This window comes from Aeromicrobium sp. CFBP 8757 (genome assembly GCF_014841755.1).
GTDB lineage: Bacteria > Actinomycetota > Actinomycetes > Propionibacteriales > Nocardioidaceae > Aeromicrobium.
In genome coordinates, this window is record NZ_JACYUM010000002.1 from 448080 (window position 1) to 503181 (window position 55102).

The following is a 55102-nucleotide window of genomic DNA, read 5'->3' on the forward strand; positions in this document are numbered from 1 at the left end:
CGCGTGATCGTCGCACCCCTCGCGGTCGAGGAGCGCGTCGTCGGCAGCGTTGTGATCGTCACCGACGAGGCCTCGGCGGGCCTGGCCCGCGCCACGACCGAGGTCGCGCGCTGGATGTCGAGCCAGCTCGAGCTCGCCGAGCTGGCCACGTCGCGCACGGCGCTGATGGAGGCCGAGCTGCGCGCGCTGCGGGCCCAGATCTCGCCGCACTTCATCTACAACTCGCTCGGCGCCATCGCGTCGTTCGTGCGCACGGACCCCGAGCGGGCCCGCGAGCTGCTGCTCGAGTTCGCCGACTTCACCCGCTACTCGTTCCGCCAGCACGGCGAGTTCACGACGCTGGCCGAGGAGCTGCGGTCGATCGAGCGCTACCTCGTGCTCGAGAAGGCCCGGTTCGGCGACCGCCTGCGGGTCGTGACGCTCGTCGCGCCCGAGGTGCTGAGCGTGACGCTGCCGTTCCTGTCGGTGCAGCCGCTGGTCGAGAACGCCGTCCGGCACGGTCTCGAGAGCCGCGCGGGCGACGGCACGATCACCGTCACGGCGCTCGACACCGGCCCCGAGTGCCTCATCACGATCGAGGACGACGGCGCCGGCGTCGACCCCGAGGTCGTCCGGGCGGCGCTGTCGGGGCGCAACCCCAGCGCGTCGGTGGGTCTCGCGAACGTCGACGAGCGCATGCGGACGGTCTACGGCAACGCGTACGGCATCGTCGTCGAGACGGCACCGGGCTTCGGCACCAAGGTCTCGCTGCGGGTGCCCAAGTTCTCGCCCGACGTCGACACGTCGTCCTGACCGACCGACTTGTGGCGCGGGTCACCATGGGGGCAGGATCGGCCCCATGCCCGCCTCGCTGCACGCCCTCGTCGTCGACGACGAGCAGCCCGTCCTGGACGAGCTGGTGTGGCTCCTGCAGCGCGACGACCGCATCGCCTCGGTGCGCGGCACCCACAGCGGCACCGACGCGCTGCGCCTGCTCGAGCAGGGCGGCATCGACCTGGTGTTCCTCGACGTCGCGATGCCGGGGCTGAGCGGTCTCGACATCGCCCGGTTGCTGGGCCACTTCCGCGCCGCGCCGCAGATCGTGTTCGTCACGGCCCACGAGGCGCACGCCGTCGAGGCCTTCGAGATGAACGCCGTCGACTACCTGCTCAAGCCGATCCGCGAGGAGCGGCTGCGCGAGAGCGTGCGGCGGGCCAGCGCGGGTGCCGACACCGACCGGGGCACGTCCGCGGGTGACGAGCAGATCGCGGTCGAGCTCGGCGGGGTGACACGCTTCGTCTCGCGGGCGTCCGTCGCGCACGCCGAGGCGCAGGGCGACTACGTGCGCCTGCACGTCGCCGACGGCTCGAGCCACCTCGTGCGGACGCCGCTGGGCACGCTCGCCGACGAGTGGGCCGACGCGGGGTTCGTGCGCATCCACCGCAGCATCGTGGTCAACCTGGCCCACGTGCGCGAGGTGCGGGTGCAGGCCGGACGCTGCAGCGTCGTCGTGCAGTCGGGCACCGAGCTCGTCGAGCTGCAGGTGGCCCGCCGCCACACCCGGGCCCTGCGCGACCTGATCCACGAACGCGCCCTGTGAGCGACGACGGGCAGCACCCGCCGCCCACCGGACGGGTGCGCGTCACCAACCCGCTGACGTCGGCGCCGGCGCACGTCCGCCGCAGCGTGCGCCAGGAGATCGACGAGTCGACCGGGATCGGCGAGATCTACATGCAGTCGCTGATCCGCTCGCAGCTGCGGGCCGCGATCGCGGTGGCCCTGACGCTGGTGCTGTCGATCGGCGCCCTGCCGCTGACGTTCATGGCCTTCGACACCGTCACGGAGTTCCGCGTGCTGGGGGTGCCGGCGCCGTGGCTGATCCTGGGCGTCGCGGTCTACCCGGGGCTGTTCGGCCTGGGATGGGTCTACATCCGCCAGGCCGAGCGGGCCGAGCGCGACTTCGCCGAGCTCGTGCAGCCTGATCGCGCCGACGAGCCGTGAACACGACGTACGGCGTCGTGGCCGTGGCCCTGGTGTCGCTCGCGACGCTCGGCATCGGTGCGTTCGGCCTGCGGTTCAGCCGCACGACGAGCGACTTCTACGTCGCGTCGCGCTCGGTCAGTCCCGTGTGGAACAGCTCGGCGATCGGCGGGGAGTACCTGTCGGCGGCGTCGTTCCTCGGCGTCGCGGGGCTCGTCCTGGCCTACGGCGCCGACATGCTCTGGTACCCGATCGGCTGGACGACCGGCTACCTGATGCTGCTGGTGTTCGTCGCGGCGCCGCTGCGGCGGTCGGGCGCGTACACGATCCCCGACTTCGCCCAGGTGCGGCTGCAGTCGGTGCGGGTGCGGCAGGTCGCGAGCGTGCTCGTCGTGGCGGTCGGCTGGCTGTACCTCATGCCCCAGTTCCAGGGCGCGGGCCTGACGTTGCGCACCGTCACGGGGGCGCCCACGTGGGTCGGCACGGTGCTGGTCGCGGTCATCGTCGTGATCAACGTCGTGTCGGGCGGCATGCGCAGCATCACGTTCGTCCAGGCCTTCCAGTACTGGCTCAAGCTCACGGCGCTGCTCGTCCCGATGTTCTTCCTGGTGCACGCGTGGACCGACGACGGACGCCCGTCCCCCGTCGCCCCCGAGGCGTGGTTCACGCCGTTCGGCGGCACCGACGGCCCCGGCCTCTACCTGACGTACTCGGTGCTGGTCGCGACGTTCCTCGGCACGATGGGCCTGCCGCACGTCGTCGTGCGGTTCTACACCAACCCGGACGGTCGTGCGGCCCGCCGCACGACCCTGATCGTCCTGGCGCTGCTCGGCACGTTCTACCTGCTGCCGACGGTCTACGGCGTGCTGGGACGCATCTACGCGAGCGACCTGCTGGCCTCGGGCAGCGCCGACACCGTCGTGCTCGAGCTGCCGTCGCGGGTCCTCGGCGGAGGGCTGGGCGAGGTGCTCGCGGCACTGCTGACGGCGGGCGCGTTCGCGGCCTTCCTGTCGACGTCGTCGGGCATCACGATGTCGGTCGCGGGGGTCATCGGCCAGGGGCTCTCGCGCGGGCGCGCCGGACGTCGACGCCTCAGCACCATCGCGGCCCTGCGGATCGCCGCGGCCGGCGGCATCCTCGTGCCGCTGCTGCTGGCGCTGTCGGCCGAGCGCATCGCGGTGGCCAACTCGGTGACGTTCGCCTTCGCCCTGGCCGCGTCGACGTTCTGCCCGCTGCTGGTGCTGGGCATCTGGTGGCGCGGGCTGACGGCGCGGGGAGCCGTCGCGGGCATGATCGGCGGCGGCCTGTGCGCCGGCATCGCCCCCGTCATGACGATCGCGTGGCAGCCCGAGGGGTGGCTGGGCGTGCTGATGAGCCAGCCCGCGGCGTGGTCGGTGCCGGTCGGCTTCGGGCTCATGGTCGGCGTCTCGCTGCTGACCCGCGCCGACGTGCCCGACAACGTCTCGCGCACCATGGTCCGGCTGCACACGCCCGAGCACATCGCCGTCGACCGCCGCGACTGAGGCGGGGCAACCGCTCGTCCCGCCGGGACGACCGCTCGTCGCGCCCCTCCGACCGCACGCCGCACCGCGACCCCACCTCCGGCGCACGGGGCCCGTGGTGATCTGGCTCACACCCCTGGAGCGCCCTAGCGTCGTGGACGGCCGCGCCCCTCGCGCCGCCCTCACACGGAAGAGGTGAACCATCGTGGCGGAGAGAGCGACTCCCCAGGCCCAGGCGGCCTACGACCGCATCCACGCGTCGGACGAGTTCAAGCAGCTGAAGAAGACCTACATGGGCTTCGTCGTGCCCATGACGGTCGGCTTCATGGTCTGGTACCTGCTGTACGTCCTGTGCTCCAACTACGCGCCGGGCCTCATGAACACCAAGGTCTTCGGCAACGTCAACATCGCGCTGCTGTGGGGCCTGCTGCAGTTCATCACGACCTTCGGCATCGCGTTCTGGTACGCCCGCTTCTCCGCCAAGAACATGGACCCCATCGCCGACGCCCTCAACGAGGCGTACGAGAAGGAGGCCAACGCATGAGCACCTCGCTCGCAGGCATCACGTTCGTCCAGGCGTCGTCCTCCGACGACCACCAGGCCCTCACGGCCACCCTGTTCCTGCTCGTCGTGCTGCTGACCGTCGGCATCACGTTCTGGGCCAGCCGCAACACCAAGACGGCGGCCGACTACTACGCCGGCGGGCGCAGCTTCAGCGGCGTCCAGAACGGCTTCGCGATCGGCGGCGACTACATGTCGGCGGCCTCGTTCCTCGGCATCTCCGGTGCCATCGCGCTGTCCGGCTACGACGGCTTCCTGTACTCGATCGGCTTCCTCGTGGCGTGGCTCGTGGCGCTGCTCCTGGTCGCCGAGCTGCTCCGCAACTCCGGACGGTTCACGATGGCCGACCAGCTCGCCTACCGGATGCGGCAGACACCCGTCCGGACCGCCGCGGCGACGTCGACGATCGTCGTGTCGATCTTCTACCTGCTGGCCCAGATGGTCGGCGCCGGCGCCCTCGTGTCGCTGCTGCTCGGCGTCGACAGCCAGACCGCCAAGAACCTCACGATCGTGGCCGTCGGCATCCTGATGATCTTCTACGTCGTCATCGGCGGCATGAAGGGCACCACGTGGGTCCAGATCGTCAAGGCCGTGCTGCTGATGGGCGGCACGATCCTGATCAGCGTCCTGGTGCTCGCCAAGTTCGGCTTCAACGTGTCCGAGCTGCTCGGACAGGCCGCGCAGAACAGCGGCAAGGGCTCGGCCTTCCTCGAGCCGGGGCTCAAGTACGGCGCCACGACGACGAGCAAGATCGACTTCATCTCGCTCGGCATCGCCCTGGTGCTCGGCACCGCCGGCCTGCCGCACATCCTCGTGCGGTTCTACACCGTCCCGACGGCACGCCAGGCCCGCCAGTCGGTCCTGTGGGCGATCGGCATCATCGGCTCGTTCTACCTGCTGACCCTGATCCTCGGGTTCGGCGCGGCCGCTCTCGTCACGGGCGACGCCAAGCAGCGCATCATCGACTCCGGCGGCAACCTGGCCTCCCCCCTGCTGGCCGAGGCCGTGGGCGGTGGTCCCGGCACGACCGGCGGCGCGGTCCTGCTGGCCCTCATCTCGGCGGTCGCCTTCGCGACGATCCTCGCCGTCGTGGCGGGTCTGACGCTGACGTCGGCCTCGTCGGTGGCGCACGACCTGTACGCGAGCGTCTGGAAGAAGGGCAAGGCGTCGGGTGCCGACGAGATCAAGGTCGCCCGCATCTCGGCGTTCGTCATCGGCGGCATCGCGATCGCCCTGGCCATCCCCGGCCAGAGCCTCAACGTCGCGTTCCTGGTGGCGCTGGCCTTCGCCGTGGCCGCCTCGGCCAACCTGCCGGCCCTGCTGTTCAACCTGTTCTGGAAGCGCTTCAACACCCGCGGCGTGCTCTGGAGCATCTACGGCGGACTGATCTCGTCGGTCGGCCTGGTGATCTTCTCGCCGATCGTCTCGGGCAAGGGCGTCGACGCCACCGGCAAGAACCTGTCGCTCCTGCCGACCAGCGTCGACATCAGCTGGTTCCCGCTCGAGAACCCCGGCATCGTGTCGATCCCGCTGGGCTTCCTGCTCGGCTACCTGGGCACCATCACGTCGAAGGAGCGCTCGAGCGAGGACCGCTTCGCCGAGCTCGAGGTGCGGTCGCTGACGGGAGCCGGCTCCGAGAAGTAGCACGCTGCGCTCGCTCGGTCCGTGGTCACCTCCACGGGCCGGGCGAGCCTTCCGCGCGCGGTCGGCGGATGCACAGGTGGCGGACGCCTCGCGTTCAGGTTCGTCACACGTGGGGCGGGCAGGGTGGTGCCATGCCCACCCCCTCGGACGCCGACGAGTCCCCCGCGTCACGGCGCGCGGTGCGGGTCGATCTGTGGGCCGGAACGGCCCTCCTGCTCGTCGTCATCGGCGGAGACCTGGTCTGGCGGGTGTCGGACGCCGGACTGATCTCGGCGCTCGCCCGACGCTGACCTGCGCCCCCGGCCCGATCGCTTGTAGGCTCGCGGGTATGAGCACCCAGGACGAACCGACGATCGGCCGGCTGATCGGCGACGCGATGCGCGACATCACGCTGCTGCTCCAGACGGTCATCAAGCTCGCCAAGAGCGAGCTGCGCGTCAGCGTCAAGGCCGGCGGCATCGGCGCCGGCATGATCGCGGTGTCGGCGTTCTTCGGCCTGCTCATCATCGTGATGCTGTCGATCTCGGTGGCGTACTTCATCGTCATGGCCGGGCTCGACCCCGCGTGGGCGTTCCTGATCGTCGCGGGCTTCTACCTGCTCGTCGTGGTGCTGCTGATCCTGCTGGGCATCAGGCTGCTCAACAAGGTCAGCGTGCCCGAGAAGACGATCGCCGCCGCCAAGGAGATCCCGGCGGCGCTCAAGGGTCAGACCGGCACGCCGTCCCCGACGCTGCCGACGCCCGGGGCCGCAGGCCCGGGCCGGCACGTCAGCTCGCCGCGCCGGACCTCCTGAACCCCGCGACGATCCGGCCCAGCAGGCCCGCCACCAGGGCGACCGCGCCCACCAGGGCGATCTGCTCGAGCCACGCCGACAACGAGTCGGCCGCCCGCTCGACCAGCAGCTTCTGCACCTGCTGCGCGAACGGCGACAGGCCCTCGGCACGGTCGACGGCCTGCGGGGCGACGATCTCGGTCGCGACGCGCAGCACGCCCGCGACCACGAGCGCCCCGACCCCCAGCCCCGCGACGGCGAGCGTGCGCCGCCGTGCCACCACGAGGCACAGCGCCGCACCGGCCAGGACGATCATGAGCCCCAGCAGCGAGTAGGTCTGGGCCCGCTCGAGCTGCTGCAGCCTCGACCGGTCGGCGGCCGTGCCGACGGGCGCCTCGAGGTCGGTCGACACGTCGAGCGACACCGGCAGGCGCTCGCCGGCCCGATCGGCGACGAACCGCCCGAGCGGCTGGAGACGCACCGTGAGCGGCCCGCTGCCGTCGCCGAACGCCGAGCGGTGCAGGCTCCGCTGCGTCTCGTCCCACGCCGCGACGAATCCCGGCTGGTTGGCCGCAGCTTGCGCGACGCTCGTCAGCACCCCCGCCGCGGTGTCCTGCAGCGGGGCCGGCACGAGGCCGCGCTGCACGAAGTCGTCGGCCAGGTAGGTCGCGACCGCGGCCTGCAGGTCGTCGTCGGTCGCGAGGGAGCTGCTGAACGCCACGTACCCGTCCTCGTCGACGACGTGCGTCGACACCCAGAACATCGGCACCGTCACGATCGCGACGACGACGGCGACGAGACCCGCGACGAGCGCCGTCACGGTCCTCACGCGCACTCCCCCGTCGACACCTCGGCGGTCGCCCGGACGCCCTCGCGGGCGTCGTCGGCGACCTGGTCGGCCGTCAGCGCGTAGCCCGTCGACGTGTCGGACACCGACGCCGCGAAGATGACCCCCAGCACGTCTCCGCGCTCGGACACCAACGGCCCGCCGGAGTTGCCCGAGCGCACCAGCCCGCGCACCGCGAACGTCTCGCGCACGACCTGCCCGCGGTCGTAGATGTCAGGGCTGCGCAGGCGCAGCTCGCTGCGGATGCGGGCCGCGCGAGCGTCGAACGGACCGTTCTGCGGGTACCCCAGGACCGCCGCGGGCTGGCCGGCCTCGCCGGAGTCGTCGAACGAGAGCGGCTCGAGGTCGACCCCGTCGACGGCCAGCACCGCGATGTCGAGCCGCTTGTCGAACAGCACGACCCGGGTCGGCACCTGCCGGCCGTCGACGACGATCGAGGGCGTCTCGACACCCGCGACGACGTGCGCGTTGGTCATGACGCGGCCGTCGGCGTAGGCGAATCCCGAGCCCTCGATGCCCCGGTCGCACCGCGCCTGGCCGAGCACCTTGACGACGCTGTCGCGGGCCCGGCGCACGCCCGTGCTGGCGAGCGTGGCCTCGTCGGGCGGCGAGACCTGCGTGATGTCCTCGGACTCGAACGGGTCGATGTAGCGCGGGAACAGGTTGGAGTCGAGGACCTCGTTGAACGACCTCAGCACCGAGGTCGCCCGGGTCGGCATGACGCCGTCGACCTTCTCGAGGATCGACGAGTCGCGCGAGGCCGTCGACAGGTACGGGATCGACGTGCCGCTGACCGAGTAGCCCAGGGCCCACGCGGCGGCCAGCACCGCGACGATGCTGAGGGCGCTGCCCCCGACGGCGTCGAGCGATCGCAGGGGCTGCCACGTCAGGCCGCGCCGCAGCCCCGTGCCGACGAGCGTGCCGATCGCCTGGCCGACGGCGCCGGCGCCGATCACCAGGCCCAGCGCGAGCAGCGAGCTCGACAGCGTCGGCAGGTTGCCCGACAGCAGCCGCGGCACGATCGCCAGCGCCAGCAGACCGCCGGCCAGGAGGCCCAGCGTCGCGACGAGGTTGACCACGAAGCCCTGGAAGTAGCCCGACACGGCGTAGGCGACGAGCACCACGACGATGATGACGTCGAGGGAGTTCACGACGGCAGCTCGGGCAGGGGACGGGTCACGGTGTCGTCCCACGGCTGGTCCCAGCCCAGCACCTCGAACAGCCGCGCGACGATGCCGGCCGTGAAGCCCCACAGCGGCATGGGCGTGCCGACCTCGAAGGCGGGCCCCCGCCAGCCCGACGGGTGCGCGACGCTGAACCGGTTGGCGGGGTCGACGAGCTCGGCGATGGGCTGGTGCAGCACCGTCACGACCTCGAGGTCGCTGACGGGACGCAGCGGGGTCGGGGTGCGCCAGTAGCCCAGCACCGGGGTCACCGCGAAGTTGCTCGGCGGGAGCCACAGCGTCGGCAGCGTGCCGAAGACGTCGACCGTCGTCAGGTCGAGCCCGACCTCCTCCTCGGCCTCGCGCAGGGCCGTCGCGACGGAGTCGGCGTCGCCCGGGTCGGCCTTGCCGCCGGGGAACGAGATCTGGCCCGCGTGGTTGCGCATCGTGGTGGCGCGCTCGGTCAGGAGCAGCTCGGGCCCGTCGGCGCCGTCGGAGAACAGCAGCAGGACGGCGGCGGGACGCGCGTCGGGCGGCACGTCGGGGAACCGCGGCGACAGCTGGAACGACTGCACGGACCCCGCGAGCTCGGCCAGCGGACGGAGCCAGTCGGGCAGCGTGTCGGCCGTCATGGCGTCACTCCCAGGTGTCGTCGGATCGCGGACGTCAGGTCGTCGTACGAGTCGTAGGCGGTTCGTTCGGTGGCGACCATTCTTCCCTGCGCGTCCACGAAGATCGTCTGCGGCAGACCGACGACCTTCAGATCGGCCTTGGTCGCCTCGTCGGGGTCGGCCAGCAACGGGTAGGTGACGCCGGCCGAGCGGGCCAGCTCGATCGCGGCGTCGGGATCGCCGTCCTTGTAGTCGATGCCGATGAAGCGGACGTCGTCGCCGTAGGCGTCGGCGGCGCGCGCCAGGACGGGCAGCTCGGTGCGGCACGGCCCGCACCAGCTCGCCCAGAGGTTGATGACCGTCGGGGTGCCGGTCAATGTCGACAAGTCGACCGGGGTGCCGCCGCCGAGGCACGACAGCGTCGTGGCCGGGAGGGTCGCGTCGCCCGTCGCGGGCGCCCCGGCCGGCGGGCAGTCGGCGATGCCGGCCGCCGCCTTGGCCGCGGCGAGCTCGGCCGGCGCGACGGTGCTGCCGGACGAGTCGGCACCACCGCCCCCGAACGTCGGCTTGGTGCCGTCGTCGCCATCGCCGGTGCCGGACGACGAGCAGCCCGCCACGACCAGCAGCGACGCGAGCGCCGTCGCCGCGAGGCGCCTCCTCACGCCGGCCCCTGGGTCGTGACGAGGGCCGCGGCCTCGACCGGGTCGGTCGGACCCGTGCCGAACGCGGGGCACCAGCGGGCCACGGGGCACGCTCCACAGGCCGGCTTCTTGGCGTGGCAGCGACGGCGTCCGTGCCAGATCAGCCGGTGGCTCAGCATCGTCCAGTCGCGGCGCGGGAAGATCGCGGCGATCGCGTGCTCGGTCTTGACCGGGTCCTTGGCGATCTCGGGCGGCACCCACTCGAAGCGTCGCACGAGCCGCGCGAAGTGCGTGTCGACCGTCAGGCCCGGCACGTCGAAGGCGTTGCCCAGCACGACGTTGGCGGTCTTGCGACCGACGCCGGGCAGCGTCACGAGCTCGTCGAGCCGTGCCGGCACCTGCCCGTCGTAGCGGTCGACGAGGGCCGCCGACAGGCCCAGCAGGCTGTCGGTCTTGGCGCGGAAGAAGCCCGTCGGGCGCAGCACCTGCTCGAGCTCGGCCCGCGAGGCCGACGCCATCGCGGACGGATCGGGCCACGTGGCGAACAGACCGGGGGTCACGGCGTTGACGCGGCGGTCGGTCGTCTGCGCCGACAGCACCGTCGCGACCAGCAGCTCGAACGGCGACGTGAAGTCGAGCTCGCACCCGGCCTCGGGATACGTCTCGGCGAGCACCCGGTGCATCTTGCGGGCCCGACGCACCAGGGACGTCTCCGGTCTCGTCACGGTCGTCGGCACGTGCTCAAGCCTACGTGGCTCGGCGCGTATCACGCCGTCGAGCGCCCTGATGTGGGAAACTGCGCAAGGGTGCGCGTACTGTGACTCCCGATACACGACCGTTAGGAAGACCGTGACCGACGACGTTCTCCGCCAGGCACCGCTGTTCTCCGGCCTCGACGACGAGGTGGCCAGCGCGCTCGAGGCCTCGATGTCCTCGTCGAGCCTGCGCCGTGGCGAGATCCTCTTCAGCGAGGGCGATGACGGCAACCAGCTGTACGTCGTCACCGAGGGCAAGATCAAGCTCGGACGCACGTCGCCCGACGGACGCGAGAACCTGCTCGCGATCCTCGGCCCCGGACAGATGTTCGGCGAGCTGTCGTTCTTCGATCCCGGCCCCCGCTCGGCGACCGCCACGGCCGTCACCGACGTCGAGCTCAAGAGCCTCGGCCACGAGGCCCTCTCGCCCGTGCTCAACGCCCACCCCGACGTCGCCCACGCGCTGCTGAACCAGCTCGCCGGCCGCCTGCGCCGCACCAACGAGGTCGTCGGCGACCTCGTCTTCAGCGACGTGCCGGGCCGCGTCGCCAAGGCGCTGCTCGACCTGGCGTCGCGCTTCGGCCGCCGCGCCGACGACGGCATCCACGTCAACCACGACCTGACGCAGGAGGAGCTCGCCCAGCTGGTCGGCGCCTCTCGCGAGACCGTCAACAAGGCCCTCGCCGACTTCGCCAGCCGCGGCTGGCTGCGCCTGGAGCCGAGGAGCGTCGTCATCCTCGACCTCGAGCGTCTCCAGCGCCGCGCCCGCTGACCGTCCGCGCTTCCTGCCGGCGGCGGCACCCGCGGAATCCCCGGTGAACCCCGTTCTCCGTCACCTCACCCCTGATGCGTCCTGGGTGCGGTGAACGGAAACGGGGTTCATCCCGTTTGCTTCCGGGGTGGACCTGGGAATCCGGCGCGGCGGACGGGCGGACCGTCAGGCGCGCAGGTGGTCGAGCTGGGCGGAGACGCTGAGCTCGGCGGCGCCCCACAGGGACTCGTCGACGTCGCGGTAGACCGTCTCGACGACCTCGCGGGCCGTCGTCGCGCCGGCCTCGACGGCCGCGCGCACCTGGTCGAGGCGCTCGGCACGGTGCTCGAGGTAGAAGTCGACGACCTCGGCCGGTGACTCGATGACGGGCCCGTGACCCGGCAGGATGCGCTCGACCAGCCCCTCCTCGACGAGCTCGCGGACGTGCGCCAGCGAGTCGAGGTACGGCCCGAGCACGCCGTCGGGGTGCGCGATGACGGTCGTGCCGCGGCCGAGGATCGTGTCGCCGCTGAGCAGCGACGCCTCGGCCCCCAGCAGGAAGCACGTCGAGTCGGTCGTGTGACCCGGCGTCGCGAGCACCTCGATCGACAGGCCGTCGACGTCGATCGTCTCGCCGTCGGTCAGCGGCTCGGCGCCGCGCGAGAACTCCGGGTCGATCGACCGGGCCGGTGCCCCCGTCAGCTCGACGAGTCGGTCCAGCGCCTCGGTGTGGTCGAGGTGGCGGTGCGTGAATAGCACGAGGCCGACCTCCCCGGCGGCCGCCAGCACGGCCTGCAGGTGGGCGTCGTCGGACGGGCCGGGGTCGACGACGACCGAGCGCGTCGCGCCGGGCTCGCGCAGGATCCACGTGTTGGTGCCGTCGAGCGTCATGATGCCGGGGTTCTCGGCCAGGACGAACGAGGCGCGGTCGGTGACGGTGCGGACGCTCATGGGTTCTCCCCCAGGTAGGTCTCGAGGTACGGCTCGCCGTCGACGAGCACGAGCTGCGGCAGGATCGTCGGGAACTCCCGCCCGACCGACGCGTCGACGACCGTCGCCGCGGTGTGCGCCGCGACGTCGCGGCACGCCGCGATCGTCGGCGGCATCATGGCGGCCTCGCCGGCGTCGACCGCCGCCAGGACGCGCGACAGCGGGGCCCACGTGGCGTGGTCGGACTCGCGGCTCATCGAGCCGACCCGCTGGCCGGCCGGCAGCGCCGCGACGAAGAAGCGGGCGTCGTAGCGACGCGGCTCGAACTCGGGCGTGATCCAGTGGGCCCAGGCGCCCAGCAGGTCGGCGCGCAGCACGAGGTCGTGGTCGGAGAGGAACTCGGCGAACGACATCTCCCCCTCGTCGAGGGCGCTCCGGGCCGCCTGCATGTCGTCGCCGCCGGTGTCGGAGACGACGTTGTCGGCGTCGGGGCCGGCCAGCAGGATGCCGGTCTCCTCGAACGTCTCGCGCACGGCCGCCACGACCAGCCCCTTCGCGAGGTCGGGCGCGCAGCGGAACCGGGCACCCCACTCGTCGGCTCCCGGCCCGACCCACGGGACGTCGTGCTCGACGTCGGACGTCGTCAGCCCACCGCCCGGGAAGACGTACATGCCGGCAGCGAAGGCCATGCTGGTCTGCCGGCGCATCAGGTACGCCTCGATGCCCTCGTGGCCGTCGCGGACCACCACGATCGTCGCGGCGTCGCGCGCCGCGACGGGCTCGGCCGACGGGTTGGCCGCCGCCTCGCGCAGGCGCCCGGGCATCGGGATGCGGTTCATCGAACCTCGACGACCAGCTCGACCTCGACGGGCGCGTCCAGCGGCAGGACCGGGACGCCGACGGCGCTGCGGGCGTGCTGCCCGGCGTCGCCGAAGGCCGTGCCGAACAGCTCGCTGGCCCCGTTGGCGACGGCCGGCTGACCCGTGAAGTCGGGCGTGCTCGCGACGAAGACCGTGGCCTTGACGACGCGCACGACCTCGTCGAGGTCGCCGACGACCGACTTGACGGCCGCGATCGCGTTGAGCGCGCACTGGCGCGCGCAGTCGTACGCCAGCTGCGGGTCGACGCCGTCGCCGACCTTGCCGGTGGCGAGCAGCTCGCCCCCGCTCAGGGGCAGCTGCCCCGACGTGTAGACGTACGAGCCCGTGCGCACCGCCGGGACGTAGACCGCGACGGGCGCCGGCGCCTCGGGGACCGTGTGCCCGGCCTCGGCCAGCCGGCTCTCGACGGCCGACATCAGACGGTGCCCGTCATGCGACCGGACGCTTGAAGTAGGCGACCAGGTTCTCGGGGTTCATGCCCGGCACGATCTGGACGAGCTCCCAGCCGTCCTGACCGAAGTTGTCGAGGATCTGCTTCGTGGCGTGCACGAGGACCGGTGCGGTGAGGTACTCCCATTTCGTCATGCGCCGACTGTATCGGGCCTGTCGACCGTCATCCCGACGCGACGAGCATCACGGCCCCACAGCCCGGATCGGGAGGCGATTTCCGGTGTCGTCGGTAGTCTCGAGACGTGGCTCAATCGACCCAGCTCCATGTCGTCACCGGCAAGGGCGGCACCGGCAAGACGACGGTCGCCGCCGCGCTCGCGATGTCGCTGGCGGGCCGCGGCAAGAAGGTGCTGCTGTGCGAGGTCGAGGGGCGCCAGGGCATCGCGCAGCTGTTCGACGTGCCGCCGCTGCCCTACGAGGAGCGCCAGATCGCGGTGGGTCTCGGCGGTGGCGAGGTCTACGCACTGGCGATCGATCCCGAGGCCGCGCTGCTCGAGTACCTCGCGATGTACTACCGACTGGGTCGAGCCGGCAAGGCGCTCGACAAGTTCGGCATCATCGACTTCGCCACGACGATCGCGCCCGGCGTCCGCGACGTCCTGCTGACCGGCAAGGTCTACGAGGCGGCGCGCCGCCGCACGGGCGACCGCTTCACGTACGACGCCGTCATCATGGACGCCCCGCCGACCGGCCGCATCACGCGCTTCCTCAACGTCAACTCCGAGGTCGCGGGCCTGGCGAAGGTCGGACCGATCCGCCGTCAGGCCGACTCGATCATGGAGATGATGCGGGCGCCCGAGACGCACGTGCACCTCGTCACGGTGCTCGAGGAGATGCCGGTCCAGGAGACGATCGACGGCATCGCCGAGCTGACGTCCGAGCGGCTGCCCGTCGGCCACGTCGTGCTCAACCTCGTGCGCCCCTCGGTGCTGTCGGACGACTCGCAGACCGCGCTGGCGGGCGCGTCCCTCGAGCCGGCGGCCGTCGCGAAGGCCATGGCGGGCGCCGGCCTGGCCCGCGACACCGACGCCGCGGCGGCGCTGATCGCCGGGGGCCGGGCCCATCTCGAGCGCCAGCACCTGCAGGACGCGCAGCGCGAGATCCTCGACGAGTGCGGCCGCCCCCTGGTCGAGCTGCCGCTGCTGAGCGACGGCATCGACCTCGGCGCCCTGTTCGAGCTCGCCGAGCAGCTCACCGACCTGCACGGGGGGACCGGACGATGACCGGCAAGGCCCACACCAGCCCGTCCGCCCGCAAGGGCCGCACCTCGCCCCGCGGCGGCACGAGCGGACGCAGCGCCCCCTCGACGGGCGGGGCGCTCGACGTCGACGCCCTGCTCGACGACCGCACGACCGAGATCGTCGTGTGCTGCGGATCGGGCGGCGTCGGCAAGACCACGACCGCCGCCGCGCTGGCCCTGCGCGCGGCCGAGAAGGGCCGCGCGGTCTGCGTGCTGACGATCGACCCGGCCCGCCGGCTCGCGCAGTCGATGGGCCTGACCGAGCTCGACAACACGCCCCGGCCCGTCAAGGGCGCGGCGCTCGACGGTGGCTCGCTCGACGCCATGATGCTCGACATGAAGCGCACGTTCGACGAGGTCGTCGAGCAGCACGCGACGCCCGAGAAGGCCGCGCAGATCCTGACCAACCCGTTCTACGTCGCCCTCTCCAGCTCGTTCGCGGGCACGCAGGAGTACATGGCCATGGAGAAGCTCGGCCAGCTGCACGCGACGGGCCAGTGGGACCTCATCGTCGTCGACACCCCGCCGTCGCGCTCGGCGCTCGACTTCCTCGACGCCCCCGACCGACTGTCGTCGATGCTTGACGGACGCTTCATCAAGCTGCTGCTGGCGCCCGCCAAGGGGCCCGCCCGCCTCATCAGCGCCGGCTTCGGCATCGTGACGAGCGCGCTCAACAAGATCCTCGGCGCGCAGGTGCTGACCGACATGCAGACGTTCATCGCCGCCTTCGACACCCTGTTCGGCGGGTTCCGCCAGCGGGCCGAGGGCACCTACGCGCTGCTGCAGGCCGAGGGAACCGCATTCGTCGTCGTGGCGGCACCCGAGCCCGCCGCGATGCGCGAGGCGTCGTACTTCGTCGAGCGTCTGGCCGGCGAGGGCATGCCGCTGGCGGGCCTCGTCGTCAACCGCGTGCACGAGACCGGGGCCGACGGCATCACGGCGGTCGACGCCGAGTCGGCGGCCCGCAAGCTCGACGACGCCGGCACCGCCGACGAGCGCGCCACGGGCGAGCTGCTGACGATCCACGCCGAGCGCATGCGCGTCTCGGCCCGCGAGGAGCGCCTCAAGCGACGCTTCTCGGCGGCCCACCCCGGTGTGCCGACGGTGTCGGTCGCCGCGCTGGCCGGCGACGTGCACGACCTCGACGGCCTGCGCCGCATCGGCGACCTGCTGGCCGGCGACGACTAGCTCAGACGGCGACCGAGAGGACGCTGCGCCAGGCCGTCACGTTGGGACGGCGCCGCAGCAGCGCACGGCGCTCGCGCTCCGTCATGCCACCCCACACGCCCCACTCGATGCGGTTGTCGAGCGCCTCGGCCAGGCACTCGGCCCGCACCTCGCACGTCCCACAGACCTGCTTGGCGCGGTTCTGCTCCGCGCCCTTGACGAACAGGGCATCTGACTTGCCCCGACACGCGGCATCGGCCGCCCAGTTTTCGTTCCACATGATGAACCTCCCCGAGACCGGCCCGGTGGCCGAAGTTGGTTGGTACAAATGTAGGAAATAGGTCCCGCGGGCGTCAGAGCGTTAGTAGTCATTTTCTCTAGTCCCGAAGGACTAGACACGTTGTCGCTGCTGGGTCCGGCTGGCCCCCGTCCCGTACGCTGATCGCCATGGCCTCGAAGGATTTTCGCGACTCCCTGCGCCGCGCAGCGCAGTCCGAGACGCACAGCAGACGCAAGCCCGTACTCGTCGGGGCGATGGCTCGCCTGTCGGCGCTCGCCGGACTGCTCGTCGCGCTGATCCTGATCCCGACCACCGCGATCGTCGCGATGACCACCAGCAAGGTCACCGACGACGTGCTCTCGCTGCCGCTGACGCTCGAGGACCAGCCCAACGCGCAGACGTCGCGCCTGCTCGCCTCCAACGGCGAGCTGATCGCGTACTTCTACAACGAGAACCGTCAGGACGTCCCCCTGGCCGACATCGCACCCGTCATGCAGGACGCGATCCTGTCGATCGAGGACGCCCGCTTCTACGAGCACGGCGCGCTCGACCTCAAGGGCACGATGCGCGCCCTGGTCAACAACGCCGCCGAGGGGCAGACCCAGGGCGGCTCGTCGATCACGCAGCAGCTCGTCAAGCTGACGCTGCTGTCGCAGGCCACGACCAAGGAGCAGCAGCGCGCGGCGACCAAGCAGTCGGCGGCGCGCAAGATCCGCGAGCTCAAGCTCGCGATCGAGTACGAGGAGAAGCACTCCAAGAAGGAGATCCTCGAGCGCTACCTCAACCTGGCCTACTTCGGCGACGGCTCGTACGGCATCAGCGCCGCCGCGGCCCACTACTTCTCCAAGACCCCCGCCGAGCTCAACGCGCGTCAGGCGGCGACGCTGGCCGGTCTTGTCAAGAACCCCGTCGACCTCGACCCCAACGTCTACCCCGAGAAGGCCCTGCAGCGCCGCAACACGGTGCTCGCGGTCATGGCCCGCCTCGGCAAGATCCCCACGGCCGAGGCCGAGAAGTACCAGTCGGCCGGGCTCGGCCTGAAGCTCACCGAGTTCCCCAACGGCTGCCTCGGCGTCACGGGCGAGTTCTCGTGCGACTACGCCCGCCAGTGGCTGCTCGCGCAGCCCGCGCTCGGCGCCACGGTCGAGGAGCGCCGCGCCAAGCTCGAGCGCGGCGGGCTGACGATCAAGTCCAACATCGACCTCAGCATGCAGTCGGCCGCCGACAGCGCCGTCACCTCGACGGTCAAGGCCACCGACGAGGCCATCGCGGCCCTCGCGATGGTCGAGCCCGGCACCGGCAAGGTGCGCGCCGTCGCCCAGTCGCGCCCGATGGGTCGCAGCAAGAAGGCCGGCGAGTCGTTCATCAACTTCGTCGTCCCCACCGCCTACGGGCAGTCGGGCGGCTTCCCGGCCGGCTCGACGTTCAAGATGTTCACGGTCGCCGCGGCGCTCAAGAACGGCATCGACGTCTCGCAGACCTACAACTCGCCCAAGAGCATGACGATGCCGGCCGGCACGTACACGACGTGCGAAGGTCTCAGCACCAGCGAGTGGAAGGTCAACAACTCCACGACGTCGGGTCGCAAGAACATGTACACCGGCACCCGCGAGTCGGTGAACACCTACTTCTCGCAGCTCGAGAAGCAGGCGGGCCTGTGCAACACGGTCCGCGCCGCGGAGTCGATGGGCATCAAGGTCCGCGACGAGGACCAGGTGGGGCCGTTCACCCTCGGCGTCACCGACGTCAGCCCCCTCGACATGGCCACCGCCTACGCCACCCCGGCCTCGGGCGGCATGTACTGCAAGCCGCGCCCCGTCGACGAGATCCTCGACTCGAGCGGCCAGCTGGTCAAGAAGTTCGAGCCCAGCTGCAAGCGCGCCATGACCAAGGAGCAGGCCGCACAGATCAACGACATCCTGCGCGGCGTGCAGGAGCGTGGCGGCTTCGGCTTCTCCAACGGCACGGGCCTCAGCGTCCCGTCGGCCGCCAAGACCGGAACCGCCCAGGACAACAAGGCCGTCTGGTACTCGGGCTACACGCCCGAGCTTGCGACGGCCTCGATGATCGCCGGCGTCGTCACCAAGAACAAGGACGAGGCGCTCAACGGTCGGCCCAAGTCGCTGGCCGGTGTCACGATCAACGGCAACCTGCTGAACTTCGACGCCGTCGGCGGCTCCTCGCTGGCCGGCCCCATGTGGGCCAAGGCGATGCAGAAGATCCAGTCGAGCCTGACGCCGGTCAACTTCGACGCGCCGCCCAAGCGCCAGCCCGTCGCCCAGGCACCGGCCAAGAAGAACGACGACGACAACAACGACCGGCGCGGCGGCGGCGGAGGTCGCGACCGCGACCGCTGACCGACCCGGTGGGGGTCAGGCGCCGAGCTGGCGCTTGACCTCCGCCGCGACGGCGCCGCCGTCGGCACGTCCCTTGACCTGCGGCGAGACGATGCCCATGACGCGGCCCATCGCCTTCATGCCCTCGCCGGCGGCACCGGCCGACTCGACGGCGGCCGTGACGACCGCCGCGATCTCTTCGGCGCCCATCTGCTCGGGCAGGTACTCGGCGAGGATCTCGGCCTCGGCCGTCTCCTTCTGGGCCAGCTCGGGGCGGTCGCCCTCGGTGAACGCCGTCGCGGCCTCGCGGCGCTTCTTGGCCTCGGCGCCCAGCACCGTCAGGACGTCGTCGTCCGTCAGCTCCTTGACCTGCTTGCCCGAGACCTCGGCATTGGTGATCGCGGTGAGCACCATGCGCAGCGTGGACGTGCGCAGGGCGTCGCGGGCCTTCATCGAGGCGGTGAGATCGGCGTGGAGCTGGTCCTTGAGGGCTGACATGGCTCCAGTCTCCCACCGCCGTCACACCGCCCCTCAGGTGCGCCTGTGACAGGGTGGGCGCATGCGTCCCCTCCTGTGGCCCGTCGCCGCCGCGGCGGCCGGCCTGGCGTACTCCGTCGCCGAGACGCGGGCGTTCACGCTGCGCACCGCGACCGTCCCGGTGCTCGCTCCCGGATCGACCCCGCTGCGCGTCCTGCACCTGTCCGACACGCACATGACGCCGGGCCAGCACCGCAAGCAGCGGTGGCTGCGGGGGCTCGCCGAGCTGCAGCCAGACCTCGTCGTCAACACGGGTGACAACCTCGCCCACCTCGACGCCGTCCCGTCGGTGCTGCGCGCCTACGGCGACCTGCTCGACGTGCCGGGCGTCTTCGTGTTCGGCTCGAACGACTACTTCTCGCCGGTCCGCAAGAACCCGGCCAAGTACCTGACGGGCGGCACGGGGGTGAGCTCGGCGGGGACGTCCGAGCGTCCGCGCGACCTGCCGTTCGACGAGCTGCGCGCGGCGTTCACGCAGCGCGGGTGGGTCGACCTCAACAACCGGGGCGCGGACCTCGAGGTCGCCGGACGTCGTCTGTCGTTCGCGGGCGTCGACGACCCGCACCTGGAGTACGACGTGCTCGACGACCGCCCGGCCGATCTCACGGCCGATCTGGCGATCGGGGTGGCGCACGCCCCCTACCTGCGGGTGCTCGACCACTGGAACCGCTCGGGCTACCCGCTGATCATGGCCGGGCACACGCACGGCGGACAGCTGCGCATCCCGTTCTACGGCGCCCTCGTGACCAACTGCGACCTCGATCGGGCCCGCGCCCGCGGCCTGCACACGCACCGCACCGACGGCCACGAGCCGTCGTGGCTGCACGTCTCGGCGGGCCTCGGGACGTCCCCGCACGCGCCCGTGCGCTTCGCGTGCCGCCCCGAGGCAACACTGCTCACCCTCACTGGGATAGACTCGTCCGGTTCCCTCTCGTAGGGGATGCACGAGAGCAACACCAGCACGATCGGGCTGTGGCGCAGTTTGGTAGCGCGCGTCGTTCGGGACGACGAGGCCGCAGGTTCAAATCCTGTCAGCCCGACCAGCACCACACATCGAGGCCCCGGGTCTGCGTCAGCAGGCACGGGGCCTTGTCGTGTGGTCGGCGGCCACGGACCTCGATCGGGCCTGTGACGTGACACACCCTGTGTCAAACTGACGGCATGGTGGACGGACAGGGACCGGATCCCGCGAAGCGGGTCGTCAAACGGGTGGTCAAGAAGACCGTCGTGCGACCGTCCGCGTCATCGCCCGCCCCGGCAGACCCGGCACCCAAGCCGGCGGTCCGCTACGGGCGACCGGTCGCGACCGCGTCCCGGCCGTCCCAGGGGACCGCGTCGCCGGCGACCAGGACGACGACGGCCAAGGCCAAGGTCGCAGCGCCGACCACCCGGCCCACGGCGCCGAAGATCAAGCGCCAGGCCCCCTCGATCGACGTGCGCGCCAAGGTGGCCGGCGCCCGCGACGTCGCAGGTCGCGCCTGGTGGGCCGTCGCCGACACCACCACCGACGCGGCCCGTGCGACCGGACGCTTCACGGCCGCGAGAGCCCGCACCGTCGCCGCGTGGCGCCTGCCGCACCTCAACCCCTACCTCGCCGCGGTCGTCACCGGCGCGGTCGTGGGCCTGCTCGCGGTGCTGCTCGGCGCCGCGACCCTGTCGCTGTTCTCGGCCGTCCGTGGCGTGTCGTCGGGCGGCGGCCTGTGGGGCGGGCTCGCCTTCACCGCCGTCGCGATCGTCTGCGTGTTCGCCGGCGAGGCGCTGCTGCGGGGCTTCGGCACGCAGGCCGCGCGCCTCACGAGCGTGCTCGCGGTGATCCTGACGATCATCGCGATGCTCGGGCTGTTCCTCGACCTCGTCGACGGCACCCTCGGCCTCGTGCTGCTGCCCCTGATCGGCGTCGCGGCGTACGCCCTCGCGCACTGGCTCCTCGACCTCGCGGAGAACACGCCCTCACTCGTCGAGTGAGGGCAGGAGGACGTCAGCCCAGCACGCGCACGAGCTGCTGCACCGCGAACGCGTAGCCGTCGACCCCGGCGCCGACCACGACCGCTTCGGCGATGTCGGAGACGTACGAGTGGTGGCGGAACGGCTCGCGGCGGTGGACGTTCGACAGGTGCACCTCGACGACCGGCAGTCGCGCCGCGAGCAGCGCGTCGCGCAGGGCGATCGACGTGTGGGTGAGGGCGCCGGGGTTGATGACGATGCCCGCGCAGTCGTCGCGCCCAGCGTGGATCGCGTCGATCAGCACGCCCTCGTGGTTGCTCTGCACGCTGCGCACCTCGTACGAGGCCTCGGCGGCGGTGCGCTCGACGAGCGCCTCGACGTCGGCCAGCGTGGCGTCGCCGTACACCTCGGGCTCGCGGGTGCCCAGCAGGTTGAGGTTGGGGCCGTTGACCAGCAGCAGGCGCGTCGGGGTGCTCACCCGACCACGGTATCGGGTCGGGACGTCCAGACGGGCACCGTCAACGGCGCATCGAGCGCCAGATCACGACCTGGTTGTCGGCGATCAGCGCCGGCAGGTTCTGCACCTGCCGCGACTGGGCCACCTCGGCCTGCAGCTCGGCGACCTTCGCCTGCAGCGCGAGCACCTGGTTCTCGAGGTCGATGACACGACGGACGCCCTCGAGGCCCAGGCCCTCGGCCGTCAGGCGGGCGACGGTGCGCAGCAGCTCGATGTCGCGCAGCGAGTAGCGGCGACCACCGCCGCCGGTGCGTCCGGGGGCGACCAGTCCGAGCCGGTCGTACGTGCGCAGAGTCTGCGGGTGCAGCCCCGACAGCTCGGCGGCGACGCTGATGACGAACACCTTGGCCTCGGGGCCCGGGGGCTGGAAGCCCCCCGGCCCGACCGGCCCGGCGCTCATGACGCGACCTCGCCGAGCAGGGCGTCGCGCGGCGTGGTGGTGCCACGGGCCTCGCGCAGCGCCTCGACGGCGGCCCGCTCGGTGTCGGACAGCTCGGTCAACACCTGCACCTCGACCGTCACGAGCAGGTCGCCGCGACCACCCGAGGCGGTGGCGCCACCCTTGCCGCTGGCGCGGAACGTGCGTCCGTTGGGCGTGCCCGCCGGGATGCGGATGCGCACCGGCGGACCGTCGAGCGTCGGCACCTGGATCTGCGCGCCCAACGCGGCCTCGTCGAAGGCGACGGGCACCGTGACGGTCAGGTGCGTGCCCTTGCGGCCGAACACCCGGTGCGGCTCGACGTGCACCAGCAGGAACATGTCGCCGTTGGGCCCGCCGTTGTCACCCTTGCCGCCCTTGCCCTTGAGGCGGATGCGCTGGCCGTCCTTGACCCCGGCCGGCACCTTGACGTTGAGCGTGCGGCTCGACGCCGCGCGGCCCGATCCGCGGCACACGTCGCACGGGTGCTCGACGACCATGCCGCGTCCGCGGCACAGGTCGCACGGCTCGGTCATCGCGAACAGACCGCCGGCAGCGCCGGTCTGCATGCCGCTGCCTTGGCACTTCGAGCACACCTTCGGTGTCGTGCCGGGCTTCGCGCCGGTGCCGTGGCACGTCGCGCAGGCCTCGTCGCTCGTGGTGCGCAGCGGGAGCGTCGCACCGTCGACGGCCTGCTGGAACGTGATCGTGGCCTCGGTCTCGAGGTCGTCGCCCTTGCGGGCCTGGGGACGCCGCGCCCGCCCTCGGCCGCCCCCGAAGAGGCCGCCGAGGAGGTCGCTGACGTCGAAGTCCTGCTGACCGCCGCCCGGGGGGCGGAAGCCCGTCGGACCCCCACCCCCGCGGAACTGCCCGAACATCGACCGCTGCTCGTCGTACTCCTTGCGCTTGTCGGTCGACGAGAGCACGGCGTACGCCTCGGAGACGCCCTTGAAGCGCTCCTCCGCGGCCTTGTTGCCCGGGTTGGAGTCGGGGTGGTTGTCGCGGGCGAGCTTGCGGTACGCCTTCTTGATCTCGTCCTGCGTCGCGTCCTTCTTGACACCGAGGACCTTGTAGAAGTCCTTGGTCGCCCAGTCGCTGGCTGCCATCCCGTCCTCCCTTCTGTCAGCTGTTGTCGGGCGCCGCGTCGTCTGACGCCGCGCCGTCGGTCGTCTCGTCGGTCAGTGACGAGACGTCATCGGGCACCTCGGCCGCGGGTGCGGTCGCGGGGTCGACCACGCCGACCGTCGCGGGCCGCAGCACCCGGTCGCCGTGGCGGTATCCCGTGCGCATGACCGTGTCGATCGAGGTGACCTCGACGTCGGCGGACTCGCCGGCGTGGAACACCGCCTCGTGCAGCGACGGGTCGAAGGCGTCGCCCGTGGCGCCGAACGCCTCGAGCCGGTGCTTCGTGACCGCCTGCTGCAGTGCGTCGGCGACGGCCTTGAAGCCGCCCGTCAGCTCGCCGTGCTCGTCGGCACGGGCGAGGTCGTCGAGCACCGTCAGGAGCGACTGCAGGACGGCAGCCTCTCCCTGGGCCCGGACGAGCTCGCGGTCGCGGTCGACGCGGCGCTTGTAGTTGACGTACTCGGCCTGGAGGCGCTGCAGGTCGAGCGTGCGCTCCTCCAGCTGCTTCTCGACCGTGGGCTCGGCCGGGGCCGGGGCCGGCTCAGTCTCCTGAGCCGGCTCCACGACCTCGTCCTCGGGGGCCGTGCCCTCGGGATCGCTCACTTGGCGTCCTTGTCGGCGTCGTCCTCGTCGACGATCTCGGCGTCGACGACGTCGTCGTCATCGGCCGACTCGCCGGCGGGGGCGCCCGCATCGGCGCCGGAGGCCTGCGCCTCGGCGGCCGCGGCGGCGTACATCGCCTCGCCCATCTTCGAGCTCGACTCGCCGAGCTTGGTCACGGCCGCCTGCACGGCGTCCGCGTCCTCGCCCTTGAGCGTCTCGTTGAGGGCGTCGAGGTCGGCCTGGACCTCGGCCTTGACCTCGTCACCGACCTTGTCGCCGTTCTCCGCGAGGAACTTCTCGGTGGAGTGCGACAGCGACTCGGCCTGGTTGCGGGTCTCGACGGCCTCGCGACGCTTCTTGTCCTCGTCGGCGTACGCCTCGGCGTCCTTGACCATCTTGTCGATGTCGTCCTTGCTGAGCGCCGAGCCGCCGGTGATCGTCATCGACTGCTCCTTGCCGGTGCCACGGTCCTTGGCGGACACGTTGACGATGCCGTTGGCGTCGATGTCGAACGTGACCTCGATCTGCGGCACGCCACGCGGCGCCGGCGGGAGTCCCGTCAGCTCGAACGTGGCCAGCAGCTGGTTGCCGGACGCCATCTCGCGCTCGCCCTGGTAGACCTGGATCGCGACGGACGGCTGGTTGTCGTCGGCCGTCGTGAAGACCTCGGACCGCTTGGTCGGGATCGTCGTGTTGCGCTCGATGAGCTTGGTCATGACGCCGCCCTTGGTCTCGATGCCGAGGCTCAGCGGGGTGACGTCGAGGAGCAGGACGTCCTTGACCTCGCCCTTCAGCACGCCGGCCTGCAGGCTGGCGCCCAGCGCGACGACCTCGTCGGGGTTGACGCCCTTGTTGGGCTCCTTGCCGCCCGTGAGGGTCTTGACGACCTCGGTGACGGCGGGCATGCGGGTCGAGCCGCCGACCAGGACGACGTGGTCGATGTCGGCGAGCTTGATGCCGGCGTCCTTGATGACGTTGTTGAACGGCGCCTTGGTGCGCTCGAGCAGCGACGACGTGATCTTCTCGAACTCGGCGCGGGTCAGCGTCTCGTCGAGGAAGACGGGGTTGCCGTCCTGGACCGTGATGTAGGGCAGGTTGATCGCGGTGCTCGACGAGCTGGAGAGCTCGATCTTGGCGCGCTCGGCGGCCTCGCGGATGCGGGGCATGGCCATCTTGTCCTTGGTCAGGTCGACGCCCGTGCTGCTCTTGAAGCGGTTGACGACCCAGTCGACGATCGCCTGGTCCCAGTCGTCGCCGCCGAGGTGGTTGTCGCCGCTCGTGGCCTTGACCTCGATGACGCCGTCACCGATCTCGAGCAGGGACACGTCGAACGTGCCGCCACCGAGGTCGAAGACGAGGATCGTCTGGTCGTCGGCCTTGTCGAGGCCGTAGGCCAGCGCGGCCGCGGTGGGCTCGTTGATGATGCGGCTGACGTTGAGGCCTGCGATCTCGCCGGCCTCCTTGGTCGCCTGGCGCTGGTGGTCGTTGAAGTACGCCGGCACCGTGATGACCGCGTCGGTGACCGTCTCGCCCAGGTAGGCCTCGGCGTCGCGCTTGAGCTTGGCGAGGATGAACGCCGAGATCTGCTGCGGGTTGAACGTCTTGCCGTCGATGTCGTCGGTCTTCCAGTCGGTGCCGACGTGGCGCTTGACCGAACGGATCGTGCGATCGACGTTCGTGACGCCCTGGCGCTTGGCGACCTCGCCGGCCAGGACCTCGCCGTCCTTGGCGAACGCGACGACCGACGGGGTCGTGCGGGCGCCCTCGGCGTTCGCGATGACGGTGGGCTCGCCACCCTCGAGGACCGCGACGACCGAGTTGGTGGTGCCCAGGTCAATTCCGACCGCTCTTGCCATGGTGTTTCCTCCTGCTGTGGGGTGAACTGTGGTGTCGTGACGATAAGTCGCAGAGACTTCAAGCATGTGTGTCAACTGACTTGAGTCTGATCGTATCAACCTCGCTCAAGCCGTCGCTATTCCACCCCGGACAGCTTTTCGCGTTACTTTTCTCGTATGCGCACACTGACCCGCCGCGTCGCGGCCCTGGCCATCGTCTCGTCCCTCACCCTCGCCGGTTGCGGCGGAAGTGACGGCGGCAGCGACGACTCCTCCTCCGACAACGACTCCTCGTCGTCCGCCACGACGGACGCACCCGACGACGACACCGACTCCGGCTCGGACGTCGCCCCCGCGACGGGCGACGTGATCAGCGGCACCGGCTTCTCGTTCAACGCCCCCGAGGGCTGGACCGACGCCAAGGACGTCCTGCCGTCGGCCCTGGCCGTCGCCGCCAACCGCAGCGACGCCGACGGCTTCAGCGACAACATCAACGTCATCGAGGACAAGACCATCGTCGACGTCGACCGCGACGACCTCGAGGCCGCCGTCAAGCGCGTGCTCGAGGGCGTCAACGCCCAGGACGTCACGATCAAGGACCCCGTCGACGTCGCCGGCGAGGAGGCCGTGACGGTCGCCGCGGTCCTCGAGCAGAACGGCACCAAGTACCGCACCGAGCAGTTTGCGGTCTCGCACGACGGCAAGGGCTACGTCGTGACGTTCTCGTTCAGCGACACGGTCTCCGAGGACGACCGCGAGGACCTCACCGACTCGGTGCTGGAGACGTGGAAGTGGAGCTGACGGGTTCCGCTCCTCGGCCGGACCGGGAGGCGTCGGCGACGACGATCCTGGCCCTGCTGTGGGAGACCACGGACCGGCAGGTCAGCCGCGAGATCGCGCATCTGGCCGACATCGCCGCCGACACCGACGACGACGGCTCGCACGTCGCGCCCCCGGGGCTCGTCATGCCGTCGACGGGGTGCATCACGACCCGGGTCGTCGCCACGGCGCGCGGCCACGAGGGCGTCACCGAGTCGATGCGGGTCGCGGTCTGGCCGACGGCCGAGGGCGACGACCCCGCGTTCGTCGTGACGCGCTCCGACTCCGACCGCACGCTCCCCGTCGCGCTGCGCGACGTCGAGCCCGAGGTGACCGACCACCTGCGCGGACAGGTCAACGACTTCATCGCCGCGATCATCGCCCAGATGGTCGCCGAGCTCGACGTCAAGATGCAGCGCACCTACATCCGCGAGTCGCAGGGCGACGTGGCCGAGTACACCGAGAACTGACCCGCACGCACCACTGGGCCTGTCCTCCCGCTCGCGGGGGGACAGGCCCAGCGTGTCGGATCAGCCGACGTGGGCGTGCGGCGCGGCCGCGTGCCTGCCGGCGTCAGCGTCCGCGCCCTCGGCGAGGTGCCGCTCGAGCGACTCGCCCTCGATGTCGAGGTTGGGCAGCGCCTTGTCGAGCCACTTCGGCATCCACCACATGCGGTCGCCCATCAGCGCCATGAACGCCGGGACGATCGTCATGCGGACGAGGAACGCGTCGGCCAGGACGCCGACCGCGAGACCGAAGCCGATCGACTTGATGATGATGTCGTCGCCCAGCGCGAAGCCGCCGAACACGCCGATCATGATGGCCGCGGCCGCCGTCACGACGCGAGCGCCGTACTGGAACCCGAGGACGACGGACTCGCGCGCGGGCCGGCCGTGCACGTACTCCTCACGCATCCGCGACACCAGGAAGACCTCGTAGTCCATCGCGAGGCCGAACAGGATGCCCGTCAGCAGCAGCGGCAGCATGAACAGCACCGGCCCGGACGTGTCGACGCCGATCAGGTCGGCGAGCCAGCCCCACTGGAACACCGCGACCGTCGCGCCCAGGGCGACGCCGACCGACAGCAGGAACCCGAGGACGGCCTTGAGGGGCACGAGGACCGAGCGGAACACGATCGTCAGCAGGACGAACGCGAGGCCGACCACGACGAGCAGGTACTTCGGGAACGCGTCGGCGAGGCTTTCGGAGATGTCGACGCCGAGCGCCGTCTGACCGGTCACGAGCACATCGGCACCCGTCGACTGCTCGACGCTTCCGACGGCGCCGCGGATGTCGTCGACGAGCTGCTGCGTCGCCGCCTCGGACGGACCGCTCTTCGGGATGACGCTGATGATCGCGTAGCCCGTGGCCTGCAGGTCGTCGAGGTAGGTCTGCGTGGCCGCGGTGTCGGACGGGTCGGGCGCCGGCGGCACGACCGCCGCGACGTCCTTGTCGATGCTCTCGACCCGCTGGACCGTCGCGTCGACCGCGGCGGCCGGGTCGGCGGCGTCCTTCGTGTCGACGACGACCAGCAGCGGGCCGTTGGTGCCGGCTCCGAAGTCGTCGGAGATCAGGTCGTAGGCGACGCGCGGGCCGCTGCCCTCGGCGGCGGTGCCGTTGTCCGGCAGGGCGAGCTGCATCGAGGCGACCGGGATCGCGATGACGCCGGCCACGACCAGGCCGCCGACGAACGTGACGAGCTTGTTCCTGGTGACGAAGTCGGCCCAGCGGCGCCCGTTGGTGCGGCTCACGGACTGGTCCTCGGGGTCGCGGGCGTTGATGAACGGCAGCTTGCCCCACCCGATGTTGCGCCCGGCGAAGCCGAACAGGGCCGGCAGCAGCGTGAGGGCGATCAGCACCGCGACGGCGACGGTGGCGGCGGCCGCCAGACCCATCTCGGTCAGGAACGCGATGTTGACGACCGACAGGCCCGCGAGCGCGATGACGACCGTGAGGCCCGCGAAGACGACGGCCGACCCGGCGGTGCCGACGGCCCGGCCGGCGGCCTCCTCGCGGTCGCGACCGAGGTGGATCTCGTGCCGGTAGCGCGAGACGATGAACAGGGCGTAGTCGATCCCGACCGCCAGGCCCAGCATCGTGGCCAGGATCGGGGTGGTCGAGCCCAGGTCGACGAAGCCCGTCAGCGTCGTGATCGACGCGACGCCGATGCCGACGCCGATGAGCGCGGTCAGCAGCGGCATGCCCGCCACGAGCAGCGAGCCGAACGTGATCAGCAGGACGATGATCGCGATGCCGATCCCGATGAGCTCGGCGGTGCCGCCGTGCGGCACCTCCTGGAGCGCGTCGCCGCCGATCGCGACCGTCAGGCCCGCGTCGCGCGCCGCCTCGGGCGCGTCCTCGAGCGCCGTGCGGTCGGCGTCGGTCAGCTCGATCGAGTTCTTGGCGTACGACACCGAGGAGTAGGCCGTGCGCCCGTCCTCGGAGATCGTGCCGGCGAACGGGTCGGTGGCGGCGATGACGTTCTTGGAGTCGATCGCGGCGAGCGTCTCGTCGACCAGCGCCTTGTTCGTCGCGTCGTCGAGCCGCTGGCCCTCGGGCGCCTGGAAGACGATCTGCGCCTGCGCCCCGTCGGGCGCGGCGTCGGGCGTTCGCTCCTTGATCAGGTCGAAGGCCTGCGACGACTCGATGCCCGGCACGCTGAACTCGTCGGACGTCTTGCCCGCGAGCGTCTGCGAGGCCACGCCGACGACGAGCAGCAGGCCGATCCAGAACGACAGGACGGTCCAGCGGTGCCGGAACGACCAGCGTCCGAGGCGGTAGAGGTGCCAAGCCATGGTGTGTGTCTCCCTCGAGTGGTGCGGTGTCAGTGGATGCCGAGGGCGGGCAGCAGCGCGCCGTCGACGTAGGAACGGAGGAAATCGCCGGACGGCTCGTCGCCCTCCAGCAGGTGGTGCAGGACGATCGGCGCGATGAAGACGTAGTCGACGAAGGCGAGGGCCGGGCAGTCGGCGGCGACCTCGCCGCGGTCGACGGCCCGGCGGACGACGGCCCGGATGCTCTCGCGCCCGGGCTCGAGGATCTGCGTGCGCACGGCGTCGCCCAGCTCGGGGTCGTGCCGGACGGCGTGCATGATCGCGGCGATCAGGTCGGCGTCGTGCTCGTGGCCCTTGGCCTCGCCACGGTCGACCATGAGGTGCAGGTCGCCGCGCAGCGAACCCGTGTCGGGGACCTCGGGGTCGATCTCGCCGACGCAGGTCAGCGCCTCGACGACGAGCGCCGACTTGCTGCCCCACTGCCGGTACAGCGTGGCCTTGCTGGACCGCGTCGCCTCGGCGACCTGGTCCATCGTGAGCTTCTCGTAGCCGTGCTCGGCGACGAGCGCGAGGGTGCCGACGTACAGCTCGCTGAGACGTTCGTCCGTCATGCGAGCCATCAGAACCTCCATCAGTACGAAACCGTTTCGTTTCGATGCTAGTCGCGGGCCGACTCCCACACCAATCCCGTGTCGATGACGTGCGTCACACGCCGTCGATGTCCGCCCCGGCCGATAGCGTCGCGCCATGCAGCGCTTCGACGACGACGAGCGGCGCCGCCGCATCGGGCTCAGGCACCGGCTCGCCGACGGCACCCGCGACCACGACCTGGCGGCGGCCGCAGCGAGCGTCGTCGCCCTGCACGGCACCGACCCGGGCTCGACGTTCGTCTCCGCCTGGGCCCGCTGCGACGACGGTCTCGGTGTCGCCGAGGTCGAGCGGGCGCTCTACGACGACCGGACGCTCGTGCGCGTCATGGCGATGCGCCGCACGGTCTTCGTGGCGCCCGTCGACGACGTCCCCGTGCTGCTCGCCGGAGCCGCCGACGACGTCGCCCGCGAGGAGCGCCGCAAGCTCGTCGCCCTGCTCGGGGCCGGTGGCGTCGATGAGCCCGACGCCTGGCTGCGCCGGGTCGAGCAGGTGGCCGTCGACGTCGTCGCACGGCTCGGCGAGGCCACGCCGGCCGATCTGGTCGCCGCCGACGAGCGCCTGGCCACGACGGTCGTGATGGCGCCGGGCACCCGCAACGAGACGACGGTGCGCATCGCGAGCCGGGTGCTGACGGTGCTCGGCGCGCAGGGCCGCGTGGTGCGCGGGCGCCCCAAGGGCTCGTGGACCTCGACGCAGTTCCGCTGGTCGACGCTGGCCGACTGGTCACCCGCGGCGGCTGTCGCGATCGACCCGCGGCAGGCCGAGGCCGACCTGGCCCGCCGGTGGCTGGCGCGATTCGGCCCCGCGCCCGAGGCCGACCTGACGTGGTGGACCAGGTGGACCAAGACCCGCACGCGCCGCGCGCTCGCGGCGATCGACGCCGTCGAGGTCGACCTCGGCGGCGTCGGGGGCGGGCCGGCGTGGGCACTGGCCGACGACCTCGAGCCGACGCCGGACGTCGGGCCGTGGGTGGCGCTGCTGCCGGCCCTCGACGCCACACCGATGGGCTGGAAGCACCGAGACTTCTACCTCGGCGACCACGGGCCGGCCCTGTTCGACACGACCGGCAACATCGCGGGCACCGCGTGGTGCGACGGCCGCGTCGTCGGTGGGTGGGTGCACCTGCCGGGCGGGCAGGTCGCCGTGCGCCTGCTCGACGACATCGGCTCCGAGGCGTCCGCCGCGCTCGCGATGCGCGCCGAGCGACTCGCAGCGACGATCGGCGACGTGCGCCTGACCCCCCGCGGCCGCCGGACCGCCCCGCTCGAGCGGAAGCTCCTCGACACCTGACGACCGAACATTTGAACATGTTCAATTCTGCGCTATGGTGGTCGCACGAGCTGAACACGTCCACACAGAGGATCGACCCATGGACTACACCGTCGCCACCTACCTCGCCTACCTGCTGACCGCCGTGCCCATCACGATCTGGGTCGCCGCGACCCTGTCGCGCAACGGGCGCGTGTTCCTGACCGACGTCTTCCACGGCGAGGACGGCCTCGCCGACGCCGTCAACCGGTTGCTCGTCGTGGGCTTCTACCTCGTCAACCTCGGCTTCGTGATGCTGTACCTGCGCGGGGGCGGCGACGTCGCCGACCTGACCGGCCTGCTCGAGACCCTCAGCGTCAAGATCGGCGTCGTGATGCTGGTGCTGGGCGTCATCCACTTCGTCAACGTCATGGTCTTCTCGTCGATGCGCCGCCGGGGTCGCGCCGAGGCCGATCGCGCCCGTCAGGCCGCCGCCTACCAGCAGCAGGTCTACGCGCAGTACCCGGCGCAGCCGCGCCGTTGAGCGACGATGGATACATTGAACGTCGTGACCGACAGCCCCCCGCCCTCGCCGAAGGCCCAGGCCGCTCCGAAGGGCGAGCGCTCCGCCAAGGCCGAGCAGACCCGCCAGTCGATCATCGACGCGGCGATGGGCCTGTTCCGCACCAAGGGCTACGACAAGGCCACGATGCGCGCGATCGCCGACGAGGCGGGGGTCTCGATCGGCAACGCGTACTACTACTTCTCGTCCAAGGAACACCTGATCCAGGCGTACTACGACGGCATCAACGCCGAGCACGCCGAACGGGCCGCCCACACCCTCGCGACGGCGACGACGTTCTCCGACCGTCTCACGGGCGTGCTGCTGGCGTGGGTCGACGTCGCCGAGCCGTACCACGAGTTCGCCGGCAAGTTCTTCAAGAACGCGGCCGAGCCGAGCAGCCCGCTGTCGCCCTTCAGCGACGACTCCGAGACCACCCGGCTCGCCGCGATCGACCTGCACCGACAGGTCGTCGAGGGATCGGACATCAAGCTGGCCAAGGCGCTGCGGGCCGAGCTGCCCGAGCTGCTGTGGCTCGTGCAGATGGGCGTCGTGCTGTTCTGGGTGCACGACGCGAGCGACGGCCAGCAGCGCACGCGACAGCTCGTGCGCCAGGCCGTCCCGGTCATCGACCGCGCCCTGCGCCTGACCCGCATCCCCGGAGTCCGCGGGCTGGTCGACGACGTCGTCGGCCTCGTGCGCGCCGTCAAGCCCTGACGGCTCAGGGCACCGGCGGGTCCGCGCGCGCGTCGCGGGCGCGGCGTCGCGACACCTTCTGCGCGTACAGCTCGAGGTCCGCCCGCGCGCGGATCGTGCGCGCCGAGTCGACCAGCACCGCCTCGGCCAGGCCGTACGACCACGGGTCGCGGGTCGCGGCCCGCAGCCGCTCGAAGAAGTCGCCGGCCTGCGACGCCGCGGTGTCCGGCATCATGACGAGGAACTCGTCGCCACCGATGCGCGCCACGGTGTCGTAGGGCCGGGTCTGGTCGCGCAGCGCCGCCGCGAACGCCACCAGCAGCCGGTCTCCCGCCGCGTGCCCGTGCTCGTCGTTGACCTGCTTGAACCCGTCGAGGTCGATGATCCCGACCGTCAGCGGAGCCCCCGAGCGGGCCGCGCGCCCGAGCTCGACGTCGATGCGGTCGTCGAGCCCCGAGCGGTTCAGCACGCCCGTGAGCGGGTCGGTCGTGATCTCGCGGTCGAGCCGTGCGCGCAGGTAGCCGGCGGCCTCGAGGCAGAACGTCGAGGCGAGCACCAGGTTGACCCACGTGATGAAGACCCGGTCGTGGGTGTTGACGGCCAGCGCGGCGCCCGACATCGCGAAGGCCGCCGCGGTCACGACCCTCGAGACGGCACGCGGGTAGAACCAGCCGAGGTAGCACGCGACCATCGGGTAGAGCACGAGGTTGTTGACCGAGGCGACGGCCGACGTGGACAGCGCCATCTGCAGCGACGTGACCGCGAAGAAGACGCTCGAGCCGACGACCCCGATCTCGCGCACCAGCCGGTCGCCGAAGGCGAGCGGCACGGTCGCCAGCACCACCGTGATCGCCACCCAGCCCCACGTCCACGCCGAGCCGAACACGTCACCCGTGGACGTCAGGGCGTCGACCAGACCGCTCAGCGCGATCACGAGACCACCGGCCGACGTGACCCACGCGAATGGCGGGATCACACGCGTCGGTCCCGTCTTCACGGTCGAACGATAGGCGACACGAGGGCCGTCAGCGAGCGGCCACGACGACGACGCCGACCGCCACCGAGACGATCAGCACGCCGACGGAGACCGCCAGCAGCGCGGGCGCGCCGAACCCCGGCATCGGCGACCCGGTCCGGATCGCCTTCTCGACGGCGCGCCACCGCAGCCACGCCTGGCCCACGCACAGCGCGGCGAGCACCAGGAGCCACAGCGACGCCAGGTTGCTGACCCAGGCGTCGAGCTCGAAGAACGGGCTGTGCACCGCGACGGCCCCCGCGACGAGCGCCAGCGACGTCCGGGTCCATGCCAGGAACGTGCGCTCGTTGGCCAGCGTGAAGCGCGTGTCGGGATCGGGACCGGCGGCGAAGACGTCGCGCGGGAACCGCTTGTCGGCCGTCATGCGGCCACCGCGTGGAGATCGCACATCCGGTCGGTCGTGAGGCAGGTGCCGCACCGCACCATCTGGCGGACGCACGACACGTCGCCGCAGTCGGCGACGTGGTTGGTGGCCGCGTCGCAGCGGTCGCACGAGCCGACGAGGGCCGCGTGGTCGGAGAAGTCCATCGTGATGCGGTCGTCGAAGACGTACAGCGAGCCCTTCCAGAGGCCGTCGTCGCCGTACGCCTCGCCGTACGTCGCGATGCCCCCGTCGAGCTGGTAGACCTCCTGGAACCCCCTGTGGCGCATGAGGGGCGTCAGCACCTCGCACCGGATGCCACCGGTGCAGTACGTCACGACGGGCCGGTCCTTGAGGTGGTCGTAGGCGCCGCTGTCGAGCGCCGCGATGAACTCGCGCGTCGTGTCGACGGGCGGCAGGACGGCGCCGTCGAAGTGCCCGATCGCCGACTCGATCCGGTTGCGGCCGTCGAAGAACACGACGTCCTTCGCGGCCACGAGCTCGTGCAGCTCGGCCGGCGAGAGGTGCGTCCCGCCGTCGACGACCCCGTGCTCGTCGACCTGCAGCTCGTCCGGCGCACCGAACGTCACGAGCTCGTCGCGCACGCGCACGCTGAGCCGCGGGAAGTCGGACGTCGTCCCGTCGTCGCGGGCCGGCCCCCCTTCGCTCCACTTGAAGTCGATCTCCTTGAACGGGGCGTAGGCGCGGGTGCCCTTGACGTACTTCTTGAGCGCGACGACGTCACCGCCGAGCGTCGCGTTGATGCCGTCCCTCGACACGATGATGCGCCCGCGGATGCCGAGCGCGTCGCACAGCGTGTGCTGCCAGAGCCGGATCGCGTCGGGGTCGGCCAGCGGCGCGAAGCCGTAGAAGAGCAGAACCTTGGGGGTGGCCACGGGTACCAGCGTAGGCCGTGACGACGGGGCTAGGCGACGGTGCCGACGTCCCACGTGGCCCGGGCGTCGGCGTCCCAACGTCGTCCGCAGCGGATCGTGCCGACGAGCTCGCGCGGACGGTCGGCCAGCAGGGCCAGCGCGGCCGCGAGCTGCTCGGCGTCGAGCCGGCGGGCCAGCGTGACGTGCGGCGTCCAGGCGCCGGGAGCCGTCGTGGGAGGACGTCCGGGGAGCCCGTCCAGCGCGGCGTCGACCGACCGGTGGGTCTCGAGCAGCCCGGCCGTCGGCACGACGGCGCGCGACACGACCGACGTCCGGCCCGGGAAGACCAGCAGGCCGCCCAGCCGCAGCGGTTCGCCGGCGCCGTAGCCGACCTCGGCCAGCGCCCGCTCGGCCGACTCGTCGACGGTGTCGGCGACGCCCAGCGTGACGTGCGGAGCGTTCGACGCGCCGGTGTGGCGGGCCTGGCTCGGCAGCCCGGCCTCGAGCAGCAGCGCCCACTCCTCGCGCACCTCGGCGTCGAGGCGGGCGTCGAGGACGAGCTCGACCGACTGCACCATGCGTCTATCGTCGTGCACATGAGCGAGCTCCACGAGCTGGACGCGACCGACCAGGCAGCCCTGCTGCGCGACCGCGAGGTCTCGGCGGTCGAGCTGGTGTCGCACCACCTCGACCGCATCGACCGCCACGACGCCGGTCTCGGCGCCTTCGTGACCGTCACGGCCGAGGCGGCGCTCGAGCAGGCGGCCGCGGCGGACGCGGCGATCGCCGCCGGTCGAGCCCGCCCCTTCGCCGGCGTGCCGACCGCGGTCAAGGACCTCACGGCGACCGCCGGCGTCCGCACCACGATGGGGTCGGCCGCGATGCGCGACCACGTCCCGACGACCGACGCCCACCTCGTCCGGATGATCCGCGAGGCCGGCTTCATCAGCCTCGGCAAGACCAACACCCCCGAGTTCGGCCTGTCGTCGTACACCGACAACGACCTCGTCGGCCCGGCCCGCACGCCGTGGGACCCGACCCGCAACGCCGGTGGCTCCAGCGGCGGGGCGGCGGCCGCCGTCTCGGCCGGTCTCGTCCCGCTGGCCCAGGGCAGCGACGGCGGCGGGTCGATCCGCATCCCGGCCAGCACGTGCGGGATCTTCGGCTTCAAGCCGAGCCGCGGGCGGGTCAGCGTCGGTCCGTCGGGGTCGGACTGGAGCGGCCTCGCGGTCGACGGGCCGCTCAGCCGCACCGTCCGCGACGCCGCTGCGCTGCTCGACACGATCGCCCACCCCATGCCGGGCGACCTGCGCCCCCTGCCCGACCCCGACGTCCCGTTCGTCGAGCACGCGCGACGCACCCCGCGACGTCTGCGCATCGCCCGCTGGTCGGGCACGCACCTCGACGGCGTCGAGCCGGGCCCCGACGCCGTCGCCGCCTGGGAGCACGCGAGCCGGTTGCTGGAGTCGCTGGGCCACGAGGTCGTCGACGTCGCCAACCCGTTCCCGCAGGAGCTCGAGCCGCAGTTCAACGTCATCTGGTCGAGCGGCGTCGCGGGGGCACCCGTCCCGGCCGAGGCCGAGCCGCTGCTGCGGGCCAACACCCGCTACTGGCGCGAGCGGGGCGGACGCGCGACGGCGGTCGAGCTGGCGCGCGCGATGCAGTTCGTCGAGGCGACGACCCGCGACGTCGTGACCGGCCTGCAGCCGTACGACGCGATGCTGACGCCCACGCTGGCGCTGCCACCCCAGCCCGTCGCGTGGTTCAACGAGTCGGGCGATCCCGTCGAGGACCACCGCCGCGAGCTGCTCTACACGCCCTACACGGCGCTGTACAACATGAGCGGCCAGCCCGCCGCCACGCTGCCGCTGCACTGGTCGGACGACGGTCTGCCGATCGGGGTCATGCTCGCGACCCTGCCCGCCCAGGACGGGCTGCTGTTCAGCCTGTGCGCCGAGGTCGAGGCCGCCCACCCCTGGGCCGACCGACGTCCCCCGGGCCTCGGCTCCTAGAGGCCGGCGGGCAGGTGCTCGCGCACGCGGTCGATGTCGTCCTCGGACGGCAACGCGTCCGTGACCTTGGTGATGCTCGTGCCGATGTCGGCGGAGTCGACGGGCACCTGGCCCGAGGAGATCAGCTCGGCGACGACCGCCGCGACCTCGTCGTCGGTCAGGCGGCGCCGCAGCAGGGCCAGCAGCGGCACGTAGTCCTGGGCAGGGACGCCCTGCGGATACCCCTCGCGCAGCCAGCCCACGATCGCCTCGACGAACGACGGCTTGCTCACGACGGCTCCGCCCCCAGGACGTACCACCCGGTGTGATGGCCGATGAAGTCGCGCGCGACGAACAGCACGCCGGCCACGATCGCGACGGCCACCAGCGCGAAGCACAGGTACGCGGCCGCGGTCAGCAGCGGTCGCCGGTCGCCCGCGAGGTGCTGGCCGTCGATCGTCCCGGCACCCACGGCCTGCGACCTCACCCCCACGGCGAACAGGGCCGGCAGCCCCGCACCCGCGACGATCCCGAACACGAGCACCTTGAGCAGTGCCCCGACGTCGAGCCAACCGTTCATCGTCCGATCCCTCAGCTCTCTGCGCCGGCCACGGCCGGTCGCCGGGACGACGCACGGTCGTCCCATTCGTCGTTGACGTTGTCGTGGCTGACCACGCTGCCGCGCGAGCGCAGCCAGATCGTGAAGGACACCGCGAGCAGCCCCGCGAAGACCACCAGCACGCCGGCGAGGCCGCCGATGCCGGCCGTGGCGCCGTAGGCGACGGCCCCGACGAGCGCGGCCGCCGGCAGCGTCACGACCCAGGCCGTCGCCATGCGCAGGGCCACGCCCCACCGCACCTCGGCGCCCGGCTTGCCGAGACCCGAGCCGAGGATCGACCCCGTCGCGACGTGCGTCGTCGACAGCGAGAAGCCGAAGTGGCTCGCGAGCAGGATGATCGCGGCCGACGAGCTCTCGGCCGCCATGCCCTGCGGCGACCTGATCTCGACCAGGCCCTTGCCGAGCGTCCGGATGATGCGCCAGCCGCCCAGGTACGTGCCGAGCGCGATCGCCGAGGCGCACGACACGATGACCCACGTCGGCGGGAGGGTGTCGTCGGCACTGACGCTGCCGTACGAGATCAGGGCCAGGAAGATGATGCCCATCGTCTTCTGGGCGTCGTTCGTGCCGTGCGCGAGCGAGACGAGCGAGGCCGAGCCGATCTGCCCGATGCGGAAGCCGCGCTCGGTGCGACGCTCCTCGAGCCCCCGGGTCGACCGGTAGACCGAGTACGTGCCGAGCGTCGCGACGAGGCCGGCGATCACGGGCGACAGCACCGCCGGCAGGACGACGTTGGACACGACGCCCTTCCACTCGACGCCCGTGGACCCGGCCGCCGCGAGCATCGCGCCGATGACCCCGCCGATCAGTGCGTGCGACGAGCTCGACGGGATGCCGAGCAGCCACGTGAGCAGGTTCCACGTGATGCCGCCGACGAGGCCTGCGAACACGACCTCGAGCGTCACGAGGTTCGCGTCGACCAGCCCCTTGGCGATCGTCGCGGCCACCGCGGTCGACAGGAAGGCGCCGACCAGGTTCAGCACGGCGCTGAGCGTCACCGCGACCTTGGGCGACAGCGCGCCCGTCGCGATCGACGTCGCCATCGCGTTGCCGGTGTCGTGGAACCCGTTGGTGAAGTCGAAGGCCAGCGCGGTCGCGACCACGAGGACCAGGATGATGAGGGACTCGTTCACGGATCAAGGGTGCGCCTCGCAACCACCCCCGTCGAGGGGTGCGCGGGGGTGTTCAGGCGATGTTCACCCGCGGCGTGACACGGCTCGCACGACTACCGCCCGGCGACCCTCGCGGTCCTCTTCGACGTCCTGGCCGTCGTGACGTGGGCGCTCCTGGTGCCGGTGACGCGCACCGTGATGCGCTGGCCCCGCTGCCTCGACGTCAGCCTGAACGAGCTCGCGGTGGCCTTCGACGAGATCTTCCGCCCGTTGGCGAACCACTGGTACGTGAACGCGGGCCGCGGCGACCACGAGCCGACCTTGACCTTCAGGGTGCGGCCGACCTTCGCGGTGCCGACGATGCGGGGCGTCGCGGCCGACAGCGGCGCGGGGGCCGGCGGCGCGAGCACCGGGGCGGGCGCCGCCGGCGCCGGGGTGGGCGTCGGCGCCGGGGTCGGGGTCGGGGTCGGCGTCGGCGTCGGCGTGACGGGAGACCCGGTGCCCGCCAGCGTCACGGTGACGGGTATTCCCGCCGAGGACGTCGCACCGACCGCGATCCTCGTCGACCCGCCCGGACCGACGAACGTCTGGCCGGCCGTGAAGGCGCCGTCGTACGTGGCCGACGCCTTGCGCGTCTGCAGCGCCAGCTCGCCGCCGTCGGACACGGTCGTGACGGTCACCCCGGGGTCGTACGTCACCGGCGCGCCGAGTGAGTAGCGGCTGGCGTAGAACGTCCCGGCGTCCCGACCCGTCCCTGACCGCACCTCCACGACGTACCGCGCCGACGTGACGGGGTCGACGACCACCGCGCCCCGCACGCCGGTCGCGTCCGACCTCGGACGCAGCGTGACCGTGCCCGACGACGTCAGGGCCGTCAGCTCGCTCGCGGGCGCGATGCCGAGCCGCTCACGGAACGCCGAGTCGAGCGCGGGCGACGCGAAGGCGTCCCCGCCGACGGCGAGCGACATGGGGCTGTAGAGGTCGAAGTACTCGCCGTCGCCGCACTCGTCCACGTCGGGACACTCGTCGAGGTTCGCGTGCCCCAGGCCGAACGTGTGCCCCAGCTCGTGGACGCCCACCTGCGTCGCGACGTCGCCCAGGGTGAAGCTCATCGGCCCGCCGCTCGACAGGTCGTTGCCGACGCTCGCGATGCCGGCGATGCCGCCGTCGCCGCACTCGTCCGCCATCGCCACCACCAGGTGGTTGCGCGAGCCCACCGCGAACGAGACGTTCGGGAACTGGGCCCTCGCCTCGTTCCAGACCGCGCCGGGAGAGCCCATGCCACAGCTCTGCGCCGTCGTGGCGGTGCTCGCGGTGGTGAACGGCACGACGTCGCCCTGCACGGCGAACGACGTGATGACTCCGCCCGACTCCGTGGTCCAGTACGACGTCATCTGCTCGACGAGGGTCTTGACCTGCGCGGGCGTCTCCTCGACCGAGCCCTTGTTCGACAGCAGGGCCACGTAGGCGCGGTGGACCGCCGGTGTGGTCACCGCGGCCGCGCGCGCCGGCGCGACGGAGGCGGTCGACACCTCGAGGGGCTCGTCCTGGCGAGCGGCCTCGGCGACGGCGACGCGTCCGGCCCGGGTGTCCTGGGCGATCGTGGCGCCCTCCTCGGGCAGGAAGGCGCGAGCGTCGAGGGCGGCCTCGACGTCAGTGGGGACGACGAGCTCGCCCTCGAAGCGCCCGTTGACGGGCGTCTCGTTCGGCAGGTCGACGGGGATCACGGCGCCCGCGTCCGTCACGACCGTGAACAGGTGGTCGGACGCCGCCTCGCTGCCGAAGCGGTCGACCACGACGGACCGCACCGTCCCCTCGACGGCCAGGGTCGTCGGGTCGTCGGCGGCGTGGGCCGGCAGCATGGCGATGCCGGAGGCGACGAGGGCCCCCGCGAGCAGGACGGACGTTCGACGGACGGCGCGCATGGCGGATTCTCCCTGGCTCAGCAGGCCGCGGCTCTCCCGTGCCGAGGCGATGCGACCAGCCTAGGCAGGGACACCGTGTCACGGACCCGAACGTGACGAACCCGTCCGCGGGGCCGCGGGGCGACGTCAGTCGCGGGCGGTCATGACGATCGGGTCGCCGTCGGTGATCGCGATGGTGTGCTCGACGTGCGCGCCCCGCGAGCCGTCGGCGCTGCGGATGGTCCAGCCGTCGGGATCCATCCGGATCTCGTCGGTCGTGTGCAGGAACCACGGCTCGATCGCGATGACCAGGCCCGGCTTGAGCGGCAGACCGCGTCCGGCCTTGCCGTCGTTCGGCACGTGCGGGTCGCCGTGCATCGTCCGGCCGACCCCGTGGCCGCCGAACTGCGTGTTGACCTTGAGCCCGTGCGAGCGGCCGACGGCACCGATCGCCGCCGAGATGTCGCCGATGCGGTGGCCGGGACGGGCCACCGCGATCGCGGCGTCGAGCGCCTCCTGCGCGTGGCCGATGAGGCGCAGGTCCTCCTCGCGCGGGGTGCCGACGACGACGCTGACCGCCGAGTCGCACACCCACTTGTCCACCGAGACCGCGAAGTCGAAGCTGACGAGGTCGCCGTCACGGAGCTTGTACGGGTGGGGCAGCCCGTGCAGCACGGCGTCGTTGACCGACGTGCACAGCACCTTGCCGAACGGCATCGCGCCGAACGAGGGGTGGTAGTCGATGTAGCACGACTCGGCCCCTTCCTTGCGGATCATGTCGTGGGCGAGGGCGTCGAGCTCGAGCAGGTCGACGCCGACGTCGGCCGCCTCCGACAGCGCCGTCAGGACGGACGCCACGAAGCGCCCGGCCGGACGCATCTCGTCGATCTGGGTGGGGGTGAGGAGCTCGATCATGCTGCACCGTCCTTCGAACGTGTCTGGCCGATCTGCACGATCGTGACGGCGGCGACGACCGCCACCGTGCCGACCAGTGCCATCGGGTCGCTGCCGTACAGGTCGTCGCCTTTGGCCGTCGAGACGGTCGAGGCCAGCGAGGCCCCGCCGAGCAGGGCGACGACCATGGCGCTGAGCGTGTGGGGGGTGCTGGAGTGCGACCAGCCCTGGAACGCGAGGGCCGCGACGACCACCGCGGCCACCACGACGACGATCTTCGCGAGTCCGAGGGCCGAGCCGAGATCGGCCCCGGCGATGCCGCCGATCACGTACGCGACGAGCACGACGGCCGCCGCGACGCTCATGATCCTGATGCCCCGCACGCCCGTCACCGCTCCACTCTCCCAGATCGTCTCGGCAAGCCCCTCCGCCATCTCTTCGGCAAGCCCCTCCGCCATCTCTTCGGCAAGCCTACGTGGCCTCCCGGTGCTTGACTTGGTCCCGTGAGCGAGACGGGATTCGAGTACTCCAACCTGAGTGGGCGCGAGAGCGGACCGTTCATCCGCACGGCGTCCCTGCTCCTGCCCGGCGTGCGGGCCGTGCAGCGCCAGGTCGAGCCGTACGCGCACGCGTGGGAGCGGCACAACCGCGCCGCCGCGGCGTCGTCCGGGCCGCTGTGGGTCGTCATGGGCGACTCGATGTCGCAGGGCGTCGGCGCCAGCGCGTACGACCGTGGGTGGGTCGGCCAGCTCGCCGGGACGCTGCCCGACCACCGGCTCGTCAACCTCTCCGTCTACGGCGGGCGCGTCGCCGACGTCGTCGAGCGGCAGATCCCCGCCATGCGGTCGCTGGGCGTCGAGCCCGACCTCGTGACGGTCGTCATCGGCAGCAACGACCTGTTCAGCCGTCGGTTCCGTCCGCTGCTGCCCGCTGCCCTCGACGAGATGCTGCGCGAGCTGCCGGTGGGCTCGATCGTCGGCTCGCAGCCCGGCGGCCAGTCCGCGTCGGTCGACTTCAACCGACGGGTCGACGAGGCGGCCGCCGCCGGACGGGTGCGGGTCGCCGAGTTCCGCGACCCGCGCATGCGCTCGTGGCGCGGCCGGCTGTCGGCCGACCACTTCCACCCCAACGACGCGGGCTACGCGGGGATGGCCGAAATCGTCGGCGAGGCGGTCGCCCGCCGGTGACCACCTCCCACGTGCGCCTGGTCTACCCCCACCAGCTGTTCGCCGAGCACCTCGACGCACCCGCCGGGACGGTGTTCGTGCTCGTCGAGGACGACCTGTTCTTCCGCCAGTACCGCTTCCACACGCAGAAGCTCGTGCTGCACCGGGCGTCGATGCGGCGGTTCGCCGAGCGTCTGCGCGACGCGTCGTTCGACGTCGAGTGCCTCGAGACCAGCGCGGACGCGCCCACCGGCGAGCGGCTCGTCGCGCTCCTGCGGCGCCTGCGGCCCGAACGGGTCACGGTGTTCGACGTCGTCGACGACTGGCTGCAGCGCGACGTCTCGGCCGCGCTCGACGAGGCGCAGGTCGGGCTGCGCCCCGAGGACGTGCTGGAGTCGCCGAACTTCCTGACGTCCCGCGCCGACGTCGCCGACTGGTTCGACCGGCACCCGGCCCGCATGCAGCACTTCTACTCCTGGCAGCGCCAGCGGCTCGGCATCCTCGTCGAGGGCGACGGGCAGCCGGTCGGCGGACGCTGGTCGTTCGACACCGAGAACCGCAAGAAGCTGCCGCGCGGGCACCCCGTCCCCGACGTCGCGTGGCCCGAGCGGCACCCCGCGGTCGACGAGGCGATCGCGTGGGTGCGCGACGAGTTCCCCGACAACCCGGGTGACGCCGAGTCGTTCGCGTGGCCCACCTCGCACGACGAGGCCGAGGCGTCGTTCGAGCAGTTCGTCGCCGAGCGCCTGCCCCAGTTCGGCCCCTACGAGGACGCCATCAGCCGCCACCACCCGTTCGTCTTCCACTCCGTCATGACGCCGGGGCTCAACATCGGGCTGCTGTCGCCGTCGGACGTCGTCGACCGGGTGCTCGAGGCCGACGCCATCGACCTGCCGTCGCTCGAGGGATTCGTGCGGCAGGTCATCGGCTGGCGCGAGTACATGCGCGCCACCTACGTCCTCTACGGACGTCGCATGAGGTCGAGCAACCACCTGCACCACACCCGCCCCCTCGACGCGGGGTGGTGGACGGCGCAGACCGGTCTGGACCCCGTCGACCACGCGATCGAGGGCGTCCTCGCGCGCGGGTGGAGCCACCACATCGAGCGCCTCATGGTGCTCGGCAACGCCATGAGCCTGCTGCGCACCGAGCCCGACGACGTCCACGAGTGGTTCATGCAGATGTACGTCGACGCGTACGACTGGGTCATGGTGCCCAACGTCTACGCCATGAGCCAGTTCGCGGCCGGCGACGGCATCACGACCAAGCCGTACGTGTCGGGCAGCAACTACCTCCGCAAGATGTCCGACCTGCCGACCGGCGACTGGACGGCCGACTGGGACGGTCTCTACTGGACGTTCGTGCGCGACCACCGCGACGTCTTCGAGGGCAACCACCGCTCGCGGATGATGACCCGCATGTACGACGGGCTCGACCCCGCCAAGAAGGCCGCCCACACCAGGGCCGCCTCCCGCTGGCTCACCTGACGCCCGCCCTCCCCGCGAGGAGTCAGGGCTCCAGCGACGTGCGGAAGCGGTGCATGCCGCTCAGCCAGCGGTCGGTGTCGGCGGCCTTGCGGGCGTACATCGTGCCGACCTCGGGGTGCGGCAGGGCGAAGAACTCGCCGGCCACGAGGGCGGCGAGCAGGACGTCGGCGACGTCGAGCGGCGTGACCGTCGCCCCGGCGCCGACGACCGAGCGCATCGCGAGCCGGGCGGTCTCGTCGGCACTCTGCTCGCCCTCGCGGAGCATGTCGGTGTCGACCGCCATGGGGCACAGGCAGCACACCTGCACGCCCCGGTCGCCGTACGTCGCGGCGAGCCACTCCGCGAACCCGACCGCCGCGTGCTTGGTGACCGAGTACGTCGGCGAGCCGAGCTGCGTCAGCAGGCCCGCCGCCGACGCGGTGCTCACGAAGCACCCGCGACCGCGCTCGAGCCAGCCCGGGACGAGCGCCTGGGCGGCGCGCACCTGACCCATGACGTTGACGTCCCACGCGGTCGACCACTCGGCGTCCGCGACGTCGAGACCGAAGCCGCGGAAGATGCCGGCGTTCGCGACGAACAGGTCGACGTCGCCGGGCGCCGCCGCGACGAGCGCCGCGACGTGATCGGCGTCGGCCGCGTCGCCCGCGACGTGCGTGACCCGTCCGGGGTGCGCCTCGTGGAGCCGGGCGGCCGTCGCGTCGAGCCGCGAGGCGTCGAGGTCACCCAGGACCACCGACGCCCCCCGCTCGAGCAGGCGCTGGGCGATGCCCTCGCCGATGCCGCTCGCGGCACCCGTGACGACCGCGACGGTCCCGTCGGTGGGCGTCAGGCCCACTTCTTGATCTCCGCCTTGGCCAGCGCGTTCTTGTGCACCTCGTCGGGCCCGTCGGCGAAGCGCAGCGTGCGCATGCCGGCGAACCACTCGGCCAGCGGGAAGTCCTGCGACAGGCCGCCGGCACCGTGCACCTGGATCGCCTTGTCGAGGATCCACTCGACGGTCTGCGGCGTCGCGATCTTGATGGCCTGGATCTCGCTGTGGGCGCCCCGGTTGCCGACGGTGTCCATGAGCCACGCGGTCTTCAGGATCAGCAGGCGCAGCTGCTCGACGCGCACGCGCGACTCGGCGATCCAGTCGCGGACGACGCCCTGCTCGGCGATCGGCTTGCCGAACGCGACACGGTCGGCGGCCCGCTTGCTCATCATCTCGATCGCCCGCTCGGCGATGCCGAGCGACCGCATGCAGTGGTGGATGCGACCGGGCCCGAGGCGGGCCTGCGCGATCGCGAAGCCCTCGCCCTCGCCGCCGATCAGGTTGCTGGCGGGCACCCGCACGTCGGTGAATCGCATCTCGGCGTGTCCGCCGTGGTCGCGGTCGTGGTAGCCGAACACGTGCATGCCGCGGACGATCTCGAGGCCCGGGGTGTCGCGCGGCACCAGGATCTGGCTCTGCTGACGGTGACGCGCGGCGGTCGGGTCGGTCTTGCCCATGACGATGAAGATCGTGCAGTCGGGGTTCATCGCGCCCGTGATCCACCACTTGCGACCGTTGATCACGTAGTCGTCGCCGTCGCGGACGATGCTGAGCTCGACGTTGGTCGCGTCGGACGAGGCGACCTGCGGCTCGGTCATGGCGAACGCCGACCGGATGTCACCGGCCAGCAGCGGCTCGAGCCACGTCTTCTTCTGCTCGTCGGTGCCGAACATGCCGAGCACCTCCATGTTGCCGGTGTCGGGTGCGGCGCAGTTGAACGCCGCCGGCGCCATCTGGATGCTGCGTCCCGTGATCTCGGCGATCGGCGCGTACTGCAGGTTGGTCAGGCCGGCGCCGTGCTCGGAGGGGTCGAAGAAGTTCCAGAGGCCCTGCGCCTTGGCCTTGGCGCGCAGCTCCATCACGATCGGCGGGAACGACCAGACGTCGTTGCGCTCGTTGTCGGCGATCTGCTCCTTGAGCGTCGCCTCGGCCGGGTAGACCTCGGCGTCCATGAAGGCGTTGACGCGCTCGATCAGCTCGTTGGTCGTGTCGTCGAATCCGAAGTGCATGTCAGGCTCCGGCCATGACGTAGACGACCTCGGCGATGCAGACGGGCTTGTCGGCGCCCTCGCGCTCGACCACGAAGCTCACGATGCCCTGCGTGCCGATCGGGATGTCGTTGGTCGAGACCAGCGTCGCAGTGGCGCGCAGCCGCGAGTCGACGGGCACCGGTGACGGGAAGCGCACCTTGTTGGCGCCGTAGTTCATGCCGAACGCGAGACCCTCGATCGAGTAGATCTGCTCGGCGAAGACGGGCAGCAGCGACAGCGTGAGGTAGCCGTGGGCGATCGTGCCGCCGAACGGGCCGGTCGCGGCGCGCTCGGGGTCGACGTGGATCCACTGGTGGTCGCCCGTCGCGTCGGCGAAGGTGTTGATCTGCTCCTGCGTCACGGTGACCCAGTCGCTGGTGCCGAGCTCCTCCCCCGCGGCGGCCTTGAACGTCTCGAGACTCTCGAACACACGGGTCATGCGGGCACCTCCGATGGATCAGCACTTCGACTAAGCGCTTGCTTAGTTCGAGACTAGCCCGAACCGGGGGGCCGACGCCAGAGCAGGCCGCTCGGACGTCACGTCGCGAGCCGTGCGATGACGGGGACGGCGCCCAGCGCGGCCGCCACCACGAGCCCGGCCGCGTCGAGACGCGTCCACGGCGCCGGCAGCGCCCACGTGCGTCCGGACGCCGTCGCGAACCCCCGGGCGTCCATCGCGATCGACGTCGCCGTCGCACCCCGCATGGCCTGCACCAGCAGCGCGAACGACATGTTCGCGGCGTGCCGCCCGTTCGACCACGGGTTGCGACCCGCCCCGAACCCGCGCACGCGGCGCACCCGCTCGAGCTGCTGCCAGGCCAGGCCGAAGCCCGTGAACCGTTGCAGCGCCGCCGCCAGGGCGGCGATCAGCCGAGCGGGCAGGCGCACGGTCTGGGCCAGGTAGTCGGCGAGCCGCGACGGGTCGACGTACCCCGCCATGACGGAGCCGGGCCACGCCAGCACGACGATCCTGAGGCCGGCCGTCGCCGCGACCTCGAGGTCCCGACCGCCGAGCCGCCACGTCGAGTAGACGATCGTCAGAGCCGCGATCGACGTGAACGCCAGGCACACCAGCGGGTAGCGCCAGCCCGGCAGCAGCACCGCAGCCGCCAGCACGTAGGCGCCGAGGGCGGTCAGCGCGACCGGCAGGCTGTCGACCCAGAACGAGGCCAGCAGCGAGAACAGGCCCACCGAGAGCTGAGCCAACGGATTGGCCCGCAGGACGAGCGACCTCATGCGATCGCGCCCTCGCGCATGCGGTGCTCGATGTCGAGGGCGAGATCGGCGTCGTGGGTCGAGAGGCCGACCGTCGCACCGGCGTCGCGCGACGAGCCCACCCACCCCGCGACCGCCGCCCAGGTTCCCGGGTCCTGCCCCACCGTCGGCTCGTCGAGCAGGACGATGCCGGGCCGGTGGGCCAGCGCCGCGGCCAGCGCGAGACGACGCTGCTCTCCCCCCGACAGGCGATACGGGTTCGACGCCGCGAACCGCCCCAGCCCGAACAGGTCCAGCACCGCCGGCGCATCGACCTCGCGACCCACGCGGCGGGCCGTGTGCCCGACCTCGGCCAGCACCGTCGACGTCAGGAACCCGTGCTCCGGGTTCTGCGGCACCCAGCCGACGAGGGACGCCAGTGCGGCCGACCGCCGTCGCCGCAGCTCCGGCGAGACGGAGCCGCCGGCGGGCTTGAGCAGCCCGCCGAGGACCGCCAGCGCCGTGGACTTGCCGGCACCGCTCGGACCCGTGAAGCCCGTCGTCGCACCCGGGACGAGACTCGCCGTCAGGCCCGTCAGGGCGCGCGAGCGCTGGGTGCCCCGCAACGTCCGCATGACCAGCTCGACCGACACGTCCGTCGCCGTCACCGTCAGCGCCTCGACGGCGGGGCGCACGAGGTCGGTCGGGACGTCGACGGGGAGGGGAGCCGGCATGTCGGGCATCCACACCCCGGCCGGCCGGGGACCCGCCAGGAACGACCCGACCGTCCCGTCGCTGACGACGACGCCACCGGGGCCCAGCACGACGACGCGGTCGACGTGCGGCAGCCACGGCTCGATGCGGTGCTCGACGACGACCATCGTCCGGTCGTCCCTCGCGGACAGCACGGCCTCGCGGACGCTCGACGCGGTCGAGGCGTCGAGCATCGAGGTCGGCTCGTCGAGCAGCAGGACGTCGGGGTGCATCGCGAGCACCCCGGCGAGGGCGAGTCGCTGCTGCTCGCCGCCCGACAGCGCCGCCGTGAAGTGGTCGCGACCGTAGGTCAGGCCCACGGCCTCGAGGCACGCGTCGACGCGGGTCCAGATCTCGTCGGGCGGCATCGCGGCGTTCTCGGGGCCGAACGCGACGTCGCGGCCGATGCGCTCGGCCACGACAGCGTCGGCCGGGTTCTGCAGCAGCAGCCCCAACCGTCCGTCGACCTCAGCCGTTCCTGACAGGTCGCCGGCGATCGTCGTGCCGAGGGCGCCGGCCACGGCGTGCAGGATCGTCGACTTGCCCGCCCCGCTGGGCCCGACCAGCAGCACCCGCTCGCCGGGCGCGACCGTGAGGTCGAGCCCGGCGAGGACCGGTGCGCGGCGGCCGATCGGCCTCCAGGTGAGGTCGCGGAGCCGGACCTCGCCCAGCACTCGCCCGCCGCCTAGACCTCGGTGACGCGTTCGCGTCCGGCAGGGAACGCGTCGAGCACGCCCGCCGTCGCCAGCGCCCTCACGAGCGCGAAGCCGCCGATGCCGGCGATGACGACGCCCGAGACGACGAAGAAGCCGAGGTGGGCCAGCTTGTAGCCCATGTCCCAGTACGAGTAGTACGACGTCCACTCGTACACGGCCTCGAACGCGGCGGCGGCCGCGCCGGCGAGCATCGCGACGACGAGGCCCCAGCGCCGCAGGAGGGACGCGCGGTACAGGAACAGCAGGAAGACCAGCTCCGCGCCGAGCCCCTGCCAGAAGCCGGACGCGTAGACGCCCCATCCCCACTGCGTTCCGCCGACGATGAAGCTCGAGACGGCCGCGGCGATGAACTCCGTGGCGAAGGCCGCACCGGGCTTGCGGACGATCAGGCCGCCGACGACGCCGGCCGACAGCCAGACGCCGCCGAGGAGCGCGGTGCTCGGCGGGAACGAGAAGACCGCGAGGCCGCTGAGCGGCTCGTAGAGCTTCCCCCAGCCCCAGAAGATGACGCCGAAGGCGACACCCAGGGTGGTGATGGTGACCAGGTCGATCGTGCGGTATCGCACGTCGAACCCGTTCTTGGACGCGGTGGCAGAACTCATCGTGACTCCCTTCGCCGGTACTAACCGGTGCAGGTTCAAGGGTCTGCGGCGGATCCGCACTCTCAGCGCCCTCTGCGGTGGCGCTCCCCTGTCGTGTGGTCCGAGCCTATCCCGCGAAGGCCGACGGAGGAATCTGGGTTCGTCCGCGCGGGCTCGGACGAACCCAGATTCTCTCGTCGCCCCGAGCCCCGGGCCCGGGTCAGCGCCCGGTGAGACGGTCGCCGAGGCGGGCCAGGCGGCTCGGACGGGCCAGGCCGCGGTCCTCGCGGCGGTCGGCCTCGCGATAGAGGCCGTACATCGCGCGCACCCCGAGCCAGCGCAACGGCTCCGGCTCCCAGCGCCGCACCGGACGGTCGACCCACGGCAGGTGCGTCAGCCCGGTGTCGCGGCCCAGCGTCAGGTCGGCGAGCGTCCGCCCGGCCAGGTGGGTCGTCGTCAGTCCGCTGCCGACGTAGCCGCCCGCCCAGCCGAGCCCCGTGGACGCGTCGAAGCCGACGCTGGCGCACCAGTCGCGCGGGACCCCGAGCACGCCGCACCACGCGTGCTCGATGCTCGCCGCCCGCGTCGCCGGGAACATGTCGTGCAGGATGCCCGTCAGCGACGAGACGGTCCAGTCGTCGGTCTGACCGTCGACGTCGGTCCGCGAGCCGAACCGGTACGGGATGCCGCGGCCGCCGAGCGCGATGCGGCCGTCGGCCGTCCGCTGGGCGTAGCAGTAGGCGTTGGCGTTGTCGCCCAGCAGCTCGGCGCCGGCCCACCCGATGTCGTCCCACACGGCGTCGGGCAGCGGCTCGGTGACGACCATGGCCGAGTTCATCGGCAGCCACGACCGTCGCTGGCCCGGCAGCGACGCGGTGTAGCCCTCGAGGCACCGCAGCACCCGCGGGGCGCGCACCCGTCCGCGCTCGGTCGTGACCACGCCCGGATCGATGCCGGTGACGCGCGTGCGCTCGAGGATGCGGACGCCGCGACGCTCGGCGGCCTCGGCGACACCGGTCACCAGCCTGGCCGGCTGCACGCGTGCGCAGTGCGGGCTGAGGACGCCGCCGAGCGCGCCCTCGACCCGGAGCCGCTCGCCGACCTGGTCGGACGTCAGCTCGGTCTGGTGACCGGCCCCGATCCCCCACGCGAGGTCGTCGGCCAGGCCCTCGCGCATCCGCACGAGCTGAGCCGGCGAGCGGGCGACGTACAGCACCCCGTTCTTGACGACGTCGGCGTCGATCCCCTCGACGCGGCACACCTCGACGACGTCGTCGACCGCGTGCTCCATCGCCGTCACGAGTGCCGTGACGCCCTCGCGTCCGTGCGTCGCGGCGTACCGCTCCTTGCTGCCCGACAGCTCGGCCGAGAGCCACCCGCCGTTGCGGCCGGAGGCGCCGTACCCGACGAACTCCGCCTCGAGCACGACGATGTCGAGCGTCGGGTCGAGCCCGGCCAGCGTGTACGCCGTCCACAGACCGCTGAGGCCGCCGCCGACGATGCACACGTCGCACCGGAGGTCGCCGTCGAGCGCCTCGCGGGGCTCGGGGCGTCCGATCTGCTGCCACCAGAACGACACGCCACCGTTGATCACCCGACCATGCTGCCACCGGCACGGGCCAGCGGCCGGACGCGACGGCGGGGAGGACCCCGAAGGATCCTCCCCGCCGCCGTGCGCACGGTGCCGGCTACTTCACGCGCACCGCCTTCGAGCCGGTGCTGCTGGCGCCGTAGTTGCCGTCACCCGAGTAGACCGTCTTGACGCGGATCGTGGCCTTCTTCTTGGTGACCTTGACCCCGGCGCTGACGACGCCGCGGTTGCCCGGCGTCAGCGTCGCGATCTTCTTGAGCCGGTACGAGCCCTTGCCGGTCTTGACGTAGACCTTGACCTGCCCGGTCGGGAACGTCCCGGCCGTGGCGCCCTTGACGGTCGTCCTCACCGTCAGGGTCCGGCCCTTCTTGACCGACGACTTCGCCGAGACCGCGGCGCTGGTCGGCGCCTTGGTCACCTGGTGGCTCGCCGTGGCGACGCCGCTGGGCTCGAACCGGTCGGTGCCCGTGAACACGGCGCTCACGGTGTACGACCCGGCTGCCAGACCTGCCGGCAGCGTGAACGCGGCCGCGTCGGACGACCCGAGCGGCAGGTCGACCGTCGTGCCGCCGTACGTCAGCCGGACCGAGCCGCCGTCGCCGTTGGCCACCGCGACCGATCCCCTGACGCCCGTGCCGTAGACCGACGAGTCGGTGGCGAGGACGAGCGCGATGCCCGACTTGCCCTTCTCGAGCATCAGCGTCAGTGCCGCGGACGTCGACGACTGCGCGGTCCCCGTCTGGCCGAACACCGCGGTGACCGAGTGGTCACCGGCCTTGAATCCCGCGATCTTCAGCGTCGCGACACCGTCGACGACCGGAGCGGTGCCGAGCGACGTCGTGCCGTCGAGGAACTCGACCGTGCCGGCCGTGTCGGTGCCCTCGACCGTCGCCGTCAGCGTGACCGGCTCGTTGATCGCCGGGATCTCCGGCGACATCGCGAGCGTCGTCTCGGTGGCGTACAGCACCTCGACCGATCCGGTGGACGTGAAGCCCGTGCCCGAGCCGACCGCCGTCACGGCGGTGACGCCGATCGTGGCGTCCGCGGGGACGGTCGTCGCCAGCACGACCTTGCCCGAGGCGTCGGCGGTGCCGACCCCGAGGACCGTCGTGCCGAGGCTGAACGTGACGCCCTCGCCCGAGCGGTAGCCCGACGCCGTGAACGTCACGGTGTCACCGGGCGCGGGGGTCTTGTCGTCGACGGCGACCGAACCGGTCGTGCCGACGGCCTTGAGCTCGGCGCACGCGTCGCCCTGGATGCCCGCGGAGGGCAGCATCGGCGTCGTGCCCGTGACGCCGTCGTCCTCGCGCACCGTGAGGTTGGCGAGGGCGTTCTTGCCCATGACCGCGCCCGAGGTGTTGATGACCGACGACTTCACGGCCGTGCTGGCCGTGGCGCTCGCGAGCGCGTCGCCGAGGATCGGACCCGTGACGACCTTGCAGGTCTCACCCGGCGCGAACGTCACCTTCTCCATCGTGATGCCGCCGCGACCCGTGGCCGAGCCCAGCACCGACACGTAGCCCGTGACGGGCTTGGCCGCCGGTCCGTCCAGGTAGACCGCGATGTCCGCGGTTCCGGGACCGTTGCCCTCGTCGACCGTCGGCGCGGCGATGTCGATCGTCGGCTCGGTCCTGACGACCGGGGTGCCGACCGACGACGTCTCGAACGCGAGGTCGGACAGGAACACGCCGCCCGTCGCCGTCGCGTCCGCACCCGTCGCCGCGGCGAACCGCACCTCACGGACGTCGGACACGTCGAGGCCGGCCGCCGTGAGCGCGGACGTCGGGACGTTGACCTGCTGCAGCACGATCTTCTTGAGCCGCGCGTCCGTCGAGGCCGGGAGCCGGTTGACGGCCAGCGGGTTGAGCCTCGAGACCGGCGAGCTGTAGGCCGCGCCCTTGGCGTCGACGACCGTGATCGTGACGTCGGTGCCCGTCACGACGGACTCGTCGGCCGCCATCTTGACCGACAGGCGCTCGGCACCGCTCGCGTTGCGCGCGGCCGCCGGGACGGAGACGCGCACCTCGCTCGGCGTCTGCGTCGTGGTGCCGGTCGACAGCGCCGTCCACACCATCTTGGTGACCGGCGTCGCCGGGACGTTGCCGCCGTTGCTGGCGGGCGTCCAGTGGGGCTGGGCCGAGGTGCCGAGCGCCGCGGTGGTGCACGACGGCAGCGGCTGCGAGACGGTGCGCCCGGCAGCACTGGCGCAGACCGTCGCGGTCGCGGCGCCCTGCGTGCGGACCAGCGAGCTGGTCGACTCGAACGTCGAGACCGTCTTGCGGGCCGACGACGGAGCCGTCGACACGCTGCGGACGTCCTCGCCGTTCAGGACGGCCGGGACCGCGCCCGAGCCGTCGAACATCGGCAGGAACTGCTTCTCGCCGCCGAGCGTCAGACGGAACCAGCCGGCCATGTAGGCCGTGCCCATGTCGTACTGCTCCTGCGCCGTCATGCGGATGTTGGTGCCGGAACGGGGGCCGCAGACCGCGTCGGTCGACGTGGCGCCCCAGTCGTCGCTGACCGAGTAGGCGTAGACGCCGGGCGTCCAGACCGTGTTGTAGAAGTTGTGGTTGGCTCCCATGGCCCACACGCCGCTGCGCAGCGCGTCGTCGTCGAACGCGTAGCGGCTGTCGTCGAGCATGTGCTGGCCCTGCTGGTTGGAGACGTCGCCGTCGCAGTAGGGCAGGATCACGTTCATCGCGACGTCCGGCACCGTCATGCGGGCGAAGTCGACGGGCGCGAGCGGCAGGATCGACTTGATGCCCCACGGCTTGTCGAGCGCCTGGTTGAGGGTCGCCGCCGAGGTGACGCCCTCACCGCCGCGCGAGTGGCCCATCAGGCCGACGTCGGTCAGGTCGAAGCGGCCGACCAGGTCGGACGGGCTGATGGCCTGCGTCGCCTGGGTCAGGCCCGGCAAAGGGCTCTGGTCGGCCAGGGCGTCGGCCAGCGAGACGTCCTTGCCCGTCTGCGCGTCGTAGTACGTCACCGACTCGCCCTTGCCGGCCTTGTCGAGCATCGAGAGCGTGTCGAGGATCAGCTGGCCGCGGGCCTGGGCGCCCTGGTCGAGCGCGAGCTGGTTGTCGTTGGAGTTGATCGCGTTGGCCGCGATCGAGACGACGGCGTAGCCGTGGCTCGCGAGCGCACGGGCGGTGCCGTCGTACCCCGCGAAGCTCGGGACGTTGATCTGGCCGGGGTTGCAGGGCCAGCGCGTCGCGGGCGTCGTGCCGGTGCTGCACGACGTGTGGCGTCCGTGGAGCAGGACGACGGTCGGTCGGGCGCCGCCGGTCTTGGGCAGGTACATCTTGCCCTGCAGCTCGCCGCGGATGCCGCCGATGCCCGCGAGTGGGATCGACTGCGTGCCGAAGTTGTAGACCGACTCGGTGACCTCGTACGAGCCGATGGACGACGGGTTGGCGTCGAGCTCCTCGGCGGCCGCGGGAGCGATCTCGGCGGCCTGGGCCTTCCTGGCCGACGCGGTGTCGCCGGACGGCTTGCTGAACCAGCCGGCCTCGGCGTCGTCGGCCTTCACCACGGCCGGGTCGGTCGTGAAGACCGTCAGGCTCCTGCCGTCGGCGGACTCGGTGGCGATGCCGATCGGGACGCCGTCGACCTCGATCGTCGGCGCGTCGGACTTGATCGGCAGCTTCTCGTCGAGCTCGACGGTCACGAGGTAGCCGCCGGGGGCCTGTGTCACGTTCCAGCCGGAGCCGGAGGCGAGGTCGTCGTCGGCCGCGAAGGCCGTGGAGGGCAAGGTCGCCAAGGGGATGGAGACCAGGACGGCGGCCAGACCGGCGCGCCATACCTGTCGTCGTACTGAGAACACGCGTGCTCCTTCGAAGGGGTGCTCGGTTCCACCTCCACGCGGACGCCGTCGTCGCGCGCCAAGGGGGCGGGGGGAGCCTCAGCATCGGCGTCTCCTGTTTCGCGACCGTGACATCGGAGGTGTCACACATGTTTCGTGACAGTGCGTCAGGTAAAAAGTGGGGGTCACCCGCGTGCCGCCGGGTCTGCTACACGCCCGCGCCGGGGCGCCCGTCACGACCGGTAGGACAGAATGTGGCCATGTCCGTGCGCACCCCTGACCCGAATCCCGGCTGGCTCCCCGAGTTCGCGCTCGACGAGACGCGCTCCCGCGTGCCGATCCTGTACGTCGAGGCCGTCCCGGTGCGCATCGACGCCCACGGCACGGTCGAGCACATCGGCGTGCTGCTGCGCGGCTCCGCCACGACGGGCGCGATGACCCGCACCCTGGTCTCGGGTCGCGTGCTGCACGGCGAGTCGGTGCGCGACGCGCTGCTGCGCAACCTCGAGAAGGACCTCGGCCCGACCGCGTTCCCGCAGCTGCCGACGTCGATCGTGCCGTTCACGGTCGCCGAGTACTTCCCCTTCCCCGGCGTCACCCCGCTGCACGACCCGCGCCAGCACGCCGTCGCGCTGGCGTACGTCGTCGCGGTCACCGGCGAGTGCAACCCCCGCCAGGACGCCCTCGAGCTGACGTGGCTGACGCCCGAGGAGGCCGCGCACCCCGACGTGCTGGCCGAC

Annotated in this window: 59 protein-coding genes, 1 tRNA gene and 1 riboswitch (2 of these 61 only partly in view); of the genes, 24 read left to right on the top strand and 36 right to left on the bottom strand. The window is 71.9% G+C overall.

The features are described from left to right. The 8 genes from IFT73_RS09115 to IFT73_RS09150 all read left to right on the top strand — a co-directional run. On the top strand, positions 1–792 hold the 3' portion of the coding sequence (locus IFT73_RS09115) for a sensor histidine kinase (RefSeq protein WP_192167357.1). It extends 348 nt beyond the left edge of the window; 792 of the gene's 1140 nt are visible here — the last part of the coding sequence; its start codon lies off the left edge, out of view; it ends in the stop codon at positions 790–792. Between the two features lie 46 nt (positions 793–838). Further along, entirely contained in the window at positions 839–1579 is a 741-nt protein-coding gene (locus IFT73_RS09120; protein WP_192167358.1) for a LytTR family DNA-binding domain-containing protein, read from the top strand. Next, positions 1576–1980, top strand: coding sequence for a hypothetical protein (locus IFT73_RS09125; RefSeq protein ID WP_371811213.1), 405 nt, complete (start codon positions 1576–1578; stop codon positions 1978–1980). The genes IFT73_RS09120 and IFT73_RS09125 overlap by 4 nt, the downstream gene beginning before the upstream one ends. Then, a complete protein-coding gene (locus IFT73_RS09130) occupies positions 1977–3482 on the top strand; it encodes a cation acetate symporter (protein WP_192167359.1) in 1506 nt (501 codons plus the stop codon). Before IFT73_RS09125 ends, IFT73_RS09130 begins: the two co-directional genes overlap by 4 nt. Before the next feature lie 184 nt (positions 3483–3666). Then, positions 3667–4005, top strand: coding sequence for a DUF485 domain-containing protein (locus IFT73_RS09135; protein WP_233556600.1), 339 nt, complete (start codon positions 3667–3669; stop codon positions 4003–4005). Further along, positions 4002–5666 (top strand): cation acetate symporter, encoded by a 1665-nt coding sequence (locus IFT73_RS09140; RefSeq protein ID WP_192167360.1) that lies wholly within the window; start codon positions 4002–4004, stop codon positions 5664–5666. The genes IFT73_RS09135 and IFT73_RS09140 overlap by 4 nt, the downstream gene beginning before the upstream one ends. A 131-nt stretch (positions 5667–5797) precedes the next feature. Continuing rightward, positions 5798–5956 carry a hypothetical protein gene (locus tag IFT73_RS09145; RefSeq protein ID WP_157432399.1) on the top strand — a complete coding sequence of 53 codons (159 nt, stop codon included), beginning with the start codon at positions 5798–5800 and terminating at the stop codon, positions 5954–5956. 38 nt (positions 5957–5994) lie between these two features. After that, the gene (locus IFT73_RS09150) at positions 5995–6459 is read left to right on the top strand and encodes a phage holin family protein (protein WP_192167361.1); all 465 of its coding nucleotides are present in this window, start codon (positions 5995–5997) and stop codon (positions 6457–6459) included. On the opposite strand, the gene IFT73_RS09155 is transcribed toward IFT73_RS09150, so the two are convergent. The 5 genes from IFT73_RS09155 to nth are packed head-to-tail and all read right to left on the bottom strand — an operon-like array spanning position 6434 to position 10383. Further along, entirely contained in the window at positions 6434–7267 is an 834-nt protein-coding gene (locus tag IFT73_RS09155; RefSeq protein WP_192167362.1) for a hypothetical protein, read from the bottom strand. The genes IFT73_RS09150 and IFT73_RS09155 overlap by 26 nt on opposite strands. Further along, positions 7264–8436, bottom strand: coding sequence for a MarP family serine protease (locus IFT73_RS09160; RefSeq protein ID WP_192167363.1), 1173 nt, complete (start codon positions 8434–8436; stop codon positions 7264–7266). Before IFT73_RS09160 ends, IFT73_RS09155 begins: the two co-directional genes overlap by 4 nt. After that, on the bottom strand, positions 8433–9080 hold the full coding sequence (locus IFT73_RS09165; RefSeq protein WP_192167364.1) for a CoA pyrophosphatase: 648 nt from the start codon (positions 9078–9080) through the stop codon (positions 8433–8435). The genes IFT73_RS09160 and IFT73_RS09165 overlap by 4 nt, the downstream gene beginning before the upstream one ends. Next, complete coding sequence (locus tag IFT73_RS19280) at positions 9077–9721, bottom strand: TlpA disulfide reductase family protein (protein ID WP_197983859.1); 645 nt, start codon at positions 9719–9721, stop codon at positions 9077–9079. The genes IFT73_RS09165 and IFT73_RS19280 overlap by 4 nt, the downstream gene beginning before the upstream one ends. Then, positions 9718–10383 (bottom strand): endonuclease III, encoded by a 666-nt coding sequence (nth, locus tag IFT73_RS09175; protein ID WP_192167450.1) that lies wholly within the window; start codon positions 10381–10383, stop codon positions 9718–9720. The genes IFT73_RS19280 and nth overlap by 4 nt, the downstream gene beginning before the upstream one ends. Positions 10384–10549: 166 nt before the next feature. Here nth and IFT73_RS09180 point away from each other — a divergent pair, with 166 nt between their 5' ends. Further along, the gene (locus IFT73_RS09180; RefSeq protein WP_056603489.1) at positions 10550–11227 is read left to right on the top strand and encodes a Crp/Fnr family transcriptional regulator; all 678 of its coding nucleotides are present in this window, start codon (positions 10550–10552) and stop codon (positions 11225–11227) included. A gap of 165 nt (positions 11228–11392) precedes the next feature. Here the strand turns inward: IFT73_RS09180 and IFT73_RS09185 are convergent, their stop codons facing one another. The 4 genes from IFT73_RS09185 to IFT73_RS09200 are packed head-to-tail and all read right to left on the bottom strand — an operon-like array spanning position 11393 to position 13602. Then, a complete protein-coding gene (locus IFT73_RS09185; protein WP_192167365.1) occupies positions 11393–12157 on the bottom strand; it encodes an MBL fold metallo-hydrolase in 765 nt (254 codons plus the stop codon). Continuing rightward, complete coding sequence (locus tag IFT73_RS09190; RefSeq protein WP_192167366.1) at positions 12154–12975, bottom strand: NUDIX hydrolase; 822 nt, start codon at positions 12973–12975, stop codon at positions 12154–12156. Before IFT73_RS09190 ends, IFT73_RS09185 begins: the two co-directional genes overlap by 4 nt. Further along, positions 12972–13433 carry a RidA family protein gene (locus tag IFT73_RS09195; protein WP_056603498.1) on the bottom strand — a complete coding sequence of 154 codons (462 nt, stop codon included), beginning with the start codon at positions 13431–13433 and terminating at the stop codon, positions 12972–12974. The genes IFT73_RS09190 and IFT73_RS09195 overlap by 4 nt, the downstream gene beginning before the upstream one ends. Positions 13434–13446: 13 nt before the next feature. After that, positions 13447–13602, bottom strand: coding sequence for a DUF4177 domain-containing protein (locus IFT73_RS09200; RefSeq protein WP_118397113.1), 156 nt, complete (start codon positions 13600–13602; stop codon positions 13447–13449). Between the two features lie 107 nt (positions 13603–13709). On the opposite strand from IFT73_RS09200, the gene IFT73_RS18630 reads away from it, so the two are divergent. Continuing rightward, positions 13710–14690, top strand: a complete 981-nt coding sequence (locus IFT73_RS18630; RefSeq protein ID WP_371811214.1) for an ArsA-related P-loop ATPase — start codon at positions 13710–13712, stop codon at positions 14688–14690. After that, positions 14687–15895, top strand: a complete 1209-nt coding sequence (locus IFT73_RS18635) for an ArsA-related P-loop ATPase (protein WP_197983861.1) — start codon at positions 14687–14689, stop codon at positions 15893–15895. The genes IFT73_RS18630 and IFT73_RS18635 overlap by 4 nt, the downstream gene beginning before the upstream one ends. Position 15896: 1 nt before the next feature. On the opposite strand, the gene IFT73_RS09210 is transcribed toward IFT73_RS18635, so the two are convergent. Continuing rightward, positions 15897–16154, bottom strand: coding sequence for a WhiB family transcriptional regulator (locus IFT73_RS09210; protein ID WP_056603503.1), 258 nt, complete (start codon positions 16152–16154; stop codon positions 15897–15899). 167 nt (positions 16155–16321) lie between these two features. Here IFT73_RS09210 and IFT73_RS09215 point away from each other — a divergent pair, with 167 nt between their 5' ends. Further along, a complete protein-coding gene (locus IFT73_RS09215) occupies positions 16322–18511 on the top strand; it encodes a transglycosylase domain-containing protein (protein ID WP_192167367.1) in 2190 nt (729 codons plus the stop codon). 15 nt (positions 18512–18526) lie between these two features. On the opposite strand, the gene IFT73_RS09220 is transcribed toward IFT73_RS09215, so the two are convergent. Further along, positions 18527–18988, bottom strand: coding sequence for a GatB/YqeY domain-containing protein (locus IFT73_RS09220; protein WP_192167368.1), 462 nt, complete (start codon positions 18986–18988; stop codon positions 18527–18529). Positions 18989–19049: 61 nt separating this feature from the next. Between IFT73_RS09220 and IFT73_RS09225 the strand changes: the two genes are divergently transcribed. From IFT73_RS09225 to IFT73_RS09235, 3 genes are all read left to right on the top strand, one after another. Then, entirely contained in the window at positions 19050–19964 is a 915-nt protein-coding gene (locus tag IFT73_RS09225) for a metallophosphoesterase (RefSeq protein WP_192167369.1), read from the top strand. Between the two features lie 29 nt (positions 19965–19993). Next, positions 19994–20070, top strand: a tRNA-Pro gene (locus IFT73_RS09230). A 118-nt stretch (positions 20071–20188) separates the two neighbouring features. Further along, positions 20189–20992 (top strand): hypothetical protein, encoded by an 804-nt coding sequence (locus IFT73_RS09235; protein ID WP_192167370.1) that lies wholly within the window; start codon positions 20189–20191, stop codon positions 20990–20992. A 13-nt stretch (positions 20993–21005) separates the two neighbouring features. Here the strand turns inward: IFT73_RS09235 and aroQ are convergent, their stop codons facing one another. From aroQ to dnaK, 5 genes are read right to left on the bottom strand one after another with little or no spacing between them, the layout of a single operon-like run. After that, entirely contained in the window at positions 21006–21449 is a 444-nt protein-coding gene (aroQ, locus tag IFT73_RS09240) for a type II 3-dehydroquinate dehydratase (RefSeq protein WP_192167371.1), read from the bottom strand. Positions 21450–21489: 40 nt separating this feature from the next. Continuing rightward, the gene (locus IFT73_RS09245; RefSeq protein WP_056603520.1) at positions 21490–21888 is read right to left on the bottom strand and encodes a heat shock protein transcriptional repressor HspR; all 399 of its coding nucleotides are present in this window, start codon (positions 21886–21888) and stop codon (positions 21490–21492) included. Continuing rightward, positions 21885–23012: a molecular chaperone DnaJ gene (gene dnaJ, locus IFT73_RS09250; protein ID WP_192167372.1), complete on the bottom strand. Its 1128-nt coding sequence runs from the start codon at positions 23010–23012 to the stop codon at positions 21885–21887. The genes IFT73_RS09245 and dnaJ overlap by 4 nt, the downstream gene beginning before the upstream one ends. Positions 23013–23028: 16 nt before the next feature. Continuing rightward, positions 23029–23634, bottom strand: coding sequence for a nucleotide exchange factor GrpE (gene grpE / locus IFT73_RS09255; protein ID WP_192167373.1), 606 nt, complete (start codon positions 23632–23634; stop codon positions 23029–23031). Further along, positions 23631–25490 carry a molecular chaperone DnaK gene (dnaK, locus tag IFT73_RS09260; RefSeq protein WP_192167374.1) on the bottom strand — a complete coding sequence of 620 codons (1860 nt, stop codon included), beginning with the start codon at positions 25488–25490 and terminating at the stop codon, positions 23631–23633. The genes grpE and dnaK overlap by 4 nt, the downstream gene beginning before the upstream one ends. A gap of 156 nt (positions 25491–25646) precedes the next feature. Here dnaK and IFT73_RS09265 point away from each other — a divergent pair, with 156 nt between their 5' ends. Beyond that, complete coding sequence (locus IFT73_RS09265; RefSeq protein ID WP_192167375.1) at positions 25647–26270, top strand: hypothetical protein; 624 nt, start codon at positions 25647–25649, stop codon at positions 26268–26270. Next, positions 26255–26758 (top strand): hypothetical protein, encoded by a 504-nt coding sequence (locus tag IFT73_RS09270; RefSeq protein WP_192167376.1) that lies wholly within the window; start codon positions 26255–26257, stop codon positions 26756–26758. Before IFT73_RS09265 ends, IFT73_RS09270 begins: the two co-directional genes overlap by 16 nt. Before the next feature lie 60 nt (positions 26759–26818). On the opposite strand, the gene IFT73_RS09275 is transcribed toward IFT73_RS09270, so the two are convergent. Beyond that, positions 26819–29083 (bottom strand): MMPL family transporter, encoded by a 2265-nt coding sequence (locus tag IFT73_RS09275; protein WP_192167377.1) that lies wholly within the window; start codon positions 29081–29083, stop codon positions 26819–26821. 29 nt (positions 29084–29112) lie between these two features. Continuing rightward, positions 29113–29673, bottom strand: coding sequence for a TetR/AcrR family transcriptional regulator (locus IFT73_RS09280; RefSeq protein ID WP_162248813.1), 561 nt, complete (start codon positions 29671–29673; stop codon positions 29113–29115). Positions 29674–29809: 136 nt separating this feature from the next. Between IFT73_RS09280 and IFT73_RS09285 the strand changes: the two genes are divergently transcribed. The 3 genes from IFT73_RS09285 to IFT73_RS09295 all read left to right on the top strand — a co-directional run bounded on the left by IFT73_RS09285 (position 29810) and on the right by IFT73_RS09295 (position 32240). Beyond that, positions 29810–31003 carry a winged helix DNA-binding domain-containing protein gene (locus IFT73_RS09285; RefSeq protein ID WP_192167378.1) on the top strand — a complete coding sequence of 398 codons (1194 nt, stop codon included), beginning with the start codon at positions 29810–29812 and terminating at the stop codon, positions 31001–31003. Positions 31004–31082: 79 nt separating this feature from the next. After that, positions 31083–31505, top strand: coding sequence for a hypothetical protein (locus tag IFT73_RS09290; protein ID WP_197983863.1), 423 nt, complete (start codon positions 31083–31085; stop codon positions 31503–31505). A 24-nt stretch (positions 31506–31529) separates the two neighbouring features. Beyond that, a complete protein-coding gene (locus tag IFT73_RS09295; RefSeq protein WP_371811215.1) occupies positions 31530–32240 on the top strand; it encodes a TetR/AcrR family transcriptional regulator in 711 nt (236 codons plus the stop codon). A 4-nt stretch (positions 32241–32244) separates the two neighbouring features. Here IFT73_RS09295 and IFT73_RS19595 read toward each other — a convergent pair whose 3' ends face one another. From IFT73_RS19595 to IFT73_RS09315, 4 genes are read right to left on the bottom strand one after another with little or no spacing between them, the layout of a single operon-like run. Further along, the gene (locus IFT73_RS19595; protein WP_192167380.1) at positions 32245–33216 is read right to left on the bottom strand and encodes a diguanylate cyclase; all 972 of its coding nucleotides are present in this window, start codon (positions 33214–33216) and stop codon (positions 32245–32247) included. Positions 33217–33244: 28 nt separating this feature from the next. Further along, a complete protein-coding gene (locus IFT73_RS09305; protein ID WP_192167381.1) occupies positions 33245–33619 on the bottom strand; it encodes a YidH family protein in 375 nt (124 codons plus the stop codon). Continuing rightward, complete coding sequence (locus tag IFT73_RS09310) at positions 33616–34512, bottom strand: rhodanese-related sulfurtransferase (RefSeq protein ID WP_192167382.1); 897 nt, start codon at positions 34510–34512, stop codon at positions 33616–33618. The genes IFT73_RS09305 and IFT73_RS09310 overlap by 4 nt, the downstream gene beginning before the upstream one ends. A gap of 29 nt (positions 34513–34541) precedes the next feature. Beyond that, a complete protein-coding gene (locus IFT73_RS09315) occupies positions 34542–35069 on the bottom strand; it encodes a 2'-5' RNA ligase family protein (protein ID WP_192167383.1) in 528 nt (175 codons plus the stop codon). An 18-nt stretch (positions 35070–35087) separates the two neighbouring features. Here IFT73_RS09315 and IFT73_RS09320 point away from each other — a divergent pair, with 18 nt between their 5' ends. Continuing rightward, complete coding sequence (locus IFT73_RS09320; RefSeq protein ID WP_192167384.1) at positions 35088–36503, top strand: amidase; 1416 nt, start codon at positions 35088–35090, stop codon at positions 36501–36503. Here the strand turns inward: IFT73_RS09320 and IFT73_RS18945 are convergent. From IFT73_RS18945 to IFT73_RS09350, 6 genes are all read right to left on the bottom strand, one after another. Then, a complete protein-coding gene (locus tag IFT73_RS18945; RefSeq protein WP_056603558.1) occupies positions 36500–36775 on the bottom strand; it encodes a DUF3349 domain-containing protein in 276 nt (91 codons plus the stop codon). The genes IFT73_RS09320 and IFT73_RS18945 overlap by 4 nt on opposite strands. Beyond that, the gene (locus IFT73_RS18950; RefSeq protein ID WP_192167385.1) at positions 36772–37062 is read right to left on the bottom strand and encodes a hypothetical protein; all 291 of its coding nucleotides are present in this window, start codon (positions 37060–37062) and stop codon (positions 36772–36774) included. The genes IFT73_RS18945 and IFT73_RS18950 overlap by 4 nt, the downstream gene beginning before the upstream one ends. An 11-nt stretch (positions 37063–37073) precedes the next feature. Continuing rightward, positions 37074–38234, bottom strand: coding sequence for an inorganic phosphate transporter (locus tag IFT73_RS09335; protein ID WP_192167386.1), 1161 nt, complete (start codon positions 38232–38234; stop codon positions 37074–37076). Positions 38235–38326: 92 nt separating this feature from the next. Further along, the gene (locus tag IFT73_RS09340) at positions 38327–40138 is read right to left on the bottom strand and encodes a reprolysin-like metallopeptidase (RefSeq protein WP_192167387.1); all 1812 of its coding nucleotides are present in this window, start codon (positions 40136–40138) and stop codon (positions 38327–38329) included. A gap of 126 nt (positions 40139–40264) precedes the next feature. Beyond that, positions 40265–41032 carry a type I methionyl aminopeptidase gene (gene map, locus IFT73_RS09345; protein WP_192167388.1) on the bottom strand — a complete coding sequence of 256 codons (768 nt, stop codon included), beginning with the start codon at positions 41030–41032 and terminating at the stop codon, positions 40265–40267. Further along, the gene (locus tag IFT73_RS09350; protein ID WP_192167389.1) at positions 41029–41403 is read right to left on the bottom strand and encodes a hypothetical protein; all 375 of its coding nucleotides are present in this window, start codon (positions 41401–41403) and stop codon (positions 41029–41031) included. The genes map and IFT73_RS09350 overlap by 4 nt, the downstream gene beginning before the upstream one ends. A gap of 111 nt (positions 41404–41514) precedes the next feature. Between IFT73_RS09350 and IFT73_RS09355 the strand changes: the two genes are divergently transcribed. Both IFT73_RS09355 and IFT73_RS09360 read left to right on the top strand, forming a co-directional pair. Continuing rightward, positions 41515–42198 carry a GDSL-type esterase/lipase family protein gene (locus IFT73_RS09355; RefSeq protein ID WP_192167390.1) on the top strand — a complete coding sequence of 228 codons (684 nt, stop codon included), beginning with the start codon at positions 41515–41517 and terminating at the stop codon, positions 42196–42198. After that, complete coding sequence (locus IFT73_RS09360) at positions 42195–43664, top strand: cryptochrome/photolyase family protein (protein ID WP_192167391.1); 1470 nt, start codon at positions 42195–42197, stop codon at positions 43662–43664. The genes IFT73_RS09355 and IFT73_RS09360 overlap by 4 nt, the downstream gene beginning before the upstream one ends. A 22-nt stretch (positions 43665–43686) precedes the next feature. Here IFT73_RS09360 and IFT73_RS09365 read toward each other — a convergent pair whose 3' ends face one another. The 8 genes from IFT73_RS09365 to IFT73_RS09400 all read right to left on the bottom strand — a co-directional run bounded on the left by IFT73_RS09365 (position 43687) and on the right by IFT73_RS09400 (position 54311). Then, positions 43687–44499: an SDR family oxidoreductase gene (locus IFT73_RS09365; RefSeq protein WP_371811216.1), complete on the bottom strand. Its 813-nt coding sequence runs from the start codon at positions 44497–44499 to the stop codon at positions 43687–43689. Continuing rightward, on the bottom strand, positions 44490–45704 hold the full coding sequence (locus tag IFT73_RS09370; protein WP_192167392.1) for an acyl-CoA dehydrogenase family protein: 1215 nt from the start codon (positions 45702–45704) through the stop codon (positions 44490–44492). Before IFT73_RS09370 ends, IFT73_RS09365 begins: the two co-directional genes overlap by 10 nt. Position 45705: 1 nt before the next feature. Beyond that, entirely contained in the window at positions 45706–46164 is a 459-nt protein-coding gene (locus tag IFT73_RS09375) for a MaoC family dehydratase (protein ID WP_056603584.1), read from the bottom strand. Positions 46165–46262: 98 nt separating this feature from the next. Beyond that, positions 46263–46961, bottom strand: coding sequence for an energy-coupling factor transporter transmembrane component T (locus IFT73_RS09380; RefSeq protein WP_192167393.1), 699 nt, complete (start codon positions 46959–46961; stop codon positions 46263–46265). Next, the gene (locus tag IFT73_RS09385; RefSeq protein ID WP_197983867.1) at positions 46958–48346 is read right to left on the bottom strand and encodes an ABC transporter ATP-binding protein; all 1389 of its coding nucleotides are present in this window, start codon (positions 48344–48346) and stop codon (positions 46958–46960) included. The genes IFT73_RS09380 and IFT73_RS09385 overlap by 4 nt, the downstream gene beginning before the upstream one ends. Positions 48347–48357: 11 nt before the next feature. Then, positions 48358–48990 (bottom strand): ECF transporter S component, encoded by a 633-nt coding sequence (locus tag IFT73_RS09390; protein ID WP_192167394.1) that lies wholly within the window; start codon positions 48988–48990, stop codon positions 48358–48360. After that, positions 48980–49090: riboswitch (TPP riboswitch) on the bottom strand. Its footprint overlaps the gene before it by 11 nt. A gap of 99 nt (positions 49091–49189) precedes the next feature. After that, positions 49190–50563, bottom strand: a complete 1374-nt coding sequence (locus IFT73_RS09395) for an FAD-dependent oxidoreductase (protein ID WP_192167395.1) — start codon at positions 50561–50563, stop codon at positions 49190–49192. 94 nt (positions 50564–50657) lie between these two features. After that, the gene (locus tag IFT73_RS09400) at positions 50658–54311 is read right to left on the bottom strand and encodes an Ig-like domain repeat protein (protein WP_192167396.1); all 3654 of its coding nucleotides are present in this window, start codon (positions 54309–54311) and stop codon (positions 50658–50660) included. Between the two features lie 311 nt (positions 54312–54622). On the opposite strand from IFT73_RS09400, the gene IFT73_RS09405 reads away from it, so the two are divergent. Continuing rightward, positions 54623–55102, top strand: the 5' portion of a protein-coding gene (locus IFT73_RS09405) for a DUF4916 domain-containing protein (RefSeq protein ID WP_056603600.1). 66 nt of this gene lie beyond the right edge of the window; the window shows 480 of its 546 coding nt (coding positions 1–480); the start codon lies at positions 54623–54625; its stop codon lies beyond the right edge, outside the window.

Excerpts from the sequence above, each read along its gene's own strand:
- IFT73_RS09120 (WP_192167358.1), top strand. The coding sequence starts at position 839 with ATGCCCGCCTCGCTGCACGCCCTCGTCGTCGACGACGAGCAGCCCGTC.
- IFT73_RS09140 (WP_192167360.1), top strand. The coding sequence starts at position 4,002 with ATGAGCACCTCGCTCGCAGGCATCACGTTCGTCCAGGCGTCGTCCTCC.
- IFT73_RS09145 (WP_157432399.1), top strand. The coding sequence starts at position 5,798 with ATGCCCACCCCCTCGGACGCCGACGAGTCCCCCGCGTCACGGCGCGCG.
- IFT73_RS09150 (WP_192167361.1), top strand. The coding sequence starts at position 5,995 with ATGAGCACCCAGGACGAACCGACGATCGGCCGGCTGATCGGCGACGCG.
- IFT73_RS09165 (WP_192167364.1), bottom strand. The coding sequence starts at position 9,080 with ATGACGGCCGACACGCTGCCCGACTGGCTCCGTCCGCTGGCCGAGCTC.
- nth (WP_192167450.1), bottom strand. The coding sequence starts at position 10,383 with ATGCACCGGGTGCTCGCCGAGACGTATCCCGAGGCCGGGTGCGAGCTC.
- IFT73_RS09185 (WP_192167365.1), bottom strand. The coding sequence starts at position 12,157 with ATGAGCGTCCGCACCGTCACCGACCGCGCCTCGTTCGTCCTGGCCGAG.
- IFT73_RS09190 (WP_192167366.1), bottom strand. The coding sequence starts at position 12,975 with ATGAACCGCATCCCGATGCCCGGGCGCCTGCGCGAGGCGGCGGCCAAC.
- IFT73_RS09195 (WP_056603498.1), bottom strand. The coding sequence starts at position 13,433 with ATGTCGGCCGTCGAGAGCCGGCTGGCCGAGGCCGGGCACACGGTCCCC.
- IFT73_RS09200 (WP_118397113.1), bottom strand. The coding sequence starts at position 13,602 with ATGACGAAATGGGAGTACCTCACCGCACCGGTCCTCGTGCACGCCACG.
- IFT73_RS18635 (WP_197983861.1), top strand. The coding sequence starts at position 14,687 with ATGACCGGCAAGGCCCACACCAGCCCGTCCGCCCGCAAGGGCCGCACC.
- IFT73_RS09210 (WP_056603503.1), bottom strand. The coding sequence starts at position 16,154 with ATGTGGAACGAAAACTGGGCGGCCGATGCCGCGTGTCGGGGCAAGTCA.
- IFT73_RS09215 (WP_192167367.1), top strand. The coding sequence starts at position 16,322 with ATGGCCTCGAAGGATTTTCGCGACTCCCTGCGCCGCGCAGCGCAGTCC.
- IFT73_RS09220 (WP_192167368.1), bottom strand. The coding sequence starts at position 18,988 with ATGTCAGCCCTCAAGGACCAGCTCCACGCCGATCTCACCGCCTCGATG.
- IFT73_RS09225 (WP_192167369.1), top strand. The coding sequence starts at position 19,050 with ATGCGTCCCCTCCTGTGGCCCGTCGCCGCCGCGGCGGCCGGCCTGGCG.
- IFT73_RS09235 (WP_192167370.1), top strand. The coding sequence starts at position 20,189 with ATGGTGGACGGACAGGGACCGGATCCCGCGAAGCGGGTCGTCAAACGG.
- IFT73_RS09245 (WP_056603520.1), bottom strand. The coding sequence starts at position 21,888 with ATGAGCGCCGGGCCGGTCGGGCCGGGGGGCTTCCAGCCCCCGGGCCCC.
- dnaJ (WP_192167372.1), bottom strand. The coding sequence starts at position 23,012 with ATGGCAGCCAGCGACTGGGCGACCAAGGACTTCTACAAGGTCCTCGGT.
- dnaK (WP_192167374.1), bottom strand. The coding sequence starts at position 25,490 with ATGGCAAGAGCGGTCGGAATTGACCTGGGCACCACCAACTCGGTCGTC.
- IFT73_RS09265 (WP_192167375.1), top strand. The coding sequence starts at position 25,647 with ATGCGCACACTGACCCGCCGCGTCGCGGCCCTGGCCATCGTCTCGTCC.
- IFT73_RS09275 (WP_192167377.1), bottom strand. The coding sequence starts at position 29,083 with ATGGCTTGGCACCTCTACCGCCTCGGACGCTGGTCGTTCCGGCACCGC.
- IFT73_RS09280 (WP_162248813.1), bottom strand. The coding sequence starts at position 29,673 with ATGACGGACGAACGTCTCAGCGAGCTGTACGTCGGCACCCTCGCGCTC.
- IFT73_RS09285 (WP_192167378.1), top strand. The coding sequence starts at position 29,810 with ATGCAGCGCTTCGACGACGACGAGCGGCGCCGCCGCATCGGGCTCAGG.
- IFT73_RS09290 (WP_197983863.1), top strand. The coding sequence starts at position 31,083 with ATGGACTACACCGTCGCCACCTACCTCGCCTACCTGCTGACCGCCGTG.
- IFT73_RS09305 (WP_192167381.1), bottom strand. The coding sequence starts at position 33,619 with ATGACGGCCGACAAGCGGTTCCCGCGCGACGTCTTCGCCGCCGGTCCC.
- IFT73_RS09315 (WP_192167383.1), bottom strand. The coding sequence starts at position 35,069 with ATGGTGCAGTCGGTCGAGCTCGTCCTCGACGCCCGCCTCGACGCCGAG.
- IFT73_RS09320 (WP_192167384.1), top strand. The coding sequence starts at position 35,088 with ATGAGCGAGCTCCACGAGCTGGACGCGACCGACCAGGCAGCCCTGCTG.
- IFT73_RS18950 (WP_192167385.1), bottom strand. The coding sequence starts at position 37,062 with ATGAACGGTTGGCTCGACGTCGGGGCACTGCTCAAGGTGCTCGTGTTC.
- IFT73_RS09340 (WP_192167387.1), bottom strand. The coding sequence starts at position 40,138 with ATGCGCGCCGTCCGTCGAACGTCCGTCCTGCTCGCGGGGGCCCTCGTC.
- map (WP_192167388.1), bottom strand. The coding sequence starts at position 41,032 with ATGATCGAGCTCCTCACCCCCACCCAGATCGACGAGATGCGTCCGGCC.
- IFT73_RS09370 (WP_192167392.1), bottom strand. The coding sequence starts at position 45,704 with ATGCACTTCGGATTCGACGACACGACCAACGAGCTGATCGAGCGCGTC.
- IFT73_RS09375 (WP_056603584.1), bottom strand. The coding sequence starts at position 46,164 with ATGACCCGTGTGTTCGAGAGTCTCGAGACGTTCAAGGCCGCCGCGGGG.
- IFT73_RS09380 (WP_192167393.1), bottom strand. The coding sequence starts at position 46,961 with ATGAGGTCGCTCGTCCTGCGGGCCAATCCGTTGGCTCAGCTCTCGGTG.
- IFT73_RS09390 (WP_192167394.1), bottom strand. The coding sequence starts at position 48,990 with ATGAGTTCTGCCACCGCGTCCAAGAACGGGTTCGACGTGCGATACCGC.